General features: G+C 60.0%; 37 protein-coding genes. 12 read left to right on the forward strand and 25 right to left on the reverse strand.

Features of this window, described 5'->3' with window-relative positions; all coding sequences use genetic code 11:
* The coding region (locus QN358_RS12405; RefSeq protein ID WP_323512550.1) for a hypothetical protein at nt 1-213 on the reverse strand (213 nt) is incomplete at its 3' end.
* Nucleotides 210-827, reverse strand: coding sequence for a recombinase family protein (locus QN358_RS12410; RefSeq protein WP_323512551.1), 618 nt, complete (start codon nt 825-827; stop codon nt 210-212). The genes QN358_RS12410 and QN358_RS12405, both read right to left, overlap by 4 nt.
* A gap of 698 nt (nt 828-1,525) precedes the next feature.
* Here QN358_RS12410 and QN358_RS12415 point away from each other — a divergent pair.
* The 7 genes from QN358_RS12415 (at nt 1,526) to QN358_RS12445 (ending at nt 20,615) form a co-directional block, all read left to right on the forward strand.
* Nucleotides 1,526-4,459: a helicase-related protein gene (locus QN358_RS12415; RefSeq protein ID WP_323512552.1), complete on the forward strand. Its 2,934-nt coding sequence runs from the start codon at nt 1,526-1,528 to the stop codon at nt 4,457-4,459.
* Nucleotides 4,459-9,183, forward strand: coding sequence for a class I SAM-dependent DNA methyltransferase (locus tag QN358_RS12420; RefSeq protein ID WP_323512553.1), 4,725 nt, complete (start codon nt 4,459-4,461; stop codon nt 9,181-9,183). The genes QN358_RS12415 and QN358_RS12420 overlap by 1 nt, the downstream gene beginning before the upstream one ends.
* Nucleotides 9,180-15,620 carry a DEAD/DEAH box helicase gene (locus tag QN358_RS12425; protein WP_323512554.1) on the forward strand — a complete coding sequence of 2,147 codons (6,441 nt, stop codon included), beginning with the start codon at nt 9,180-9,182 and terminating at the stop codon, nt 15,618-15,620. Before QN358_RS12420 ends, QN358_RS12425 begins: the two co-directional genes overlap by 4 nt.
* 2 nt (nt 15,621-15,622) lie before the next feature.
* Nucleotides 15,623-17,989, forward strand: a complete 2,367-nt coding sequence (locus tag QN358_RS12430; RefSeq protein WP_323512555.1) for a 3'-5' exonuclease — start codon at nt 15,623-15,625, stop codon at nt 17,987-17,989.
* 254 nt (nt 17,990-18,243) lie between these two features.
* The gene (locus tag QN358_RS12435) at nt 18,244-18,588 is read left to right on the forward strand and encodes a hypothetical protein (protein ID WP_323512556.1); all 345 of its coding nucleotides are present in this window, start codon (nt 18,244-18,246) and stop codon (nt 18,586-18,588) included.
* 312 nt (nt 18,589-18,900) lie between these two features.
* Complete coding sequence (locus tag QN358_RS12440) at nt 18,901-19,389, forward strand: DUF4365 domain-containing protein (protein WP_323512557.1); 489 nt, start codon at nt 18,901-18,903, stop codon at nt 19,387-19,389.
* Nucleotides 19,374-20,615 carry a hypothetical protein gene (locus tag QN358_RS12445; RefSeq protein ID WP_323512558.1) on the forward strand — a complete coding sequence of 414 codons (1,242 nt, stop codon included), beginning with the start codon at nt 19,374-19,376 and terminating at the stop codon, nt 20,613-20,615. Before QN358_RS12440 ends, QN358_RS12445 begins: the two co-directional genes overlap by 16 nt.
* Before the next feature lie 406 nt (nt 20,616-21,021).
* Here the strand turns inward: QN358_RS12445 and QN358_RS12450 are convergent, their stop codons facing one another.
* Complete coding sequence (locus QN358_RS12450) at nt 21,022-21,219, reverse strand: hypothetical protein (RefSeq protein ID WP_323512559.1); 198 nt, start codon at nt 21,217-21,219, stop codon at nt 21,022-21,024.
* 227 nt (nt 21,220-21,446) lie between these two features.
* Between QN358_RS12450 and QN358_RS12455 the strand changes: the two genes are divergently transcribed.
* Both QN358_RS12455 and QN358_RS12460 read left to right on the forward strand, forming a co-directional pair.
* Nucleotides 21,447-21,824: a hypothetical protein gene (locus QN358_RS12455; RefSeq protein ID WP_323512560.1), complete on the forward strand. Its 378-nt coding sequence runs from the start codon at nt 21,447-21,449 to the stop codon at nt 21,822-21,824.
* Nucleotides 21,784-22,554, forward strand: a complete 771-nt coding sequence (locus tag QN358_RS12460; RefSeq protein ID WP_323512561.1) for an RES family NAD+ phosphorylase — start codon at nt 21,784-21,786, stop codon at nt 22,552-22,554. The genes QN358_RS12455 and QN358_RS12460 overlap by 41 nt, the downstream gene beginning before the upstream one ends.
* Nucleotides 22,555-23,316: 762 nt before the next feature.
* On the opposite strand, the gene QN358_RS12465 is transcribed toward QN358_RS12460, so the two are convergent.
* The 7 genes from QN358_RS12465 to QN358_RS12495 form a co-directional block, all read right to left on the reverse strand.
* Nucleotides 23,317-23,871 (reverse strand): hypothetical protein, encoded by a 555-nt coding sequence (locus tag QN358_RS12465; RefSeq protein ID WP_323512562.1) that lies wholly within the window; start codon nt 23,869-23,871, stop codon nt 23,317-23,319.
* 7 nt (nt 23,872-23,878) lie between these two features.
* Entirely contained in the window at nt 23,879-24,979 is a 1,101-nt protein-coding gene (locus QN358_RS12470; protein WP_323512563.1) for a hypothetical protein, read from the reverse strand.
* Between the two features lie 3 nt (nt 24,980-24,982).
* Complete coding sequence (locus QN358_RS12475) at nt 24,983-26,410, reverse strand: ATP/GTP-binding protein (protein WP_323512564.1); 1,428 nt, start codon at nt 26,408-26,410, stop codon at nt 24,983-24,985.
* A 53-nt stretch (nt 26,411-26,463) separates the two neighbouring features.
* On the reverse strand, nt 26,464-28,116 hold the full coding sequence (locus tag QN358_RS12480; protein ID WP_323512565.1) for a hypothetical protein: 1,653 nt from the start codon (nt 28,114-28,116) through the stop codon (nt 26,464-26,466).
* A complete protein-coding gene (locus tag QN358_RS12485) occupies nt 28,113-29,543 on the reverse strand; it encodes a hypothetical protein (RefSeq protein WP_323512566.1) in 1,431 nt (476 codons plus the stop codon). The genes QN358_RS12480 and QN358_RS12485 overlap by 4 nt, the downstream gene beginning before the upstream one ends.
* A gap of 707 nt (nt 29,544-30,250) precedes the next feature.
* On the reverse strand, nt 30,251-30,577 hold the full coding sequence (locus QN358_RS12490; RefSeq protein WP_323512567.1) for a hypothetical protein: 327 nt from the start codon (nt 30,575-30,577) through the stop codon (nt 30,251-30,253).
* A complete protein-coding gene (locus QN358_RS12495) occupies nt 30,574-31,776 on the reverse strand; it encodes a hypothetical protein (protein WP_323512568.1) in 1,203 nt (400 codons plus the stop codon). The genes QN358_RS12490 and QN358_RS12495 overlap by 4 nt, the downstream gene beginning before the upstream one ends.
* A gap of 287 nt (nt 31,777-32,063) precedes the next feature.
* Between QN358_RS12495 and QN358_RS12500 the strand changes: the two genes are divergently transcribed.
* Complete coding sequence (locus tag QN358_RS12500; protein ID WP_323512569.1) at nt 32,064-32,435, forward strand: hypothetical protein; 372 nt, start codon at nt 32,064-32,066, stop codon at nt 32,433-32,435.
* 73 nt (nt 32,436-32,508) lie between these two features.
* Here QN358_RS12500 and QN358_RS12505 read toward each other — a convergent pair whose 3' ends face one another.
* The 15 genes from QN358_RS12505 to QN358_RS12575 all read right to left on the reverse strand — a co-directional run bounded on the left by QN358_RS12505 (nt 32,509) and on the right by QN358_RS12575 (nt 41,904).
* Entirely contained in the window at nt 32,509-32,721 is a 213-nt protein-coding gene (locus QN358_RS12505) for a hypothetical protein (protein ID WP_323512570.1), read from the reverse strand.
* Nucleotides 32,722-32,870: 149 nt separating this feature from the next.
* Nucleotides 32,871-33,644 carry a ParA family protein gene (locus QN358_RS12510; protein WP_323512571.1) on the reverse strand — a complete coding sequence of 258 codons (774 nt, stop codon included), beginning with the start codon at nt 33,642-33,644 and terminating at the stop codon, nt 32,871-32,873.
* A gap of 136 nt (nt 33,645-33,780) precedes the next feature.
* Entirely contained in the window at nt 33,781-34,044 is a 264-nt protein-coding gene (locus QN358_RS12515) for a hypothetical protein (RefSeq protein WP_323512572.1), read from the reverse strand.
* Nucleotides 34,041-34,454, reverse strand: a complete 414-nt coding sequence (locus tag QN358_RS12520) for a hypothetical protein (protein ID WP_323512573.1) — start codon at nt 34,452-34,454, stop codon at nt 34,041-34,043. The genes QN358_RS12515 and QN358_RS12520 overlap by 4 nt, the downstream gene beginning before the upstream one ends.
* Nucleotides 34,451-34,651, reverse strand: coding sequence for a type II toxin-antitoxin system HicA family toxin (locus QN358_RS12525; RefSeq protein ID WP_323512574.1), 201 nt, complete (start codon nt 34,649-34,651; stop codon nt 34,451-34,453). The genes QN358_RS12520 and QN358_RS12525 overlap by 4 nt, the downstream gene beginning before the upstream one ends.
* An 87-nt stretch (nt 34,652-34,738) precedes the next feature.
* Complete coding sequence (locus QN358_RS12530) at nt 34,739-35,017, reverse strand: hypothetical protein (RefSeq protein ID WP_323512575.1); 279 nt, start codon at nt 35,015-35,017, stop codon at nt 34,739-34,741.
* Nucleotides 35,014-35,436 carry a hypothetical protein gene (locus tag QN358_RS12535; RefSeq protein ID WP_323512576.1) on the reverse strand — a complete coding sequence of 141 codons (423 nt, stop codon included), beginning with the start codon at nt 35,434-35,436 and terminating at the stop codon, nt 35,014-35,016. Before QN358_RS12535 ends, QN358_RS12530 begins: the two co-directional genes overlap by 4 nt.
* Nucleotides 35,433-35,630: a type II toxin-antitoxin system HicA family toxin gene (locus QN358_RS12540; RefSeq protein ID WP_323512577.1), complete on the reverse strand. Its 198-nt coding sequence runs from the start codon at nt 35,628-35,630 to the stop codon at nt 35,433-35,435. The genes QN358_RS12535 and QN358_RS12540 overlap by 4 nt, the downstream gene beginning before the upstream one ends.
* A 75-nt stretch (nt 35,631-35,705) precedes the next feature.
* Complete coding sequence (locus tag QN358_RS12545) at nt 35,706-36,341, reverse strand: hypothetical protein (protein WP_323512578.1); 636 nt, start codon at nt 36,339-36,341, stop codon at nt 35,706-35,708.
* Nucleotides 36,342-36,391: 50 nt separating this feature from the next.
* Nucleotides 36,392-36,775 carry a hypothetical protein gene (locus QN358_RS12550; RefSeq protein ID WP_323512579.1) on the reverse strand — a complete coding sequence of 128 codons (384 nt, stop codon included), beginning with the start codon at nt 36,773-36,775 and terminating at the stop codon, nt 36,392-36,394.
* A gap of 347 nt (nt 36,776-37,122) precedes the next feature.
* Nucleotides 37,123-37,338 carry a hypothetical protein gene (locus QN358_RS12555; protein WP_323512580.1) on the reverse strand — a complete coding sequence of 72 codons (216 nt, stop codon included), beginning with the start codon at nt 37,336-37,338 and terminating at the stop codon, nt 37,123-37,125.
* Between the two features lie 33 nt (nt 37,339-37,371).
* Nucleotides 37,372-39,285 (reverse strand): hypothetical protein, encoded by a 1,914-nt coding sequence (locus tag QN358_RS12560; RefSeq protein WP_323512581.1) that lies wholly within the window; start codon nt 39,283-39,285, stop codon nt 37,372-37,374.
* A gap of 38 nt (nt 39,286-39,323) precedes the next feature.
* The gene (locus tag QN358_RS12565) at nt 39,324-39,965 is read right to left on the reverse strand and encodes a hypothetical protein (protein WP_323512582.1); all 642 of its coding nucleotides are present in this window, start codon (nt 39,963-39,965) and stop codon (nt 39,324-39,326) included.
* Nucleotides 39,966-40,263: 298 nt separating this feature from the next.
* On the reverse strand, nt 40,264-41,175 hold the full coding sequence (locus tag QN358_RS12570; protein WP_323512583.1) for a hypothetical protein: 912 nt from the start codon (nt 41,173-41,175) through the stop codon (nt 40,264-40,266).
* A 495-nt stretch (nt 41,176-41,670) separates the two neighbouring features.
* Nucleotides 41,671-41,904 (reverse strand): hypothetical protein, encoded by a 234-nt coding sequence (locus tag QN358_RS12575; protein ID WP_323512584.1) that lies wholly within the window; start codon nt 41,902-41,904, stop codon nt 41,671-41,673.
* A gap of 235 nt (nt 41,905-42,139) precedes the next feature.
* On the opposite strand from QN358_RS12575, the gene QN358_RS12580 reads away from it, so the two are divergent.
* Both QN358_RS12580 and QN358_RS12585 read left to right on the forward strand, forming a co-directional pair.
* Nucleotides 42,140-42,460, forward strand: coding sequence for a PadR family transcriptional regulator (locus tag QN358_RS12580; RefSeq protein ID WP_323512585.1), 321 nt, complete (start codon nt 42,140-42,142; stop codon nt 42,458-42,460).
* Between the two features lie 215 nt (nt 42,461-42,675).
* A complete protein-coding gene (locus QN358_RS12585; RefSeq protein ID WP_323512586.1) occupies nt 42,676-42,960 on the forward strand; it encodes a hypothetical protein in 285 nt (94 codons plus the stop codon).
* The last annotated feature ends 117 nt before the right edge of the window (nt 42,961-43,077 follow it).

A 43,077-nucleotide genomic window follows, 5' to 3' on the forward strand; every position in this document is an offset into this window, starting at 1 on the left:
AGATGTGTATAAGAGACAGATCCAGAGCATCGCGGCGTCCGCTCGTTCCAGCGCTGCTGCTGCTATCTCGATCGCGACCCGGGAGTCGTGCCATTCGGTGTTCCAGCTGTCTTCAGCCATTACGATCCGACCCTCGTCGCCGAGCCGACGTAACCGGCGCAGTGATGCACGTATTTCTTCGCGGATCTCGTCCGCGCTTACCGGCTCGGTCATGCCGTCAGGCTCGAAGCAAGCGGTTCGGTGTTGGCCGCGACACCTGCGCTTTGTTCGTACCTATATAAGGTCGCTCTGGACCAGCCGACGAGCTGCGCGGCGTCGGCGGCTGTCTTGCCGGCTTTCCGGGCGCCACGGACGATCTCGAGTTTCTCTGCGATCACCTTCGGATCGCTGACGGGCCGGCCGAACCGGGTTCCAGCTGCCTGGGCGACGGCGATGCCGGCGTTAACTCGTTCGACGATGAGTTCTCGTTCGTATTCGGCGAGGGTGGCGAGCATGCCGAGCATCATCCGCCCGGTCTTCGTCGACGGGTCGATACCGTCCGATACCGACTGCACGTTGATGCCTGCCTGCTGCAGCGACTTCACCGTATTCAACACATCGATGAGCGAACGGCCGAGCCGGTCGATCCGCCAGACCACGACCGTGTCGCCCTCGACGGCGTACTCGAGCAGGCGGCTCATCGCGGGTCTGCTCGCGGCGACCTTCGTCCCGGATGTGACGTCGGAGAAGATGTCCCGCTGCTGAACTCCGATTTTGACGAGCGCGTCGACTTGCAACTGCGCGTCTTGCGCCGCAGTGCTGACCCGCGTGTATCCCAGTAGCCTCATGCAGCCATCTTGCCTCAAGAACCCCTAAAACCTGGACTGAGACACGCGCGACTAAGAGACGAGTTTCCGAGACACGCGGCTTCCGCATGTTTCCGCGATTATCGGACTGCGGTCACTGGGGGAGTGGGGTGCCTCATTAACCTTTAGGTTTTCGAGGCATCCTCTAGGCGCCGGATCAAACAAAAGCATCAACACGAAGCTCGAGAACTTTCCGTAAACGACAATTCTTCGTGACATCTTTGCGATCGTTGAAATTCAACTTCGCTTGCCGATCTCAGTCGTTGCTTATGTCAGATGCAGCTTCGGGCCAAGCGTCGGAAGGTAACCCCCTGGGCATGGGTGCCGTAGATTGCCCACCAACGTGAAAGGATCAAAAGTAAACGTTTGAACTCCAAGCGTGGCTGAAGTGGGCAGCACGTCGCGCTTTGCTCGGTAGAGCGTGGCGTTCGTAGGGTTGCCCCACGCGCCGAGACCCCGGGTACGTCGTGTGGCGCTACTACTCGAGCTATTGCTTGCTTGTTTGCGATCGACAAGGCCCGATCGGACGCAGCTAGTGCGTTGGGCCTAGGCGAGCGTTCCGGATAGGGGCTGAGCATAATCCAGCTTCACAAGTGCCGTTGTGTTCCGGCAGCGGCACTCGGGGAAATTCCCTACTACGATCGCAGAAGGCAAGGTCGCAGATCCGCCAAGGGGGGCAGTTGGAGAACTCGTTCGTAGACAGCAAATTAAACGTCGCTCCTGGATCTGTGGTTCTGGTTCGGGATGAGGAATGGCTGGTCACGAAAGTTGAGCAGGCTACCGATGGTGGTCTGTTTCGGGTGCAGGGTCTTTCGGAGCTAGTGCGTGACACGACCGCCAGCTTTTACGAGGCACTAGATGACGTTCAGGTTCTCGACCCGGCTGATGCGATTGTCACTGCGGACGGGTCATCTGGTTACCGTCGGGCGAAGTTGTGGGTGGAAGCGACTTTACGCAAAACCCCGACGCCGTTGACGAGCTCTGACATGACGACAAGCCGGAGCATGCTCGCTGATGCGTTGCCGTATCAGCAGACTGCGGTGCGGCAGGCTCTTGATCCGGCGAACTTGCGTCCCCGCATTTTGTTGGCCGACGCGGTGGGGCTTGGGAAGACTCTCGAGATCGGGATGATTCTCTCGGAACTAGTTGCGCGCGGTCGAGGTGACCGGATTCTTATCGTTAGCCCCCGGCATGTTCTGGAGCAGATCCAGCACGAGATGTGGACGCGTTTCGCTTTACCTTTTGTGCGTCTTGACTCTGTCGGCATTCAGCGTTTGCGTCAAAAGCTGCCGGCTACCCGGAACCCTTTCACCTATTACAAGCGTGCAATCATCTCCATCGACACGCTCAAGAGCGATAAGTACATTCAGCATTTACGGAATCAGCGTTGGGATGCGATCGTCATCGACGAGTCGCATAACCTCACCAACTCGGGAACGCAGAACAACCGTCTCGCCCACATATTGGCCCCGACGACGGATGCGCTGATCCTTGCCTCTGCGACGCCGCATAATGGTAAACCGGAGTCTTTCGCCGAACTGGTCCGTCTCCTTGAGCCCAGCGCGGTGCGCCCGAACGGTGATCTCATCGAGGACGAGGTGAGACGGCTAATCATTCGCCGGCACCGGAACAGCCCGGAGGTTGCGCAGGCTGTGGGCAGTGACTGGGCTCCGCGCAAAGAGCCACAGCACAAACTCATCCCTGCATCGGCGGAAGAGGACGCTGTCGCTGACGAACTCGCTGACACTTGGTTGCACCCGACCGGTTCGAGCCCGTACTCGGGTGGCGCGAACTCGTCCCTTTTTCCGTGGACCTTGGCTAAGTCGTACCTGTCGTCTCCGGCGGCGCTTCGGGAGAGTATCCGTGAACGTATCCGCCGACTCGGGGATACAACAACACCGGAGCAGCAGCGCGAAAAACGCGATCTCGAACATCTTGACGAACTGACAGCTCGGATCGATCCGGTCAGGTCCGGGAAGTACTCGGCGTTAGTTGATTACCTCCAACAGATTGGTGTGGGACGGAACTCCCCGGAGCGTGCGGTGGTGTTCGCGGAGCGTGTAGCGACGTTGAAATGGTTGAAGGCCGCTCTCCCGGAAGCCCTGAACCTGAAGCCCGAAGCAGTGCAAATCCTCCACGGTGGGCTGACCGATATGGAGCAGCAGGAGATCGTTGAAAGCTTCAAGTTGGCCTCGTCTCCCATCCGTGTGCTGATCACCGGGGACATCGCGTCAGAGGGCGTGAACTTGCACGCCCAGTGCCACGAGCTCATTCATTTCGATATTCCGTGGAGTCTGATCCGGATCGAGCAGCGTAACGGCCGGATCGATCGGTACGGGCAAAAACGTGCGCCTCAGATCACGACTCTTCTGCTGAATCCCTCAAACGACGGTTTCTCCGGCGATCTTCGTGTCTTGACCAGGCTGCTAGAGCGTGAACAAGAAGCCCACAAAGCCCTGGGGGACACCGCCTCACTGATGGGCAAATATGACGTCGAGGCGGAAGAAGACGAGATCCTCCGTGTTCTCGCGGAGCAACGTGACCTTGATTCTGTCGTTCGCACGGTCGAGGAAGTGTTAGTCGATGATTCGATCGAGGGTTTCTTTGCTCGGTTGCATGCGCCCCTCGCCCCGGCGGACCTGATCACTACCAGTGACGGATCGTCCGATGGGGAAGTAGTGGGGGCTTCTGTGCATGATCGACCGGATCCTGCTGTGAAGCTTTTCGCGACCGACGCGCACTATCTCAGCGAGGCGCTCGAGGAGGCGTACGTGACACCGGGTGCGGCACCAGCGGCAGGCGGGGTCTCGTGGCGGAACCACGAAAACCAGAGCATTGTCGAGTTCGCGCCTCCCGCGGATTTGCAGCAGAGACTTGACGTTCTTCCGGAGAGCTACCTTGGGCAGCGTCACGTCCGGGAGAACCTCAAGCTCGTCACATCAACCCAGCACGGCAAGACGATCCTCGCCGACGCGCTCAGGGATCAGAACGGTTCACAGTGGCCGGAAGCTCACTTCCTTGGCCCTCTTCATCCTGTTCTTGATTGGGCCTCTGACCGTGCCCTGGCATCCCTCGGCAGAAACCAGGTCTTCGCGATCCGCGGAGACGTTGACAGCCCCACTGTTGTGCTCCTTGGAACATTAACGAACAGGCGCGGACAGATCGTGGCATCGACGTTCATGGCGGTACCGTTTGACGGGTTTCCGAAGTCACTGTTCGCGGTTCCAGAGACATTCAAATCAGCAGAAGCCTTGTTCGAGAGCATTGGCATTTCGAAAGAGCTGACCAACCCGGGGCCGGTCGCTGACCCGGAAGCACTGCAAAAGCTAATCCGCCCGGCCGTTGAACGAGGAAACGGTGCCCTCGAAATGGTCATCGGCGCGGCCCGTGCAACAACCGAGGAACGTGTCCGAAAATGGTCTGACCGGGTCACAGCTTGGGAAACCGATGCCGCGCTGCTAGTGCAACGGAAAGACTTGAAGCAACGTCGCCTCACGATTGAAGCGGAACGTGCCCTCGCCGCATCAATGGCACCGAACCGACAGCTCGTCAGGCCCCTGCTGGTCGTTGTGCCACAAAGTTGGGAAACAGATTTCACCGAGGCGGACGCATAATGGCTTCGAGCGACGCAATCATTATCGGTGAGAACTGGATCAGCGAGCACTACTTCACCACCGACGCGAAATCGCAGTCGTTCACCGCACAGGTCATCGAGCGGCGAAAACAATGGGATGACTCACGGGCCACCGGTGTCCCGAGTACTCGTTCTCGTTTCACCGAAGCCAGGGCCAGCTTGGAGGCGGAACTCGCCGCCGTCACCGCGGGCGTTGATGACGCGCGCCTCGCCGAGCTGTATGAGCGGCTGCTACGCATGCTGGGGTATCGGGGGAGCGGTACCGAACTAGAACGACGCGGTCCGGTCCTCCGCGTCACCGCCCCCGGGTTGTCAGATACCTCGTCGGTGGTGATCGTTTACGCAAAGCCAGTCGAGAGCGTCGAAGACTTACTCGAAAAACACGCCAGCACTCTGATCGAGCCGTTCTGGTTTGACGAAAAAACGGAGCTGACGTCCGTCGCTCGAACACTGACAACCCTGATGATCTCTGACGACGGCCCACAGTTTGCTCTCGTGCTCGCTGGACGCTGGATACTCATCGCTGAGCGTGAACGGTGGCCCGAGGGACGCTACCTCGCCATCAACCTGCAACTCGTCGCGGAACGAAACGACGACAAGCGTGCCGGCGAAATAGACCGCGCACTAACAGCCGTTGATGCACAGTCTCTCCTCCCCGACGCCGAGAGTGGCGAGATCTGGTGGACCGGGGTTCTCGAGGAATCGGTCAGGCACACCGTCGGTGTCTCGCAAGACCTCCGCGACGGTGTTCGGCTTTCCATCGAGCTGATCGCGAACGAGGTAGTCAGCAGGCGCGTCACCAACAGCCTTGATCCGCTTCCCCAGGAGGATGCTCAGGTACTGGCGACGCAGTCGCTTCGGTTTCTGTATCGGATTCTGTTCCTGCTTTACGCTGAGGCCTCCCCGGAACTTGGCGTACTACCCGTGGGTGCGAGTGAGTTCGAACAGGGCTACAGCCTCGACCGTCTTCGCGACCTGACACTCGTCACCCTTAACAGTCCTGCAGCGAACTCCGGAACACACATCTACGACTCCCTCGGCCGCCTGTTTCACCTCGTCGATCACGGACACACGCCACCTCAGCAAACGTCGACGTTCGAATTGGATGTGCCCGGGAAACGACCTGACACTGCGGAGAGGTCTTTCGCACAGCCGGTCCTTGACGAGGGTTTGACCTTTCATTCGCTGCGAGCAGATCTCTTCCAACCGCAAGCCACTGCACACATTGACGCGGTTGGGCTCGGTAACCATGCAATGCAAAAGGTCCTGCGTCACCTTTTGTTGAGCAAAGAATCACGCGGCAAGGACCGTGGTTTCATTTCCTATGCCGAGCTCGGTATCAACCAGCTCGGCGCCGTCTATGAAGGACTGATGTCCTACACGGGATTCTTCGCCGACGAAAACCTTTACGAAGTCGCCAAAAACGGTGTCCCATCGAAAGGATCCTGGGTTGTCCCGGTGACCCGGGCCGACGGAATCAGCCCGGCCGACTTCGTTCAATACGAAGACCCCGACACGATGGAGTCGCGCCCGGTCCTTCATCAGCAGGGCACCTTCGTGTACCGCCTGGCAGGGCGTGAACGCCAACAATCAGCGTCCTACTACACACCAGAAGTGCTCACCAAGTTCGTCGTCTCCCAGTCGCTTGCGGAACTCCTCGACCAAGACGATGCGACCACGCCTGCCGCAGACATCCTGAACCTCACGGTCTGTGAACCGGCACTCGGTTCGGGGGCGTTCGCGATTGAGGCTGTCCGGCAGCTCGCCGACCAATACCTCTCTCGCCGTCAAAAGGAACTCGGCACCCGAATTGACCCGGACGAGTACCCACGCCGGCTGCAAGAGGTGAAAGCGTACATCGCACTGCACCAAGTCTACGGGGTGGACCTGAACTCCACGGCTGTGGAGCTCGCCGAAATATCGTTGTGGCTTGACACCATGGTCGAAGGACTCTCAGCGCCGTGGTTCGGGCTGCACCTCAAACGCGGCAACTCACTCATCGGGGCGCGCCGAGCCGTCTTCACTCGCGCCCAAGTCGAACAAAAAACACACTTAGCGGGAACACCAACAGATGTACCTGTAACGGAACTCGCCGAGAACCTCGCCTCCGAAAAAGTTGCTGGTGCTACGGCCGGCAAGATTCACCACTTTCTTCTGCCAAGCGACGGATGGGGATCCGCGGCCGAAGCGAAAGAGGCAAAAGAACTCACCCCCGAAAACATGGCTGCGCTCAAAGACTGGCGGAAAAGGATCCGCAGCAAACCGACCAAGAAACAACTCGACCAACTCATTGAACTGAGCTACCGCGTCGAAATCCTCTGGCAACTCGCATATCGGCGAATGCAGATCGCCGAACAACAAATTCGCCGTCAGATTCCCGTCTGGGGAGCCGAAAACCTGCCCGTGGGTGGGCAAGTATCTCGTGAAGAAATCGAAGAGTCTCTCGCGGACGAGAACGGCGCTTACCAACGGCTTCGACTTGTTATGGACTCGTGGACAGCACTCTGGTTCTGGCCACTGACCGACCACAGCACTCAGGGTGCAACTCCGCCGACGCTTGATGAGTGGATCGATGCCTGCCAGAAAATTCTTGGGAGGCACCGAGACGCTAAGCCTGCAGCCCGAAGTCACGGGCAAGTTGGGCTAGCGCGGTCCACTAGTTGGGGTGAACTGGGCGTCATCGAGCAAAACGAGATCGGCTTCGCCAGCACCTGGACCGTACACGACGTCCAACAAGCGCACCCCTGGCTACAGGTGACTCAAGCTGTCGCAGCCCGCCAAGGCTTCTTCCATTGGGAACTCGATTTCACTGCCATATTCGGGCGCGGCGGCTTCGATCTCCAAGTCGGAAACCCGCCTTGGGTACGACCGGACTGGGACGAGGCGGCGGCACTCGCTGAGTTCGACATTCGGTGGGCGTTAGAGACCAAAATCGATACAGCACGGGCCACGACGTTCAAATCCGAGACTTTGGCAAGAGAAGACGCCCGGAACTATTATCTCGATGGCCTGGTTGTGACGACGGCCAGCCGTGAAGCAGTATCGGCAGCCTCACGGTTTCCTCTACTCAGGGGGCTTCGGCCCGACCTTTACCGGTGCTTCATGGAACAATCCTGGCGGAACGGGTCCGAACGCGGAATCATCACACTCATCCATCCGGAAACCCACTTCACCGACGAAAAGGCGGGCCTGCTACGCGCAGAAACCTACTCCCGACTCCGCCGTCATTGGCAATTTATCAACGAACTTCAGCTCTATCCCGAAATCCACCACCTCGTTTCTTACGGCGTTCATGTTTACTCGTCGCTGCCATCGGCAATCGATTTCAAGATGGCAACGTCGCTTTACCACCCTGACACCGTCGAACGGTCATTTGCACATGACGGGTCCGGCCCTGAGCCCGGCCTGAAAGATCTTGACGGCAAATGGGACGTACGGCCTCACCACAATCGCATCATTCACGTCGACCAGACCGTTCTGAACACCTGGCACAAAGTTCTCGAGGACGATGCGGTCCCGATCCAGCAATCGCGGATGGTCTATGCGGTGAACGACGCGACGGCTGCTGTATTGGCCAAACTTTCGTTGGCGCCGCGTATTGGAGCGCTCGGGCTGGAATTTTCCCAGGGCTGGAATGAGACTACGGACTTCAAAGCCGGGTACTTTACGAAAGCATGGGGTGCGTCCGCCTCGTGGAACGACGTCATCCTGCAAGGACCACACCTGTTCGTATCGACCCCGATGTATAAGGCTCCAAACGCAACGATGCTCCACAATCAAGACTGGTCCGCGACTGACCTAGAGACCTTGGCACCCGATGCTATCCCAGTCACCTCGTACAAGCCCGCCGGCAACCGCGCGCGATACGATGCCGCCTACACTCACTGGGGCGGAGCCCACACTGATCCCGCACGCAATCACTACCGTGTGGCGTGGCGAAATATGGCGGCTAATACGGGCGAACGCACCCTGATCTCGGCCATTTTTCCTCCGGGCATGGCTCACATTAATGGAGTCACCTCCCTAGGATTTGCTGATGAGCGACCGGGTAATCTCGCGCTGGTTGCCGGAACGATGTCGTCATTGCTTGTCGATTTTGTGTTGAGAGTGGCACCAAAATCCACCATAACTGCGCGAACAGCTAGTCGATTGCCAACCGTTACCAACCACCCTTTGTCGACGGTGATCGCGCTTCGGAGCCTTCGTTTGAACGCGGTCACAGATGCATACGCCGCTTTGTGGGGAGCGTCTTTCGAGAGCGACTTTCGTAATGACTATTGGACTATTCCAGCGCACGGGTCAACAGTCCAGATCGGCGAAACATCCTCCGAGTGGAATTCGGGCGTCCCGTTGCGGCTGGCAGTCGATCGCAGACGTGCCCAGGTAGAAATCGACGCCGCTGTGGCTGTTGCGTTTGAGGTGTCCGCCGACGAACTGTGCACGATCTACCGGACCCAGTTCCCGGTGCTTTTTGGGTATGACAAGCGCGAGTATCTTTATGACACCAACGGTCGTCTCGTGCCGTACTTTGTCGCGTCGGTGTGGCGGAAGAAGGGCGATGACATCACGGAGGGGGAGCGCACCGCGACGAATCAGGCGGGTAATACTTACGTGTACGAGCTTCCGTTTGTGAACTTGGATCGTGAGACTGACATGCGGCAGGCATACGCCCACTTCGAGACAGTTCTGCGGGAGCGTTCGTGAGCGAGTTGTTGCCAACCGTACAGGCGGAGAGTGTCAGGGAAGGTCTCGTCGACTATTTGACGACGACGTTCGCTTTGGCGGATGATGACGCGGGCGACCGTCTGAACGAGTTCCTCAACGACCCGACCGATGGGATCTTCCGGGGACCCTACTTGCGGCTTCGGCTTCCATTTCGTCCGGCAGACGAGGGTTGGCGGAAGCATATTGGCGACTGGCTGACTGGCTTCACCCCGTACGGGCATCAGGCTCGCGCGATCGCACGGCTGACCAGCATCGATCTCGGACCGAACAAACCACGGCCTCTACCGACCCTCGTCACCACGGGTACTGGTTCCGGGAAAACTGAGGCCTTTCTTTACCCGATCGTTGATCACGTCCTTCGTGCCAAACGTGCCGGGCAGCTTGGCACGAAGGCGCTGATCCTGTATCCGATGAACGCGCTTGCGAATGATCAGGCCCAACGTCTCGCAGCGCTCCTGACCGGAAACCCTGCGCTTGGCGGAATCACCGCTGCTTTGTACACAGGGGAAGAGGGTCCCGAACGCACCGTTGTTTCCGCGGACGGTCTGATCACGGACCGGTATGCGATCAGGCATAACGCACCCGACATTCTCCTCACCAACTACAAGATGCTTGACCAGTTGCTGCTCCGCCACGACGACGCAGCCCTCTGGGAACAGAGCGCCCACAGCCTCCAGTACTTGGTGTTGGATGAGTTCCACACTTATGACGGCGCCCAAGGCACCGACGTCGCTATGCTGCTCCGTCGTCTCGGTCTGCGGCTGAAGAGTCATTGGACGGAAGCTTCTGACGTCAGTGATGATGACCGGTTAAGGCCGCTCGGTAAACTCACCCCGGTTGCGACCTCGGCGACGCTTGGCGATAAAGGGGATCCTGCGGCGATGATCGAATTCGCTCACACCGTGTTTGGTGAACTCTTCGACGATGACTCGGTCATCACCGAGTCACGACTTAGTGTCGACGAATGGTCAGGTGACGCTACCGAACGGGTTGAGGTCATCGCGACGGGCCGAAATCAGGATGTCGATTCTGACGTCATCGAGCAGGTTAATGAAGCGGTCGCAACGCTTGCCGAGGACGCCGACTCACGCACGCGGGCTCTCGCCGTGTTCGGGCGACTCTTCGATATCAGCAGTCCAAGTCTTGCTAGTGCAGATGCCGAGTTTCTGCTGGACTTGTCACGCGCCCACCCTTTCATTCGTCGACTTGTTGACGTTTCCACGAATGCTGTTGAGTTACGTGAACTCGCCGGGCTGGTCTTACCGTCACTGTCACCATCTGATGCAGATGTTGACCGGCGGGTAGCGTTTGTGTCCAATGTGGCGGCGGCGTTGAGCCATGTGCGTGCCATCGCTGGCCGCGCCGCGTTGAGTATGGACTTGCATTTATGGGTGCGGGAGCTGACCCGCATCGACCGCGTCGCGACGGGCTCACCCACATTTTTGTGGAGCGATGACGGTGAGGTGGAACTCTTTGACCAAAGCGACGTGTTCGATTCCCGCGGTGCCGATTCGTTCCCGGCCATATATTGCCGTCACTGCGGCCGTTCCGGGTGGGGGGTGTCGCTTGCTGCTGTGGGGTATGACCTTGACAGCAACGACGACACCATCCGAGGTAAACATGCAGCGAAAGAGGGCCGTTTCCGGGCTCTTATGTTCGCTCCTAACGAGGCCGACCAGGCCCGGAACGATGACGACCTCGTTGATGCGACACGTGACGGGCTACGTTTCTTTGCCGTCCGGCAACGCCGCATCCTTGACGCTCTTCCACCGGATGACGACGAGGATTTGTTGGCTGGTGCTGTGCTACCGGTCCTGATTCTTGTCGGTGACGATGCTGATACTGACTCGCAGGACGATTGGTGCCCATCGTGTTTGCAGCCAGATGGTATCCGGTTTCTAGGTAGTGCTATCGCGACGCTTTTGTCGGTGACGCTGTCGACGATGTTCGGTACTGAGGGTCTTGATCTTCGTGAAAAGAAAGCACTCGTCTTTACCGACAGCGTGCAGGACGCGGCGCACCGTGCAGGGTTCGTGCAGAGCAGGTCACATACGTTGACGCTTCGTTCTGTGTTCCGCGACGCGGTCGGTGACGAACCGATCACTCTCGCGGACCTCGTCGATGAAGTTCTTGGCCGCGCCGGGGATGACCGGTTCAAACGGTACCGGATCCTGCCACCGGAACTCTCGGAACGCGGCGAGTTCCCGCGGTTCTGGGACTCGGCGACGCTCCGATCGGTTCCGACCGCTGTCCGTAGCCGGGTGAAGAACCGTCTGCTTTTTGATGCGTCCCTGGAATTCGGTTTGCAGTCCCATCTCGGCCGGACACTCGAGCTCACCGGCAGTGTTGCCGCTGAGGTTGACGCGGGCGCCCCGGAACGGTTGTCGACACTCGCCCGGCCATTACTCATCAACTTCGACATCGGTGTCACCTTCGGCAGCAACATGGCTGCTGAGCTTCAAGATTCGACCCTGATCACCTGGGTTCGTGGTGTCTTGGAACGGATCCGTACACGCGGCGGTATTTCGCATGTCTGGCTCACCCCGTACCTGAAAGACGACGGCAAACGGTGGCTTATCTGGGGTGGCCGGAACCGCGGGCAAGGGGTCCCGGCGTTCCCACCAGGCAGACCCGCACCCGCATTCCCCCGCATAGGTGGCAACGCCCAAACGGGTAAGAAGAACGACAACCTGGATGCTGTTGCGTCAGCTCAGAGCTGGTACGCCGTGTGGACGAAGAAGATGTTGGGGGTCTCCGCGACTGACGGTGGCCGGCTCGCCGTTCTGCTTCTTCGTGAACTCGCCAAACGCGGCACCCTAACAGTCACCAACAGTGACTCGTCGGCTGAAATATTTGCTCTGCAACCCAGCCTGGTGGTGCTCTCACCAACCCGGACCGCGGACATTCAAGCGGGCCGACACACCCTGGTGTGTGACGTGTGCCGGACAATCGTCCCCGGAACTGCCACCGTCGTCGACCAACTGGCGGATGCTCCGTGTACGGTGATGCGCTGCCCCGGCCACCTGCGCAGGCAGGGCCGCGGCGATAACTACTATCGCCGCCTATACCGATCCCGTGACATGAGACGTATTGTCTCTCGGGAGCATACGAGCCTGCTGGATGCTGAGACCAGGCTTCGGTACGAGAACGGTTTCAAAAGCGGTCATCAGGAGCCGCAATCACCGAACGTCCTTGTCGCAACACCCACCCTGGAGATGGGTATCGACATCGGGGACCTGTCCACCGTCATGCTCGCTTCCCTCCCGCGAAGTGTCGCATCGTATTTGCAACGCGTTGGCCGCGCAGGCCGGCTGACCGGTAACGCGCTGAACCTCGCGTTCGTGACCGGACGGGGCGAGAATCTGCCGCGGCTGGGTGACCCCCTCTCGATCATTAACGGAGCCGTCCGGCCGCCCGCCACGTACCTCAGCGCAGATGAGATCCTCCGGAGACAATACCTCGCGTACCTCATCGACGGGTTTGCCCGGTCTGCGGATCGAAAGCACCCACGCACAGCGCAGGCCGCGATCGGACAATCTGGGGATAACAGTTTCCTCGGCGACCTCATCATCGAGTCCGAGACGCACACCGACGCGCAGCTTAACATTTTCCTGGACTCCTTCAGTTCTCTGTCCGCGGCGGCAGAGTTGGGACTTCGGGACTGGGCGAAACCGGCCGACCAGCCTGGGTCTAGTGCGCTTGCACAATATCTCCGAAGCGCATCGCAGCGTTGGGCGAAAACGGTCGAGACGCTCTCCTTCCGGCGCCAGCAAATCGAGAAAATACTGCCGGAACTTCAGAAACAGGCCGAGTCGCCGGCTGCGATCGACGAGGACAGGCGGGCATTTCGTTCCGCGTCTGCTGCCCTGAAAATGACGGGTAAGCAGTTGTCCGTTCTCAAAGGCGAGCATTGGATTGCGGTTCTGGAGGAGTACGGGATCCTCCCTAACTACACTCTCCTCGATGACTCGGTCACTCTCGATGTCGCGCTCAGCTGGATTGATCCGGACACGGAGCGGTACGAAACCGATGCTGTTTCCTACAAGCGGGGCGCATCAAACGCGCTCCGGGAACTGGCTCCGGGGGCAACGTTCTACGCGCACGGGCTCGAGGTCCTTATCGATGCTGTGGACCTCGGTACCGACGGTGCCGCGATCCGTAGATGGGCGCATTGCCCGGCCTGCGGGTTCGCCTCCGACCTTGGCGAGTCAGGCAAGATCGTCATTGTCGGTTCGTGCCCGCGGTGTGGGAGCAGGGCGATCGCGGATGTTCGGCAGCGTTTTGAGGTCGTTGAGTTGGAGCGCGTGTCGGCTGAGGTCCGTCGGGATGAGGCACTCATCGGGGATCGCCGGGACGAGCGGAAGCGTGAACGCTTTGCAGCGTTCGTGGCAGCCGATATTGATCCGGCCCACGTTGTCCGGCAGTGGTTCGTAGAGAATCACGGCTTCGGGGTCAAATATTTGCGCACCCTGACGATCCGGTGGATCAATGCCGGCCGGGCAGGAGTATTTGCTCCGGCCTCAACGATCGCTGGCACTGACCAGTCCGCACCGTTCTTCCGGGTTTGTGGGCGCTGCGGCAAGCTGGACATGACATCGCGTTCGAACCGGCCAGAAGAACACCGCGCCTGGTGTCCGCTTCGCAAATCATCTCAAGAAGATGCTCGCGTCATTGCGCTTTCGCGCACCCTGACAACACAGGGGGTTGTCCTCCGGCTGCCGCCGGCGGTCACTCTCGGTGACCGTTTCGCTGTGCCCAGCCTGTCGGCGGCGCTTCTCCTGGGCCTCCGCGAACAAATCGGTGGTGCCCCCGACCACATCCAGATTGAACCGGTCATCGACCCGACGCTCAGCGACGGCGGGGACAACTATGAGGCGCTACTACTTCACGATGTCGTCCCAGGTGGCACGGGGTACCTTGCGGAGCTCGCTGACCCGACCAAAATGTGGGATCTGCTGCTCCGTGCGTACCGGAAAGTCCGCGACTGCCCGTGCAAAAACGAAAGCCATAAACGGCTTGCTTGCCATTTGTGTTTGTTGCCGTTCACCCCTCCCGGCCTCGTCGACAGTGTGTCCCGTGAGGCGGCCGAACGGCTCCTCCGCTCACTCCTGCTCGGTTCCGAGACCAGCAAAGAACCCGGCGACACAGTCGGTTGGACACTGACCGAAACCCCGCCGGCACCGGTAGATCACGAATCGCACCTCGAACAGGAATTTCGGGTCGCGTTCGGGTTACGAATGGCCGCTCTTGGCGCTGTGGTAGCGGAAACCCCGGGCCCGAAAGGCAACAAACTCCTCATCACCGGAATTGGGGCGTCCGGTCGGTGGACCCTGTCACCGCAGCAGAGCGTAGCGAACAGCATGCCCGACTTCACCCTCACCTCATCCGACACCTCAATCCCGGAGGTGCAGATCTTCACCGACGGGAAAGCCTTCCACGCCACCAATGCGCACAACCGGTTAGCGGATGACTCGTTCAAACGTGAGGTCCTCAGAGACGCCGGCCACGTCGTTCTCGGGATCACCTGGGCTAACCTGCAAGACGGCGCGCACCCGCACCCTCCGGCCTGGTTCTCTGAACCCCTCGCAATGAACCTGATGGACCAATTCGGGTACAACAGAGACGCGTTGACCGGGTTGATAGGAGGCCCGTTAGGGTTCCTCACCGCGTGGATGAGCACAGCTTCAACAGGTGCCTGGCAAAGACTCGCGAACGCGGTGCCTGGCATCATCTCAGCGGCCGCGCAGCACAAATTCGGTGTCGCCGCGGATACCTCACTGGAAGAAACAGCCCGCCTCATCGTTCTCGGACACCAACCCCCAAGCAGCGGGGGAGGGGAACCTACCTGGGCCTACCAGCATGGCCCGCTGTTAGCGGTATGTCGCGCGCCAGGAATGAACGTCACCGCAGCGGAGATCGTCGTGGTTCTTGACGACCGGGCATCCGCGCTTGACAGCGCCGAATTTGACCAGGCCTGGCGTGAGTGGCTCTCGCTCTCCAACGCCCTAAACCTCCGGCGGCTGACTACCAATATCACAACTGCGACCCGTCTCTTGGGCGAGCCTGGATCAGACGATGACACAAACCCGGCTGCTGCGGCCAGTCCTAGCAGCGGTGCAGGCGAAAAGGCAGCGGATGCGCTGCCGCCCTCATGGCAAGCGGTCGTCAACGCATTAGAAACCGACGAGGAACGCGAATTCGCCCGCGAACTTGCCGCACTTGACGTTCCGCCGCCCGCGTTGGGATTGGAATCGGACGAGGGTATCCCGATCACCTTCGCCTGGGCAGAACAGCGTCTTGCCGTTGAATTCCTCTGGGATGAAAACGACAAACGTGACCTTGAAACATCCGGCTGGACGGTGATCGCCGCGGACCCACACGAGATCGCACGGTTCCTCACTGGAAAAGAAGGCTGAACATGCCGTACATCGTGATGACACCAAGCGTGAACAAACTCGAACCGGCTGTGAAAAAGAAAGCCTTCGCGTTCCTTGAAAAACTCGGAACCAGCGACACTACACCCGGGCTTCACATCGAACCGCTGCACAACGTTGCCGACCCACGGGTCCGAACGGGACGCGTCGACGACGCCTACCGGGCTGTCCTGTTCAAGGTGCAAGGAAGCGGCGACGACGCACACTACGTTTTCATCGGCATCTGGCACCACGACGAAGCAATCGCGATTGCCCAAAAAACCCGGCTAACCATCAACCCAGTGAATGGTGTCGCCGAACTCATCCGCGAAACCACACCCACCGACAACTTCGGCAGCGCACCCCAGCCGGCCACCGTTTCGGCACGTGCGGGGGAGACATCCGCGAGCCCAACTACGGACAACTTCGCCCGGCCCTCAGCGACCAACACCGACACTATCGGCGGAACCACGGCCGGCAGCACAGAAAGCCCGGCAGGGCCTCTGCTTCCGGCCTTGGGATACACCCTCGACGCGCTGGTGGAGGAACTTGGAATCGACCCAAGGATCGCTGAGGCCGCCCTCGCCGCGCATACCCCCGAGGCGCTTGACGAGGTCGCGGAACGCGCAGCGGACCGTGCCCTCTGGCAGGCCCTCGCGATCCTGGAACTTAAAACCGGTCTGCCCGTTGAACGGATCCGCGGCGACCTAGCACTCGACAACTACGAACCAGAAACAGAACGGGACGAAACCGAAGACGACCGACTCATCCAGGCCCTAAAGCATCCCGCCGCCCAAATCTCCTTCACCATCGTCGATGACGAAGCGCTCACCCGAGCGATCGAAGACGGAGACTTCGCCGAATGGCGGGTATTCCTGCACCCCGAGCAACGCAAATACGCCGAGCGCAGCTGGAACGGACCCTTCCGGCTCTCCGGCGGTGCCGGGACGGGGAAAACGGTTGTGCTCCTGCACCGCGCCCGGATGCTCGCCCAACGCAACCCGGAAGCACGCATTGTGCTCACCACATACACAAAAAACCTCGCTGAAGCGCTGGAAAGCGACCTCCAACGGCTCGCCCCTGAGATCCGCATCGCCACCGCACTTGGAGAACCCGGTGTGTACGTCGCCGGTGTCGATGCCCTCGCCTCGGCCGTTCTCAAATACGCAAGCACAGACATTGATAACGATGTCGAAGCTGTCCTCGGTTACCGAGGTAGCGAAATCACCACACGCACCAACGCCGAGGCATGGGCGGACGCGTTCGATGACGCAACCGGATTAGACCCGGAACTCCGAAACGGTACGTTCTTCACCGCCGAGTATGCCCTCGTCGTGCTTCCCAACACCATCACAACCCGGGAGCAATATTTAAAGGTCAGAAGACCTGGACGTGGGGTGAAACTTGACCGTGCGCGCAGGAACGCTGTATGGGACGCCATCGAAACGTACCGTCGCCGTACCCGGATGACCGGCACTGCGGACTTTGAAGAAGCTTCCGCGATCGCCGCCGCTCATCTGGTTCGCGTCCGTATTGAAACCGGCTCATCCCTCGCAGATCATGTCCTCATCGACGAAGGCCAGGACCTTACCCCAACCCGTTGGCAACTCCTTCGAGCCCTCGCAAATGAAGGAGCTGATGACCTGTTCATCGCAGAGGACTCCCACCAACGCATCTACGGACACCGCGTCATCCTTGGACACTATGGGATCAAAATCGTCGGCCGATCGCAACGCCTCACCCTCAACTACCGGACAACCGCCCAAAACCTCGCCTACGCTGTCGGGATCCTCGAAGGTGCCCCCTTCATCGATCTGGAAGACGTCAGCGAAGACGCAGCTGGGTACCGCTCCGCCAGGCACGGGCCTAAACCAATGCCGCTGCCCGCAGCCACAGCAGCTGACGAAATCAGTAACGCGGCCGACCTCATCACGAGATGGCTCACCGCAGAGAACGCCCCCGCCCCGGAGAGTATCGCCATCCTCGTCCGAGACGGCCGCACCCGCGACTACGTCGCTCGCGCTCTCAACGACCGGAAAATACCAGTGCGCCCCATCGACCGCGGCGTCATTAAAACCGGTCAACCACTGGTCATGACCATGCACCGGGCAAAAGGCACCGAATTCGCCAATGTGCTCCTCTTCGGGCTCGACGACAAAACCCTACCCAGCGCAACAGCCGTGAAATTTTTGCCCGAAACAGAACGGGCCGATGCCCTGCTACGAGAGCGTTCCCTGCTCTATGTCGCCGCTACCCGCGCCCGCGACCAACTCGCCTACTCATGGAACGGGTCGAGATCACCCCTACTTGAGCGATTCGTCGCCCATGAAGGTTTGAGCCATTCAGAATCAAAGCCGAATCACGCAGGCTAGATTTCTGACTATGGCTGGCTCAATGGAGACCACCTGGCAATCTAAGCGGAACCCGCTCACTCCAGAGCTGGTGCCCATCGAAGCGAATATTCAGACTCGCGCGTGCATCATCTGCGCGTTGCCTCCCGGGGGTCTCGAGGACCCGCGAACGAGAACGTTCGAGAAGCCGCCAACTGCTCGTGTTGCGACGCTGCTCCGCCGAGGGCACCGCAGTAAGGTCGAAGTCACGGCCATTGGGACGTGTGGAGGGGTCAATGGATAAGAACGAGAAAAAACGGCTTCGAGCCCACGTCGGGGAGCATCTTGATATCTCGGGCGCTCGGCTGACGGATGATGAGGCCGAACAGCTCGCTGATTTCGTCGATAACTACGACGAATTCCGCGGACGGTCGGATACCCGGACCAGTACCCACGTCGGCTGGAGCTCGGAAGGCAAGTACACACGGGAAGAGACATACACCGACACTTTTACACATGACGTTGGTATCCGAACCGACTACTCCTACCAGGACGACGACGGCCAAACGGGTGAGTCCAGCAATAACGTAACTGACGCACGTGGGGTTCTGAATTGGCTCAATGACCGCCGACGAAAGTGACGAAGGCCGATGGGTTCTCGAGTCTGCTTATCGACCGCTCGGTGACACGGACGAGCCTCGATGCGCCAGACATTTCGCATCTATCGAGGGTGTATCGGGCTGCTGCGGCACGGGCGGCCGCCATCCAACTCATTCCCTTGGTTTCAGGAGCTGACTGCGTGCTGAGCGATAGCAGGACGCACAACTACCTTCGGCGAGTCATACGCGTCCCGACTGTGGTTGAATCCTCTTATGACCAACGCGGGGGCTGGGACGACGACTTCATGGGCTCGATCCCACGAGCTGCCATCGGGTTCGATGCCCCTTGGTGGTATGAAAGAAGAACTAAGTAAAGCGTTCCTTCACCTGCTTGCAAGCGCCACCGGTCTAGACGTTGGTGAGTGGGGTCAAGATTATGACGTCCGCGACGTCACGTTGAAGTCCCGGGTCGAGTATCCGGATCTCAGCGACGCCGGAATAGACGTGCAACTCAAGTGCACGGGCCAGGAGTCAGTCGAGCGTGCCGACACGATAGCTTGGTCTTTAAGCAAGCGGACAATTACGCGCATGACAAAAACGATGCGCGCTACGCCATTCCTCCTTTGCGTGCTCGTCACGGACGCCGACTCAGCATACTGGCTAGATGCCAACGTAGATGGGCTTCTGGCGCGGAGCCACATGTACTACCTCTGGGGTCATGATCTGCCAGCACCTATCGAGACGCAGGAAAGTCAGACGGTTCACATACCGAAAGCAAACGTGCTGACTCCAGCGCGCTTGCTCGACCTGATGGAGGAGGCAAGCAAGTGGCGCGCTCATTGAATAACGCTTTCGGCGAATACGGTGCGATTCTCGATGACTCCCGCGTTGCTCAATTCTTAGCGAGCCGTAGCTGGACTATTCAATCCGACCTCGGCTACGCGCAGATTTGGAGTGAACCTGGCGCAGAGGGCGATTCAGTCGCTCGCGTTCTACTGCCACGAAACACCTCACTCGACGACTATGAACTACGTCTCAACCAAGCAATCTCGCGGATTAGTGAGACTTATGATTGGCGACCATCGGACCTAGCAGAGCAGATTGCGGCAGTTCGAGCTGACCTGTTCTTCGTACGTGTCGATCAGCATATGGCAGATGGGACGATCCCGTTACGTCAGGCTACACACCTGTTGGACAGCATTGACGACATGATCCGGTCTGCGGCGATCACTGCCGACAACCCCTACGCCTCAGGCCGGGGCCGCACTTCGGCAACAGTCAACAATTTCTTGAACGACGATGTTCGTATGGGCCATACCAAACATGGGAGCTTCATAATTACCGTCGCGGCTCGACTCGACGGCGAGAGGGTCGACACACAAACGGCATCTCCAAAATCTGATGCAAGAGCAGGCGAAACTTCCGAGGAGTCCAAGCCAGTTGGTTTTACTCGGCAGGTGATGACTACCCTTGCTCGCGGTCTTTTTGCAACGAAGCAAGTCGCTGAGTCTCAAGAGGGTGCCCCTGCTTTGGAAGAGGCCATGGCGTCTGGCATGCGATTGCCGTTGGTAAAGGCCCTTCAATCCATGGGCGCCGGCGACGGGTTGCGCTCCATTGACCTTTCCTTCGAGTGGGCGCCAATAGAGGCTCAGCGAGAGGCAGTACCAAACAAAATTCAGATTCCGCGCGAGACAATATTGCTCTTAGAAGGAGTGGAAGCCCGGCTTGCGCGGGAAGAGCCTCCACGCGAGGTCACGTTAACTGGCCCGGTTGTTGAGCTGCGCCGCGGCGAACGATCGAACGACGATGATGCCGCGACCGGAGAGATTGTCGTGCGCGCTGACGTCGACGGATCTTGGAAAAGAGTGACGATCGAGCTATCTGGCGATGACTATGATGTCGCGATCGCGGCGCACCGAGAGCAACTTCCATTTACCGTGTCGGGTGTTCTTGAAAAGGTGAAGCGCAGCTGGGAACTTACGAGCCGGATCAAAGTCGACAAATCTTTCATTGAGTTCCGGCAGCAGCACCGCGGTGAGGTACCCGTAGAAACTTCAGAGTCGGATTGAGGTGCGCAGCCGGTGGCTGCTTACAGCAAGAATCCGTAACCAAACCGTCGTTGCGACAACCGGCGCCAGCATTTCTGAGGTTCTGATCGAGCATTGAATACGCGAGGGTTGAATTCGTTGCTATTAGGCCCGGCTGTTCGACACACGGGTGTTGCCCTGGCTGCAAGAGACCTACGTCAGCGCGGAAGTTCACACCGCATCCTTCGCTCTAAGCCGCTGGAAGATGTCCAGAACTGGCAGCCTGGTCATGATTTTATGTTTTCTGGCCGGCTTCCTGGAGTTCCTGCATCTAACGCAATTCCCGCTCGTTTTGCGCTGATAATGGATATTTCGTCAAGAACCTGACCAATCCGGCGATCACGTCGAGTAATGGCCAGGTCAGATTCTCAAAGGGGCTAGAACAAGCTCAAATAGGTTTCTCTGAGCGGAGCCCGATCAAGCCAAGTGTCGGATCGCCGGGCTCGGGGAACACACTGCCGTTCCGGATGGCAGCGAGGTGCACGGCGCAGACCGCGTAAACGGTGAAGATCCCGTTGTCGTTCACCGTGAACTCGGCGCCTGCCGGCGCGGTGCACTCGCTGATCAGACAAGCCGTCCATTCCATGAACCGAGACTAGCGCCGGGTATCAGACGACCGTGTTGGCGACAGCCGTTTGCATTGCGGCGCCAGTCAGTGCGACGCCGGTCGGGGCCTCAGTAACGCGGTCGTTTCGCGTATATTGCGAATGCTGAAATCAGCCTCTTGACATAATTGCGGTTATCAGCTTTTTATGGTGTCTTTAAACGTGTCTTACAGGGCTCTTTTAGCTAGTCTTGTGGTAGTTTCTGGGTATGACGAATCTTGCTTTGCGCCCGGTGGGCCGGGACGTGCATGGTCAGGCGGTACGTGCCGGTTCTGTGGTGATCGTGTCGCGGTTGCAGGAGATCCTGGGTCGCGATGTGGTCGCGATCATCACGGGTAAGCAGCCCCGGCAGGTGACTCGTTGGGCGACGGGAGATGCTGCACCGACAGCGCACGATCAGCAGCTTCTGCGGGACACGTACCAGGTCGTCGAGTTGTTGGCTGAGGTCGAGGGTCCTGAGGTGACAAGGATGTGGTTCATCGGCATGAATCCTCAGCTCGATGATCAGGCGCCGGCTGAAGCGATCACGGCGGGTAATGTCCGGGATGTTATGGCTGCCGCTCGCGCTTTCGTCAATGCCGGCTGAGCTCGCCCTCGTCGCTGCTCCCTCTGTTCTTTGGCGAGTCGAACGCGCCGAACCTCCGTTACGGTTTTCGCAACTGAACCTCGTCGACGCCGCCAACGACCGGGCCGGGAACCGTTTCGATGTTCCGGGTGCTGGCGTGCTTTACGGCGCAACGGAACCGTCAGGCGGATTCGCTGAGACCCTCGCAGGCTACCGTCCCCGAGCTTCGATGCTGCGTGCGTTCTCCGAGGTAGAAGCAGTGCCAGGACGCGAGCTGCCTGGTGACGTGTCCGTAGCGTGGTTGCGATCACGGCGGCTTCGATCCTTCACCACCGTCAGCGCCCTCCCGTTCGTCGACGTCGAGTCCCCGGCCACGCACACGCATCTGACCGCTGCCGCAGCCGACGTGCTGGTGCAGCAAGGCATAGAGAACCTTGATGTTGCTCATATTCGCGGTCCGAGCAGACGGCTCACCCGGGCAATCGCGTCGTGGGTGTATTCCCGTACCGACACCCATGGCGATCCGCTCTACGCTGGCATCCGCTACATGTCCCGGCTGGGCGCTTTCGAATGCTGGGCGGTATTCGACGGCACCACGGTCGAACTGCTCTCCTCCAGCACCATCGCCCCAGCGGACGAGCCGCTCACGGCAACGCTCAAACAGTTCGGGATGACCATCCGCCCTGCGCCTGAGCGATCATCCGCCCTGTCAGCCCCTGAGCCCGAAGCTCGAGCACCAGCTTCGTTTTGATCCTACGTACCATTGGTGAGGAGCCTAACCAGCCGGCTCCGAACGACAATATTCCGCCACCCCCACGGTAATGACACCGACACCGACTATCGGGAAGTGGCTCTCAACGGCAATAACCGTGGCTCCCAGAAACGCGAATATTCACTACCAAGACCCCGTTACCTTTCCTACGGTTTTTTCGCTGCGAACGTGCCTCAAAAGCAGGCCACCAACCGCTCCAAAAACCGAGCCCGCACCTCTCATTTCGGGTAACTCTCCGTGGGGTTCAGACGCTCCCGTCATCTACGCGGCTAAATTTTCCCCTTTTCAGCCCTTAATCTCGCCGGTCGTCTTCGACCGGGCGACGGTAAATTTCGTCGCTTGTTAGAGGTTCCTCCCGGGCGCGAAAAGGCGTCGAGTTTGCCTTAGCAAGGCTGACCCTCAGCATGGCTCCACGGATCATAAGTAGGAGAAAAATTCCCACCAACCCAGCCGTGAAGGCTCCAGGGGCAAACGTCTGTACGGCCTTGGAGAGTACGTACCCCGGGGGAAACACACAACTTACGCTGAGGCCTGTAGATGCGTCTGTGGTGCAGCTACTACCGCCGGCGTCAGCTAGCTGACCAAACATTATCTGGAGTGTCACGGCTGCAATGATCAACGCCAACGACAGCGCCAACATTAGAAATTGTGAGACGCGGAAAGCGCGCAGGCGCTGAGCGTCGACCTGTCCATCTTCTTCTTCATGGAGAGCCTTCCAACCGGTGCTGAAACTCACGTCGCTCAGCTCCTGATCTTCTCGGCCGGGTGTGTACCGATCCCGTCGGGCCATGCTTTGATCATCAGTGGGACGTCTGCGAGCCACATGGTGTTGATTCGGGCAATGAAGTCTGCTTGGGTCTTCGGGAGGTCTTTCATGATGATTTGGGTGGGGCCGAGGATCACGATGACACTGCCGCGTTCGTGCATGGCTGACCACCATTTTTCGGGGTGTGATTCATCGAACCGCGCGCCGAATATGATGTTGCCGGGCTCTGAGGGGCTTCCAGTGCGGTAGAAATCGGCGTCGTAGCGAGAGGACAAGTCGAGCATGATCTTCTCGGTACGGCCGATATTGCCTGGCCCCGCTGTTGTTTTCATCCGGCGAAAGCCGAGCGATTCCGGGGCCGTGTCGGCGAGTTCGGTGATATCACCGACGAGAACTGGTACGGGAATTGCGTAGAAGCCGGCTTCGAGTCTGAGCCAGGTTCCGGGGCCGTAGGTCGGCCGGAATTGTGGTGCCCGACTGTTGGTCTTTTTGCGTGTACTCATGTGTTCCTCGTTCCTCTCGGTTGACACGTACGTGTCAATTGGTTGTTTGGCCGGTTTTCAGCTGCCCGGTGACGTGGCCAACGTCGATGTGTACGTGGGTGCAGCTGTCGTTGAAGTCGGAGAAGTTCGTGAGCGCTGGTTCGTCGCCTGCGGCGGCGCGGCATTCGCTTTGGCCAAGGCCTGCGTCTTTGGGCATGATCGGGTCAAGGACAGCGATCAACCTGAGTGCGTTCGCGTCTGCGCCGTTGGTGCTGGTGCCGCCGAGGGAGTAGAAATCGATGGCCTGACCGCCGCCGTTGGCGTAGTGCGCGGAGAGCAGACCGGCGCCTTCGATCTGCCCGGTGCATTTGCGGTTGATGTCGCTGACGCCGATCTTGCCGAACGTGTGCAGCGCGATCACCATGACCTGGAGGATGCGGGTATCGATCCCGCAATCAGGCATCGCTTTGCCCTGAGCGATCCAGCGGATTTCTTTGATGTGGTCGGGTACCGAGCCAACGAGGTTGCCGTTGTCGGCCGCGGTGACAAGCTCCTGGGCGAGTGCGACCGCATCGCCGCCGACACCGCACGATCCCGCCCCAGACGTAGACGAGAGCGCTTGAACGATTGCCGCCGCCTTTGTGAAGAACGGCGTGTAATAGTTCGGGTCGGCGTTGACTTGAATCGCGTGTGCAGCTGTCGTTGGTGTCATGCTTTCCCAGCCGGGTAGGTTCTTTAGCCGCTGGAAAAAGAGGGTCGCGGATTTGAACGGATCCATCCGGTCGGCGTAGTTGCCCCATGTGTGCTGCTGCTGGAACAGGCCGATAGAGTCGGCCACGGTGCCGTCGGGGTTGATAGCGCCGTCGCCCGTGGCTTCGTTGTTCAGGCCGTGCTCACCTATGGCGACCATCACACCGATAGTTTCGGCCTGGGTATCCATTCCGAGCGTCACGGCGGCGTTCATGATGTACGCGGCGTTGGTGAGCTGGTCGCCAGAGAACCCGGCGACCGTTCCCGCCTGGGCAGCGGTGGCCGGGTTGACGTTGCTTCCGCCGCACGCTGCGCTGGCGCTCTGCCCGCCAACGCCGAGCATGCCCACGAATAGCGCCACGACGGCCACGGCCGCGGTGACTGATACGGCTTTGATTGCTCCCATGGGTTACGCCGTCTTAGCCGTTCCTGCGAGCCCCTCGTCGGTGTTTGTGACGCTTACCTCCCACGGTGAACGGATGTGCTGCACGTGCGTTTCTGGGTGGGAACCGTACTTGAAGATGTAGTGCCCGTCACCGAGGGTTTCGATGGTTTTGGTGGTTTCGGGTGCAAACCCGAACGTTCGCGTGCACCACAACGCATCCTCCGGCCGATCCTGCCGGAAAACGTAGATGGATTGGGCTTCTTGAATGATCGCGATACCGGGCGAGTTGGGGGGAATGTCGGTGCCTTTGTGCATCACGAACACGTTGCTGATGCCGAGGCCGCGCGCGAGTTTCTGGTTCGATTTGATGAGCTGCGCTGACGGGCCACCGATTAGGTGCCAGCCCTCTTCGTAAACAACGGTCGTCGCGGGGCCGCGCTCTCCCCGTAGCCGGCCGAGGAGCCATTGGTGACCGATGGCCATGACAACGGGAACGGCTGGGCCTTCATCATCGAGTTGTGAGATATCGAACGAGGTCAACTTGCCCTTGAGGTCAACCTCTTTAGAGGTCTCACCGTCGAGCAACCCGGCGTACTCTTCCAGCAACTCGTTGAGTGTCCATCGCACTGACAGGCCCGCCCTGTGCAGGTCGTCGCGCGCCGTCGGAGACATCTCGCGGTAGTCGGCTTGGTCGGTGACGCGGCCGAGGTTCGGGAGAATGTCTGCCAGCGTCGGGGTGCGGGAAACATCGTCGTACTTATCGAGCGTCATGTGAAGCGCTGCGCGCAGCGCCTCCTTCTCCCACTCACCCAGCGGTTTGTCACCGCGGCCGAGCCGGGTAACGATGTTCAGTAGCCGGAACTGACCTTTCACTCCTCCGCCGCGAGCGATGACCGGATCGAGGAGGTTCAGGTGTGTTCCTGAGCCGTCTGTGTTGAACCGGATCGGTTTGGCTTGGAATTTGCGGAGCACACCCGAGTACTCTCCCTCGCCCTGTTGATCTTTCTTGTCGAACACCACCACGCGGCGGTCTGCCAGCAGCAACGGCCGCATCACAAGAACCGTTTTCGTGAAGCTACTTTTACCAGCGCCGACGCTGCCCATAACGATCACGTTGGGGCTGGATACGTCGCGCTTTGGCTTGTTGTTGTACGCGGTTACAGGGTCGTGCGCGACTGTTGTGCGGGAGAGCACGTCGCGGCCATTCACGATGCCTTTGGTGCCTGTTGGCGGGCCGATGAGCGCGGTATTGAGAATTTCGGCCTGCCGTGTCGTGGTGGGTGCCCCCTCCACGGAAGGCGCGTAGAACCCGCGCCGGGCCTTCCCGCTGTTGGTGCGCAGGCGCGTTCCCGGCGCGTTCCAGGGCACTATCTCGGTCTGCTTCTTAGCTGCCTCCCCTGGTGCTGTGCTGCTCTGCACGGTGGGCGGTGCGAAGTTTTTCAAGATCGGCATTGACCATAGGCCTGAGTTTGTGGACTCTGTTTCGCTCGGCTCAACGTGCTTGCTCATGAGAGTGCTTCCTTCTCGGATTTACCAGCGAGCCGGTCGTAGACGCGGGCTGAGAATGATGAGCCGCCCGCGGTCGTACCGCGGGCGATTGGCCAGGTAGTTCCCGCTGCTGCTGACTGGTAGGAGTCCTGCCAGTCCAACCGCTCGATCCCAAGACCTGTCGAACAGGTTTCCTCCAGCTGCCGTGACGCGCGCGCCAGCCCATCGCGGGTGCGAGCGGAGACGGTCACGAAACCGACCCACGCCGCACCGTTATGGTGAGAGCCCGACGCGAGGTCTTGGGTTCTCCTGCTCGCGGCGGTGATGCCTGCGCCGTTATCGTCTACGTCGAGCTGGCCTGCTTCGAGTTTCGACTGCTTATCGGCCAGGTCGCGCACCAGGTCTTGCCGGGCCGATGCCTTGGCCTCTCCCGCAGGGATGAGGTGAATGTGAAATGAGATCGAGCGGACGAATTGAAGCTCGCTACCGATCAACAGATCAAGCGGCCAGAGCTGTGTGCGGGGCGCGGTGGCCAGAGCCTCGGCGCTGATCTTCGCGGTGCGGTGCCACCACTGCGTGGGCACTCCCCCGGCAGTCGGGTCGAGGTCGTCGACGACATACGCGGAGAACTCGTCGTGCGAGGGGCTACCAAAGTTGCCGGGTTCGATATCCCGCACATAATCGATCGGCCAGGTGGGGTTCTGCTGGTGCTTCATGATCGCCGCTGTCTGCCGTGCAGACAGCGCAGCAACATCGCCCAGGCGGGCATCTTTGAGCCCGCGAACGGTTGAACGTATTTCCTGTTCCATCACTGCCCGCCAGCCGTCCCGGCCCCGCGCGTAGCGTTCTGCGGTGTTATAGAACGTGGGCGTGAGCGGCCACTTCACGATGATGTAGTGCCGCTGCACCATGGCACCGTCGCCGGTCAGCCTCAGAACCTCGGCGTAGGAATTCACGGCCTCTGCCGGTGCGGCGGGGTCGAGGCTGCTCTGCACCCAAAGCTCCTGTAATACTGAATCGGCGGGCAGCACTCGCGTGAGCGTCTGCACGTCTCCAACCAGTGACGACGGCACCGCGCGGGACGCGAGGAATCTGCCCCACGCTTCGGCGGCTCGCGACATTTTCGATTCCGACTCGATGCCGCGCAGCTGGCCGGTGACCGAGAAAGCTACCGAGAGATAGGGTTCCTCACCCGTTGGGGCGTGCCAGGCGATGCCGGGCATGTTGGCGTCGTATTGGAGCCAGCCCATGCCGTCTGCCCCGTCTGGCATCGCTCGCATTGCTGTGAGCTCACGCTGAGCCTTCCAGGCTTCATCCTTGGTTCCGGCGTTTTTTGCGGCCTCGCTGAGCTGATCCCACGCGCCCACCTCGTAGGGCACAAACGCATCTGTCCCGGTCTTCACGCGCGCTTTCCAGCGCTCCCGCTTAGTGCGCCGCTCCAAGATGGAGCCGCGGTGCGTCTTGGCTGTGAGAACGAACGTGACAGCGCAGCCGAGCACACCGATGATGAGCCCCGGCGCACCCATAAGCGGGGTCAGGACCAGGCCCGCGGTAATAAAGATTCCGATGAGAATGATTCGTGCGCGTGAATGTGTGCCGCCGAAGAACGAACGGTGTCCGCTTTCTCCGCCGAGATAGCGAACGACGGGAGCGGAGCTGGTCTGTGTCATAGCTGATCCTGTTCAATGTCTGGTTCATCCATCGCGGCGATAGCGTGCTCGCCGCCCACCTTTGCTACGTCCACGCCTTTTTGAGCGCCAGCTGCTACAGCTGCCGCGGCGATGGTTGGAATGCCGATAGCGGCGCCGACGCCGGTAGCGGACTCAGCCGCGCCCGCCGCGGCCATTCCCTCGGCCGCGCCCGCACCGGCCGCGCCCGCACTGCCCGCGGCGCCTGCCGCACCGCCCGCGGCGCCACTGCTTGCCGCGGTGGCGGCACTGCTGCCGGCACCGACGGTTTCACCGGAGCTAGCCGCTGCGCGCGACGCCGCTGCCTCCGATAATGAACCGCCCTGCGCGCTCGAACCGCTGTTGCCAGCCGACGAGCTGCGTACCGTGTAAGCGTCATCCGATTCAGACGGTTCCGACGAGCTGCTTCGGCCCTTATTTGAACCGAACTGTTCCATCGCGTCGTTCATGTTTTTCGACCCGATGGTGTTGCCTCCGCCACTTAACGAGGGGCCTTGAGTTCCGCCCGTGCCTGCCGGGATGACCGGCGCGAACTTCATTAGCAGCAGCGGTGATAGAGCCGCCATAAACAACGACAGGATCGCGACGACGAGCGTCACAAGTTTCTGCAGAGACACGTTGGAGCTGCCGAACGTCGAGACAGAACTTGATGTCATCGAGAACGTGAACCCGAGTAAGAAGAACAACAACGGGTGAGCGGCGAGCAAGCCGATCCACAGCCGAACGAGTTTCAGCCCAAAGCTGCGCTTTGTCTTATCGATAATCCAGACCAAGCCCAGCGGCATCAACACGCCAGTGAAGTACAACGTCACGAGCTGCACGATGAGCATTAACAGCACCAGGAACATGCCGATGACGAAGCACGCCATGAGCAGGATCGCGACTACCACTCCCCCGGTTATGCCGGCCGGATCGCTGTTGGCAATCATCGTCTGAAACTGAGCGATAACCGTTGTGGTGCTGTTCTGGATTCCCCACGCAATGAACACGTCAGAGAGCGAGTGAAAGAACGTGACGAGCACGGCGCCGAACGCGGGGCCGAACATCGCCCCGACCAAAAACAGGCCGAAATACAGGCCTACAGATTCCACCAGGTCACGGCCCGCCATTGTCCCGCGCGCAGTACGCAAGAACTGAGGGATGAGCAGCAGAACGGCGACGAAAATCGCCGTCGCGAAAGAGATTCGATACGCGTTGATGAACCAGTCCACATTCAGATCAGGCAGCGTGGCGGTGGTCAGCGCAGGCAAAATATCGTTCGTAAGACCGTTGGCCGCATCCTTCAAATACTTGAACGTCGCACCAAACGGGTCACTCGCGAACGAAACAGCGCCTGACACTCCATTTACGACACCGATTGCCCCACCAATCGCATCGCAAACGATATTGCCGCAATCACCTGCCGCCATTTCAGCACCCTCCTTCGAATGGTGTACCTATCGAAAAGAGGTCTTGAGCGGTTCGTGTACCGGCCAGTTGACCGAAGTGCCATGCGTTGTTTTCCCACGTAACCGGCACTGTCACAGAGACTCGGAGAGTCGGGCTGAGGGCGCCGGAAACGACAATGCCGGTTCCGATACTGATGCTGGCCTGGCTAGCGGTATATGACTCCACTTGCCAAACACCCTGCACAGTCGATAGGTGATAAGCCGTAGCGTCGGCTACCAGTCCGCCCGATACGTTCGGATTTGTAGCGAACAGAGCCTTCAAATCTTTGAACTTTGCCGATGCTCCTGTGTCCACAACCGCCGCTGAAACTGTGTCAGCGTCGGTGGCGGAGGGATATGGGTACTGGTACGCCCACCGCGCAGCAGCAGTGGCTAGTTCCACAGCCCCGGCCTGACTGTGCGGTGCGCTCTTCTGAGCGGCGAGGAGCATGGCTGAATCAAAACCGGCACCCCCCGGGCAGCCGTTTGGAGCCGCAGTGTCAGCGGGACTAGTGACAGTGGCGGTTGGCGCCACTGATTCTGGAGCCGTTTGAGTAGAGGCTGGCTGCCTGTTTTCGTACCAGATGGATGCGCCGACGACTAGGGCGACGACGACGACAGTGGTTCCTAGAATCCATGGCCATTTGCGCCGGGGGCGCTGCGTGTCTGTCCTCATGATGGTCTCGGAGCTAGCTGAATACGGCGAGGACGGCGCCGACGATGACGGCTAGCGCTGCGAGCCCGCCGAGCGATATTCCAGCCCAGAGGGCCTGTACGCGGCCTTCTTTGTAGGCTTGCGGGTTTCCGCCTGAGGATGCTTTACCCATGTTCACGATTCCGAGGATGAGGAACACGATTGCCAGAACGATCGCGATTCCCCAGAGCCCGGCGAGAAGTTTCTGCCAGAGCTGGGTGAACTGGGCGCCGAAGATTGAGAAGTCGGGGATGATGCCGTTCAGCGGGTTGTCGATCTGTTTCACGATCACGGCGGTGAGGGCGTGGGTCAGGGTCGTCATTTCGTTGCCTTTCGTTCGGTGATGCTCCTGGTGTTTATCGAGCGCACTACGCCAGCCGCGGCGCTGATGAACGCCGTGTGCGTGGCGGGGTTGAGGCTACTCAGCGTGAGTTGGCCGCGCTCAGCGATGTGCGCGTCATACGGCACAGCGAAGGTCTGGGTGACGCCTGACCCGGCAATGATGCGATTGATTCGCTCCATGACCTGGGGGTACTCGGGCCGGTTGTCGGTGAGTCGAATGAAGATAGCGCGCCGCGCCAGCTCAGCAGCGTGACCGCCCTGGGCACGGAGATGGTCGAGCAACGCAAGAGCGTCTAGAACGGCGTCACCTGCGTTCTGGATCGGGATAACGAGCGCGTCAGCGGTTTCTACCGCGCCTCGAAAGGCTGATGAGCTGGGCTGGTTGCCGCTGTCCATGACGCGGATGGTGAAGTATTCATCCACGACCTGCGCGACGGCTTTTACGTCTTCGCCGGTTAGAGGCTTACGGTTTCCGACCGAGCCGATGACGGAGGCAAACGACGTTTGCGGTGCCGTGTAGCCGGCCAGCTGGCCGGCGCTGGTGACGGTGCGCGCGTCTCGAACGAGTTCGCCTATTCCGAGCTGCGGTTGTCCTTCTGCCCTGAACGACAGTGCGCCTGGATCGTCGGAGACTTCCACGATTGCGACGGAGCCGCCCCGGATCGAAGCAATGCTGCCGCCGAGAAGAATAGAGACAGGCGTCTTACCAACGCCGCCCTTTCTGTTGGCCACGAGAATACTCACCGCGCGAGTCCACGTTGCTTGCCGAATAGTCTCTTCGTCCTGCCTGCGTTGGTTCGCGGTTTCGATCTGCCGAAGCTCCGCCTCACCTGGTGCTAAACGGAATCCAAGCCCATTCAGCGCACCGCGAAAGCCCTCTTTGGCGCGAAGCTCGGGGGCCGCGGCGCTTGCTTTCGAAAGGTCACCGATAGATGCAGAAAAGACGTCGGCGCCGGTTCCATCGGCAGCCGAGCTTCCGGCGTCGTCACTCGACGTCGACGCAGACTGGATCTCTGGCGCGTCCGGCGCATTGACGGGAAGCTGAAGCAGCTCTCCCGCGGTTTCGCTGTCAATGGCCGGCTCGGATTCGACGTAGCCGGCAGCGCGAGATGCGCCGGCAAAAACCGATCCGGTGTCGCCGTGCGCCGGCCGGCTCACTCGTTCTTCTGGTTCAGGCATTTATTTGTCTCCTCAATCTGTTCGGATGCGTTGGTTCAATGAGTCATGTTGGCGCGCCGATAATCCGCGCCCGACGGCACAGATTCGATGCACGCAGATACCTGATTCGAGCGCAGCTGCGGCTGGGTGTCGTGACTGTCCACATGGTCCTCCCAAGTCCTCGACATCCCCCCGTTTAGGGTACAACCAACGACGGACACTCGATTTCAGAGCGCAACTATTCGCGTTATGTTCCGCTCAAAGCTTAGGCTACATATTGGTTAAACCAATAGGTAGGAGAAGCGGGAATGTCGGAACGCGACCTCGAAGCCGAGAGCATTCGAGACATGCTCGGGCACAATATAGAAATGCCTTCACGCTTGAATTCGCCGGATATGCCGCCAGGTGCGGCGGCGGCGCATAAAGCGGTGTCTAGCTCCTCGCGTCTCGCGACGATCAGGTATCTTTTCGATTTTCCAGGCGCTCGACGCTCGGACATCGTTTCGGCGACGGGCATGAGTGCCGCTGCGGCACGGACAGCGTTGATCGAGCTGGAAGAGTTTGGCTACGTGACGGCAGACGTTGGCGTTCCCCGGAACGGCCGAAACGTGCGATACACCGTCAACAGGGCAGCTCTCACAGACGATTTGACCGCTTTCGTTGCGTGGACTTTGCGCTGAGTCTCAATGGCCCCGCGTTGACACGTACGTGTCAACGTTGCTCGAGCGGCCTGCCCGGTGATCCGGCTTACGCCTAGCCCCAGAGCTGTTGTATTGCCTGCTCGATAACGTTGCGCTTGGAGTAGCCGGTACGCGCCGCGGCGTCGTCGATGAGCGCGGCGATATCGGGGCTGATTCGGGTGGCGAGCTGAACGGTCTGCTCTCGCCCTCGGGGTGCGACTACGGGCGGCTGCACGGAGGTCGCGACCGCGGGCGCTGCGGAGGTCTTAGGGGCTGCCGCGGACACGCTACTCGTGTCCTTGCCCTCGGGTGCGGGGTCTGGCTCTGGCGTCGGCGTGACGGCCGTTACTGGGGGGCGGTAATCTACAGGGTCTTGACCTTCATCTGCTGCGGGGCGAGGGCCGCGCGGGGGCCGTGCAGGGCGGTCAAGCTGGCTCATCGGATTACCTTTCGCATTACTTCGGTGTAGGCCTCGCGGATCGCGTTTCCCTTGCGGTACAGGCCGTACCACTCCCCCGCGAGGCGGACTTCGGGCACTATCGACAAGTGCGGCACGATCGGTTCGAGAATGGTCGTCAGAGCGCGAATCTGGTCGATAGCGTCGGTTTCGGGGTAGCTCATGAACCCGGTTCCGTCGCGGGTGACGGTTGCGCCGGCCTCAACGAGGTTCACAGGTGCCCCTAAGCGCTCTCTGCTGCGCTTGAAGGCCTCAATGGTGCGCTGCGCCCCGGTTACTCCGTCGACGCCGGAATCGGACGCTGTGGCGGCGTACACGACCGTATCTGAGGCGTTCAACGCGCTAAGCGTGAGGGGGCCACCTTGGCGGTTTGCGCAGTCAATGACGACCAGGTCGGCGTCGAGGCCTTCCAACGACGCTTTCAGCCTCAGCTCTGCGAAGTCGTCGCGGTCTGCCTCGCGGTTGCTCAGACCGCGGGCCGACGGAATTACTCGGAGTCCTGGATGCCAGGCGCTCGGCGCGGCGAGCTGTTTGGCCCATCCAATCGGATCTTCCTGGGCGCCGAGAATGGCGCCGATGTGCAGCCCCTCCCCCATCGGTTCTGCGCGCGTCCACTTCGTGGTCGCGGCTCGCGGGTCGAGGTCAATCAGCACAACCCGCCTGCCTGATTCGGCGGCGGTCATCGCGAGCGATACGGCCGTGGTCGTCTTGCTGACGCCGCCGGCCTCGCTGTAGACCATCACTGTTTGCATAGTACCCATTCTAGAACGTTTCCTATCTAACTAGCTATCTATAGAGCTAACTGGAATGTGTTCTAACATGCTTTCTAGAAAGAACGTTAGAACGTTAGAACGTTAGAACATTATCTAGCGTTCTAACGTTTGGAGCCTAAAACTTTTTCGAGGCTTCGGGCAGGCTAGCGGTCAGCAGCTCGTTGGACCGCGCTACTTGCAGATTTGCAACCGAAAGCCAGTTCAGCGACCACGTGATTGGATCGGGTTTCGCGTCGGGTACGTTCCCGGCCAATCCGTATGCGGCGTTTTCAAGATTTGCGCCTGCCTTACGCAAGCCCTCGACCCATTCGGCTCGCACTGTTTCGCTCATGCTCTCCAGCGCGACGCGCATCTGGTCGACGCTCAATGTCTCGTTCATGCGCTGGCCTTCTCTCGCTCATCGAGGAGTTGATAGACGCGGGCGCGGGTGACGCCGAGCACCCGCGCGGCGTCAATCGCGCTGAGCCCGTAGGCGTCACGGAGCGTGCGCGCAGCTTCCCGCCGATCAAGGGCGGCGCGGGTAACCGCCGCCTGTGCTTCCCGTTCGAGGTCAACCGCTTCGGAGAGACGCGCGGCCACGTCCGCGGGCTGCTGCACGCGAACGTCGAGGTCGAACGAGTCGACAGGCACGTCGAGCGCCACGGCAATCAGATCGCGGCCCATCTCGTCTACCTCGGAGAGGGTGCGCGCCTGGCTACGGTAATCGACGTCTACGGCGTCGATGATCCACCAGGCTCCCTCGCGGGTTACGTTGAGTTGATAGCTCTTGCGGCTCATGTTCTCCGTCACTTCCATTCATCGGGTACGAACCCGATTGCTTTTTCTATGTCGCGCAGCACGCCCGGCGTTGTTCGTGTGTGCCGGGGGAGTGGGATAGCTCGCGCGCCGGGCTTCTTCCACCAGGTGTGCGGGCCTTTGTCCCGGTCAATCTCGTAGCCCTGCTGTCGCAGGAACCGCTCAACATCGCTTCGCTTCGCTTCCTTCATAACTCTAGTATACCCCCCTCTATACATGCAATGTCAAGCCCAGGCTATACATTTCCTTATCATCGTCACGAAGCTGTCGTCGTGCATCTACTCGTCCAATTCGAGGATGCGGCGCGTAAGCAATGTCAGCCAGAGATCCTGGATTACGTCTTTGCCTTGCATCGTGTCGCGCGATCCGTCGTTCAGGTCGAGGTCGGGTAAGCCCATCAACGCCTGGTTGAGCTGCACGATGATGCCGGGTTCTTCCACGGCCACGGCGTCGGTGGTTCCGAGGTAGTGACGAACGAACTCGCGAACAACTGAGTCGGCGCGAACAGCCGCGGGCTGGTCGGTGAGGTATTCATCAATGGCGGTTTCGATTGTCATGCTGAGGCCTTCTTTTCTGCACCTACTGGGCGCGTTTCGGTGGTGCTGAGCTGGTGCGCGCGTTGATACGAAACGTGCAGGATCGAGCCCACGTCACGCATGGTGACATTTTCGGCCGCGAGCTGCTTCGCGAGCTGCACGGCCTGGCGGCTCGCCTCCCGTTCGAGTTCCGCCGCTTTGCGGCGGTCGCTCTCAATTCGGTCGACAATGCTTCGAACGGGCACGTTTCCGACGCTCTCAACGGTGACGGTTACGGCCACGTCCTCTAACGGAACGTCGAGCGTGACGGCGATAAGTTCGCGGGCCATAAGTTCGGCTTCGTCAATGCGTCGTGCTTGGGTGAGTCCGTCGATTTCGGGTACTGCGACCATCCACCAGCGACCCTCGCGGGTCACGGTGGCGGCGTATGTCCTAGTCATTTTTTGGCATCCTCGATTGCTTTTTCGATTTTCCTGACGAGCCCGGGCGATTGCTTCCGGTGGCCGTCTGGCACTGAAACGCTCGTGCCATTCGCGGCTTTCCACGTTGTGTGGCTTCCTGTTTTGCGGTCTTCCACAAAGCCTGCTGCCCGCAGACGCTTGACCATGACTCGTGTTTGCTGTTCGGCCACCATAACAATATTCTACTTCTGCTTGATAGATCTATCAAGTCTGACTAGACACTTTTTAGATATGATTTAGGAGTGCTGCTATTCGTCGTCGTCTTCCGCCTCGAAGTCGCTGCCGCAGAGGCCGCAGCTGATCGGGCCTGCCGCGTAGACGGTCTTGGATACCCGAATTTTCCGCCCGCAGCCACAGAGCGCGGTTACTCCGTTGTTGTTCGACTTGCGGCCCCCGGCTGACATTTCGGTGAGGCGGTACGCGACTAGCCCGCCGTCGAGTGTGGTGATTTCGTCGGCGTAGCTGCGTTCGGTGTCCGCGGGAACGGTCGTCACTGACCAACCAATCGACGGGTCTTTCTCTAGGTTGAGCCCGAACTCTTCACCAATCGCGCGGAACTTCGCGTTATGGAATCGGCCCTGACGGCTGGTGTCTTGAATCTCGCGGGCGCGTGCTGCGCCGTGCGCGGCCTCGTGTAACAGTGTGCCGAGCACGCCGACGCCGCCGCGCTGCAAACCCTCGCCGCCGACGAAAAGTTCATGTACGAGCTCGTCGCCTCGCATCCACCGATCCGCGGCGAAATGACCCAATTTCATGCCCTGCTTGGCGGTGCCCGATCCGAGCGTGACGACCACGGCGGGCACGTCTTCGTGCCGATCCTGGATTGACTTCCAAACGGTTTCAATCGCTGCGACCAGTGGTGTGCTGACGGTTGTGGTGTTCATTTCAACGACTCCAAAGCTTGATTGACACGTACGTGTCAAAAGGGGGCGGGTTAGTGGTTCGCGTGTTCCATGTGGGCGGCGTCGGCATTGTTGGGGGTCTGCCCGGTGCTCTCGTGGCCGCATTCGCACGCGGTGATGAATTGGCCGTCGCGGTACGTTTGCGCCTGGTCGGCGTGCGTGAGCTGGTAGGCGAAGCTGCATCGCCCGAATTCGGCCGCGGCTGCTGTGGCGTCGCTCTCGGTGGCGTATCGGCCGAGCACCTGAGTTACAAAGCAGTCAAGAACAACCCAGCGTTGCGGGGCGCGTGGGGCGTAGTAGAACCGTTCGGCGCCCTCGTTGTGCTCCTCGGCTGCGCTGATGACTGCGACCCGTGAGCCGTGCCCGTTCACCCACGGCTGAGCATCGGTCTGTGTGACGGTGGCTGTCTCGCTCATGATGTGTTTCCCTCTCCAACTCCCATTGCCTTTTGGCACACGCCAAAAGTGCGCGTCGGGGCGGCGTAGTGCCCCAGAGAGAGCGGTTTAAGCCGCAGCGAAGCGAGAATTTAAATAGCGAACGCCGGGGAACGGAGTCGGCACGATGTGCAATCATTCGAACGCCAACAGGCAACGAAGTTGCTAAAAGAACAGGCCGCGAAGCGGCATCCCCGCGCACTGGTTCTCGAAGAAAGCCCCCGGCCAGAGCGGGGGGACTTGGCCGGGGGCTGTAAGCGTTCCGGTCCACCGTTTGGGGACACGGGGATACCCCGGAACGGTGCCCAGACTAACCCACAATCGCCTAGTTAGGGAGTCTGAGCCCAGAGCCGTTGCGCTGCGCCCGTGAGCGTGCGAACATCGCCCAGCTCGACGCCATGACGACCAATACAGCGGTAGACGCTCGAGCCGTTGAGAGTGACGATTTCGATGCGGCCGAGGTCGCCGCGGCCTCTGACACGCATCACCCACCCACCACGAAGGGAGGGTGTGAGTTCGCGGGTCGGCTTCCAATCATTCGCCATGCAACGACGGTAACGACGGGTACTGACAGCCCGTTACTCGGCGTTCTCCTCATCCGCGGCGGCGGGTGCCTCGACCTCGGCGGCAACAATCGGCGCTGTTAGCGCCGCCGTGCCTGCGATGACGGCGTTCTCCACGTTCCGGTTAGGCAGCGCCCGGAAAGCTGCCACGCCGGCTTGGATGATCCAGAACGAGCCGTCGTTGGCCTCTCGGACTTCCTGAGGAGGGATGACGTAGGTGTGTTGTGCGCGGGCCGATTTCAACTCATCGCCTGCTGCCTCGCCAGAGGCTTCCATCCGCATGGCGGTACCGGCGAATTTCACGACTTCTTCGGGGTCTTTGGTTCGCCCGATGATCAGTGCAGCGCCGGACGAGAGGGCGCGTTTGCGTTTCGTTTCATCGTTCGAGATGCCCGCGGTGCTCTGCGCCACGAGAATGACACCGACTCCTGCGCTCCTACCTGTCTCGAACAGACTGGCCGCGGTGTCGCCGGGATCGGACGTGTCGGTGACGAGCTGCGCGAACTCGTCAACGATGATGATGACGGGGGACTTGTCGCGCCTCTTCAAGCGGTTCACCAGAAAGTTCCGCATATCAAGCAGCAGCAGATCACCGAGCCGCGCTTGCGCATCATCGATGGGTGACAGCGGGATAACGGTCACGTCTGCCTTCGGCTGGTCGTATGACCAGCCGTCTTCACCGATCCATTCCTCTAGCGGCCGGAGTGCCACTAGGAGGCTTTGCAGGGCGCGCTGACCGGCTGTGAGCTTGGAGCGGGAATCGACTTCTTTCATCACGAGGTCTAAGTCCCACTGGTCGCGCACAAACCGTTGCGGCTGCGTGAGTCTTTCCCGCAGGTTGGCCACGCTCGATATCGCGGACTCGTTCTGTACGGCTTGGAGCACGCCGCGTACCTCGTCAAGGTAGTGCTGGTTCGCGCCGTCAGGTGGCGGCATCAGCCGCATCAGTTTCGCGGTGACTTGCTGAGCGGTGCCGTTGAAGAAATTCCACGCCCCGGTATCAATCGCGGTGCGGCCGTAGGATTCCGCGATTTTCACCAACGCTTCAGCGTCGGCCGGGTCGCCTTTCGCGTCGAGGAAGAACACCGGCCAGCCGTACTCCAAAGCGCAGAGGATGAGCCCGTTGATCAGAACCGTTTTACCGGTACCCGATTCCGCGATGATCAACGCACGAACCGATGACGACGCCAAAGGCAACACCATGAATTTACCGGTCGGGTCAACCCAGTCCCTCACCCGTTTAGAGTCGTAGAACATCTCGGCCGCGCTGGTCACCGTCGCCCGGTTCACGAGTCCGAAGGAGAATCGGTTCTCGGCTAGCGGGTACGGTGCCGTCATCACAGCTGCGCCGCTCTTGCTCGAAACGATCTGGCCTGTCTCAGCGTTCAGCTTCACACCGATCCGTTTCGCGGTGTTCGTATCCGCGGCCCGCTTACGGGCCGACTCGATACGTTCCTGCGTCATCACGTCAGAAATCCGGCGGGTACGAACCTGCTGCGCAATCCGACGACGGTGCAGCGACCAGGTGACCGGCAGCAGCAACGCCCCGGCCAAGAAGTTCCCAACCACCCACCAACCGAACGTCGGCAAAAGCTCGGAGCCCCAATCGGAGCCCACGAAAAACGCGTGCGCCTGCCCACTGCTCACCCACTGCGTGAGCAAAAGAATCTCCACCACGATCAGCACACCGACCAGAAGCACCCCTACCGTATTGAAAACCCACTGCCACCTATTCACCACCCAGAACTGCTTCTTGGTCGCGATCATGTTGCCACCAAGCTTCACGAACGCGACCGGCAGCAGCAGCGGCAGCGCAACAACAACGAGCGCCGCAACAGCCGCGACCATGACGACCAGCTCCAACACCTCGGACGCTGCGTCGTTGGTCGGTTGCTGGGTCTGGCCCTGCGAATTCTGTTGATACGTCATCGTGTCTCTCCTCACTCACTCACTCACTCAGTGGCCGGTCAAAAATCCAGCGGCAACGTCGCGCTCGGCACGGCTGTCGCAGGCAGCTCAGGCAATCCCTCATCAGCTCCTACCCAGCGCCCCTTCACATCAAAAACGTCATGCGCCACAACCCTGTGACGCTCCGTCCGAAACACTCTCGCATCGGCCTCCCTTTCGATCGTTCGAGCGACATCAGGTGTGCAGAAATACGTGATCTGAGCGACGCCCTCATTCTCAAAACGGTGCAACGCATTGTGAAAAATCACCCGATAGCGGTCACTCGTTTTCGACGTAAGCTCCACCTCGACCAGCTCAACACGATCACCCTTCCGCGCGACCCCATCGGCCTGATGATCGAGCCTCATCGCCGGCTTCCGATCACGCTCCCACGTGTACCCAGCAGCGAGGTAATGCGCTGAAACCAAAGCCACCGCCACCTCGTGACGGGTGGTCTGCCGAAACAGATTCGGCGCCACTTTCCCCACCGCCAGGTGCGTCGCCCACACAATCGAACCATCCCGAAACGTCGGCCGCGCACGATCCAACAAACCAACCTCGACCATCCGAGAAATCCAGAAATTAGCCCGTCGAACACTCACCGGCCCGCCACTTCCAGACAGCCCTCCAAGCGCCCAACGCACACCCTCAACGTCCGTCATTCGCACGACACTGAACCACTCCAACATCTGCTCATCACGACTCGTCAACCGCATCTACTCACCCCCCTTTTTCTCTTCTTCTTTTGTATTTGTATTTGTATTACTTCTTCTTTTTTCTTCTCTTCTTATCTCTTCCATTTTTCCTTACCCTGCCACACTCACCTTTACTTCCCAATCTCCATCAATCAACATCGTTGGGTGCGGGAGATTGGGAAGCGAGCCTGCTCGGGTGAGTCTGGCAGGGTAAGGAAAAATGGGGCCTAACTATTCTTTAACCTATTCCCGCTCGTGGAATAGGTTAAAGAATACCTTTCGTGGGCGGTTCTGGCTCTAAGCGGGGCCGCACAATCGGTGGTAAAGGCCGTCTTGTCCTCGTGGGGAGCCGTCCGGCTTGTCGTAACCGGGCTTCCGCTGCGGCGGACTCTACCCGCATCGCTGCGATGATCCGGGCGACGTCCTCATCGTCAACAGACGACGCTCTTTCCCGTTCCCGCTCGTCTTCTTCGCGCGCTCGGCGCTGCGCTTCGACCTTGCGTGCGTAGTCAGCTTCTCGCTGCTCGGTCGGTGTCAAACCGCCCGGTTCGATAAACGCTTTCAGCAACCACACCAGGTATCCCAAAGGGTCCCGCTGCGCGCCCGGATCGGTCACCGAGATACCAGCAGCCCGGGTGAAACGCTCGATCGCATCCAACAAATCACCAACCGTCCACCGGGACGTATCAACACCAGCACGAGCCACAGCGCTCATCAGTTGACCGATATGCCGACCCCGCACAAGCCACGGCATACGCGCAGCCAAACGTGCCGCGAAACGCTGCTCCTCAAGCGGCCGGGGGAGCCCGACGGTCCGTTTCTGACCAACCGGCTTTGGGTTGTTTCTCCGTGCAGCTTTTGGCTGCGAAGCAGCCTCCCGAAGCGCGCTCGCGCGCGTTGTTAAGTTCTCTAAAACAGAAGATTTAGAAAGAACTTTAGGTCTTAAAGGTAGGTGGACATTCTCCACAGGATGACTATTTTTGAGCGGCTTAGGGATGGTCAACGCACGGGTCGACGCCGCCCGCAACTGGAACCCGCCATGACGCTCGTGGGCGTCCTGACGTTGCGCTCTCGTGAGATAGGAACCCTCCAACACCGTGACCGCGAAACCCAACTCCTGGATGATCTCCCGGGCGCGCTGCACCTGCCGTTTAGACATCCCCAACTCTGCTGCCACGGTGGCGTGAGCCGTCGTCACACCACGCCCCGTCGCAACGTCCGCGGACTGCCAATCCCGCCGGGCAACCCTCAACAACGTGTCCGGCGAAACCTTCACCCGACGCCGCACCTCATCACCCTCAGCCGTCGCCAAAACATCCAACAGCGCATCAAACCACTCCGCCCCACTTCTCCATGCCGGCACGATCGCGTACGCACCAGGAGCCGGCTCAGGCGCATACGACAACGATCGCCGAGTTATGGACGGCCTAGCGACCTCAGAGCCCTGTGCGACACGCGCAGAAGGAAACTCGATGACTAATGCCGTAGCCAGGTCTATCTGGGTTACTATGGTGTCATTCCTTCCGGGTGTCTCCGGTGGGTACGACAAAGGCCCCGGTCTGATAAACCGGTTCCTTTGCTGGATTAGCTCGAACCTCTTGGTCGCCAAACTGTTGAGGGTTCTGAGCTACGAAACTTCATCGGCCCGTCGCGCAAGCGGCGGGCCTTTTCGTTAATCGGAGTCGATAGGCAGTTCTCCATTACGTGTAGGTTCTTCGGGCCACCAAACCGGTAGGCCGCGGTCGTTTAGTTCGACGTTGGCGACGAGGCGCTCGAAGTAGACAGCCGATGAGACGTTGGCGTGTATCGCAAGCTGCTCCAAGCGCAGCTTGCTTGCTTCCTCGACCAAGAGGCTGAGGCGTGCAGCTTTTAGCACGGTGCCGCGGTCGCGTCGTCTGACTGTCATCTGTCAATGATGACGGTGTAGACACCGTTAACGTGAGAGCGACACGCGAAGAATCCTCTCGAGCGTCCGGGCGCGTGAGCTGACCCCAACACAACTGGTGCCGGGGCTATGTCCATATGCTCGGGCACGCTTGCCCAGTAGCCTGCACCTGTCTTACGCGGATCGTTGAACGCGGCGGCAGAGAATCCACAGCCAGCTGTTGACATTCCTTAATCAATATAGATAGATTACCCGTATGGATTCGATTCAGCGTGTGACGGCACCGACGGTAGATGTGCTTCGGGTGCTTCTGGATAGCCCCGGGCCAGCGTGGGGTCTTCAGATCATCAAGAAGACTGAACGCCTACCAGGTACGGTGTACCCAATATTGGAGCGTTTGGAACGACAAGGCTGGATTCGTTCGTCCTGGGAGGACTCAACCCGCCAGGGCCCACGCCGGCGACTGTATGAGTTCACTGCTGACGGTCAATCGGCCGCCCGCGAGACGTGCCTCGCCTTCGACGCGAAAACTCGAACCACGACCGTCACTGACACAGGACGGTTGGCCACCTCATGACACTCGTAGACCAGGTTCTTTTGACCGCCGCCACGGCGCTCTCGCCGCGATCCTGTCGTGCCGAGAGGCGTGAGCAGTGGGCTGCGGATCTTCGAGACGCTGCCGAGCTGGGCTTGTCGCGGTGGACGATCGCTGCGGGTGCACTATCGACCTCGCTCATCAGCCGAGGCCGTCATTCCAGCGCCGAGCTGGAACTCATCAGAGAAGAGGGAAACATGTTCACAGCAAAACGAGTTCGCATCCGTGCGATTACTCAACTCGCCGGGGGAGCCCTGGGTGCGGCGGCACTCACTACCGTGCTCGCGGCCGGAGGACTGAACTGGGCAGATAACCAGGTCACCACGGCCATGCGGGTAGCGAGCTTCGGCCCGAACGCGAACGTCACCATGATCGACCCCAACGACCAACCCGCACCAGAGATGGTGGACTGGAGCACCGTTCACGTGGTTGAGATCACCGATCCTGCGACGGGCAAAGTTGTTTGGCAAGAACCCAAATAAAAGATGAGGGGGCAACCCGGTCAAGGCTGCCCCCTCATCTGGGGGCCCTTGAGAAAACGGAGCTTGGAGTACGGTAGGCGCGATTTTCGAGGGGGTTTGGCGTACTTCAGGCTCCGT

The sequence above is a fragment of the Subtercola sp. RTI3 genome, assembly GCF_035018625.1.
Classification (GTDB): domain Bacteria; phylum Actinomycetota; class Actinomycetes; order Actinomycetales; family Microbacteriaceae; genus Subtercola; species Subtercola vilae.

Bases quoted from the DNA above. Each gene is read 5' to 3' on its own strand.
- QN358_RS12410 (WP_323512551.1), bottom strand. From the start codon at position 827: ATGAGGCTACTGGGATACACGCGGGTCAGCACTGCGGCGCAAGACGCG.
- QN358_RS12420 (WP_323512553.1), top strand. From the start codon at position 4,459: ATGGCTTCGAGCGACGCAATCATTATCGGTGAGAACTGGATCAGCGAG.
- QN358_RS12430 (WP_323512555.1), top strand. From the start codon at position 15,623: ATGCCGTACATCGTGATGACACCAAGCGTGAACAAACTCGAACCGGCT.
- QN358_RS12435 (WP_323512556.1), top strand. From the start codon at position 18,244: ATGGATAAGAACGAGAAAAAACGGCTTCGAGCCCACGTCGGGGAGCAT.
- QN358_RS12440 (WP_323512557.1), top strand. From the start codon at position 18,901: ATGAAAGAAGAACTAAGTAAAGCGTTCCTTCACCTGCTTGCAAGCGCC.
- QN358_RS12450 (WP_323512559.1), bottom strand. From the start codon at position 21,219: ATGGAATGGACGGCTTGTCTGATCAGCGAGTGCACCGCGCCGGCAGGC.
- QN358_RS12455 (WP_323512560.1), top strand. From the start codon at position 21,447: ATGACGAATCTTGCTTTGCGCCCGGTGGGCCGGGACGTGCATGGTCAG.
- QN358_RS12460 (WP_323512561.1), top strand. From the start codon at position 21,784: ATGTTATGGCTGCCGCTCGCGCTTTCGTCAATGCCGGCTGAGCTCGCC.
- QN358_RS12470 (WP_323512563.1), bottom strand. From the start codon at position 24,979: ATGGGAGCAATCAAAGCCGTATCAGTCACCGCGGCCGTGGCCGTCGTG.
- QN358_RS12475 (WP_323512564.1), bottom strand. From the start codon at position 26,410: ATGCCGATCTTGAAAAACTTCGCACCGCCCACCGTGCAGAGCAGCACA.
- QN358_RS12480 (WP_323512565.1), bottom strand. From the start codon at position 28,116: ATGACACAGACCAGCTCCGCTCCCGTCGTTCGCTATCTCGGCGGAGAA.
- QN358_RS12485 (WP_323512566.1), bottom strand. From the start codon at position 29,543: ATGGCGGCAGGTGATTGCGGCAATATCGTTTGCGATGCGATTGGTGGG.
- QN358_RS12490 (WP_323512567.1), bottom strand. From the start codon at position 30,577: ATGACGACCCTGACCCACGCCCTCACCGCCGTGATCGTGAAACAGATC.
- QN358_RS12495 (WP_323512568.1), bottom strand. From the start codon at position 31,776: ATGCCTGAACCAGAAGAACGAGTGAGCCGGCCGGCGCACGGCGACACC.
- QN358_RS12500 (WP_323512569.1), top strand. From the start codon at position 32,064: ATGTCGGAACGCGACCTCGAAGCCGAGAGCATTCGAGACATGCTCGGG.
- QN358_RS12510 (WP_323512571.1), bottom strand. From the start codon at position 33,644: ATGCAAACAGTGATGGTCTACAGCGAGGCCGGCGGCGTCAGCAAGACG.
- QN358_RS12515 (WP_323512572.1), bottom strand. From the start codon at position 34,044: ATGAACGAGACATTGAGCGTCGACCAGATGCGCGTCGCGCTGGAGAGC.
- QN358_RS12525 (WP_323512574.1), bottom strand. From the start codon at position 34,651: ATGAAGGAAGCGAAGCGAAGCGATGTTGAGCGGTTCCTGCGACAGCAG.
- QN358_RS12530 (WP_323512575.1), bottom strand. From the start codon at position 35,017: ATGACAATCGAAACCGCCATTGATGAATACCTCACCGACCAGCCCGCG.
- QN358_RS12535 (WP_323512576.1), bottom strand. From the start codon at position 35,436: ATGACTAGGACATACGCCGCCACCGTGACCCGCGAGGGTCGCTGGTGG.
- QN358_RS12540 (WP_323512577.1), bottom strand. From the start codon at position 35,630: ATGGTGGCCGAACAGCAAACACGAGTCATGGTCAAGCGTCTGCGGGCA.
- QN358_RS12545 (WP_323512578.1), bottom strand. From the start codon at position 36,341: ATGAACACCACAACCGTCAGCACACCACTGGTCGCAGCGATTGAAACC.
- QN358_RS12550 (WP_323512579.1), bottom strand. From the start codon at position 36,775: ATGAGCGAGACAGCCACCGTCACACAGACCGATGCTCAGCCGTGGGTG.
- QN358_RS12555 (WP_323512580.1), bottom strand. From the start codon at position 37,338: ATGGCGAATGATTGGAAGCCGACCCGCGAACTCACACCCTCCCTTCGT.
- QN358_RS12560 (WP_323512581.1), bottom strand. From the start codon at position 39,285: ATGACGTATCAACAGAATTCGCAGGGCCAGACCCAGCAACCGACCAAC.
- QN358_RS12565 (WP_323512582.1), bottom strand. From the start codon at position 39,965: ATGACGGACGTTGAGGGTGTGCGTTGGGCGCTTGGAGGGCTGTCTGGA.
- QN358_RS12575 (WP_323512584.1), bottom strand. From the start codon at position 41,904: ATGACAGTCAGACGACGCGACCGCGGCACCGTGCTAAAAGCTGCACGC.
- QN358_RS12580 (WP_323512585.1), top strand. From the start codon at position 42,140: ATGGATTCGATTCAGCGTGTGACGGCACCGACGGTAGATGTGCTTCGG.
- QN358_RS12585 (WP_323512586.1), top strand. From the start codon at position 42,676: ATGTTCACAGCAAAACGAGTTCGCATCCGTGCGATTACTCAACTCGCC.